This window comes from Nakamurella flava (assembly GCF_005298075.1).
GTDB classification, from domain to species: Bacteria; Actinomycetota; Actinomycetes; order Mycobacteriales; family Nakamurellaceae; genus Nakamurella; species Nakamurella flava.
On the sequence record NZ_SZZH01000001.1, the window covers coordinates 688,414 to 746,084 of the forward strand.

Annotated in this window: 51 protein-coding genes (2 of these 51 only partly in view); 41 read left to right on the forward strand and 10 right to left on the reverse strand. The window is 71.8% G+C overall.

The features are described 5' to 3' along the window. From FDO65_RS03095 to FDO65_RS03165, 15 genes are all read left to right on the forward strand, one after another. Positions 1–542, forward strand: the 3' portion of a protein-coding gene (locus FDO65_RS03095; RefSeq protein ID WP_240757393.1) for a helix-turn-helix transcriptional regulator. 271 nt of this gene lie to the left of the window's left edge; only the last 542 of its 813 coding nucleotides appear in the window; its start codon lies off the left edge, out of view; its stop codon occupies positions 540–542. A gap of 182 nt (positions 543–724) precedes the next feature. Beyond that, positions 725–2,209, forward strand: coding sequence for a Fe-S cluster assembly protein SufB (sufB, locus tag FDO65_RS03100; protein WP_205849744.1), 1,485 nt, complete (start codon positions 725–727; stop codon positions 2,207–2,209). 2 nt (positions 2,210–2,211) lie between these two features. Further along, the gene (sufD, locus tag FDO65_RS03105; RefSeq protein ID WP_137447994.1) at positions 2,212–3,510 is read left to right on the forward strand and encodes a Fe-S cluster assembly protein SufD; all 1,299 of its coding nucleotides are present in this window, start codon (positions 2,212–2,214) and stop codon (positions 3,508–3,510) included. 72 nt (positions 3,511–3,582) lie between these two features. Next, the gene (gene sufC, locus FDO65_RS03110; RefSeq protein WP_137447995.1) at positions 3,583–4,362 is read left to right on the forward strand and encodes a Fe-S cluster assembly ATPase SufC; all 780 of its coding nucleotides are present in this window, start codon (positions 3,583–3,585) and stop codon (positions 4,360–4,362) included. Between the two features lie 42 nt (positions 4,363–4,404). Continuing rightward, on the forward strand, positions 4,405–5,724 hold the full coding sequence (locus FDO65_RS03115) for a cysteine desulfurase (RefSeq protein WP_137447996.1): 1,320 nt from the start codon (positions 4,405–4,407) through the stop codon (positions 5,722–5,724). A gap of 5 nt (positions 5,725–5,729) precedes the next feature. Continuing rightward, on the forward strand, positions 5,730–6,245 hold the full coding sequence (sufU, locus tag FDO65_RS03120; protein ID WP_137449414.1) for a Fe-S cluster assembly sulfur transfer protein SufU: 516 nt from the start codon (positions 5,730–5,732) through the stop codon (positions 6,243–6,245). Then, positions 6,242–6,703, forward strand: a complete 462-nt coding sequence (locus FDO65_RS03125) for a metal-sulfur cluster assembly factor (RefSeq protein ID WP_137447997.1) — start codon at positions 6,242–6,244, stop codon at positions 6,701–6,703. Before sufU ends, FDO65_RS03125 begins: the two co-directional genes overlap by 4 nt. A gap of 129 nt (positions 6,704–6,832) precedes the next feature. After that, the gene (locus FDO65_RS03130) at positions 6,833–8,050 is read left to right on the forward strand and encodes a uroporphyrinogen-III synthase (RefSeq protein ID WP_137447998.1); all 1,218 of its coding nucleotides are present in this window, start codon (positions 6,833–6,835) and stop codon (positions 8,048–8,050) included. Positions 8,051–8,088: 38 nt separating this feature from the next. Next, positions 8,089–9,336: a TolB family protein gene (locus tag FDO65_RS03135; RefSeq protein ID WP_137447999.1), complete on the forward strand. Its 1,248-nt coding sequence runs from the start codon at positions 8,089–8,091 to the stop codon at positions 9,334–9,336. Between the two features lie 285 nt (positions 9,337–9,621). Continuing rightward, on the forward strand, positions 9,622–10,824 hold the full coding sequence (gene pstS, locus FDO65_RS03140) for a phosphate ABC transporter substrate-binding protein PstS (protein WP_240757394.1): 1,203 nt from the start codon (positions 9,622–9,624) through the stop codon (positions 10,822–10,824). A 228-nt stretch (positions 10,825–11,052) separates the two neighbouring features. After that, positions 11,053–12,165: a phosphate ABC transporter permease subunit PstC gene (gene pstC, locus FDO65_RS03145; RefSeq protein ID WP_137448000.1), complete on the forward strand. Its 1,113-nt coding sequence runs from the start codon at positions 11,053–11,055 to the stop codon at positions 12,163–12,165. Further along, the gene (gene pstA, locus FDO65_RS03150) at positions 12,162–13,259 is read left to right on the forward strand and encodes a phosphate ABC transporter permease PstA (protein ID WP_137448001.1); all 1,098 of its coding nucleotides are present in this window, start codon (positions 12,162–12,164) and stop codon (positions 13,257–13,259) included. The genes pstC and pstA overlap by 4 nt, the downstream gene beginning before the upstream one ends. Positions 13,260–13,323: 64 nt before the next feature. Next, the gene (gene pstB, locus FDO65_RS03155; RefSeq protein ID WP_137448002.1) at positions 13,324–14,103 is read left to right on the forward strand and encodes a phosphate ABC transporter ATP-binding protein PstB; all 780 of its coding nucleotides are present in this window, start codon (positions 13,324–13,326) and stop codon (positions 14,101–14,103) included. 305 nt (positions 14,104–14,408) lie between these two features. After that, the gene (locus tag FDO65_RS03160; RefSeq protein WP_137448003.1) at positions 14,409–15,566 is read left to right on the forward strand and encodes an inorganic phosphate transporter; all 1,158 of its coding nucleotides are present in this window, start codon (positions 14,409–14,411) and stop codon (positions 15,564–15,566) included. Then, positions 15,563–15,790, forward strand: a complete 228-nt coding sequence (locus FDO65_RS03165; protein ID WP_137448004.1) for a hypothetical protein — start codon at positions 15,563–15,565, stop codon at positions 15,788–15,790. The genes FDO65_RS03160 and FDO65_RS03165 overlap by 4 nt, the downstream gene beginning before the upstream one ends. Positions 15,791–15,902: 112 nt before the next feature. On the opposite strand, the gene FDO65_RS03170 is transcribed toward FDO65_RS03165, so the two are convergent. Continuing rightward, positions 15,903–16,205 (reverse strand): hypothetical protein, encoded by a 303-nt coding sequence (locus FDO65_RS03170; protein ID WP_137448005.1) that lies wholly within the window; start codon positions 16,203–16,205, stop codon positions 15,903–15,905. Positions 16,206–16,440: 235 nt separating this feature from the next. Between FDO65_RS03170 and FDO65_RS03175 the strand changes: the two genes are divergently transcribed. The 7 genes from FDO65_RS03175 to FDO65_RS03205 all read left to right on the forward strand — a co-directional run bounded on the left by FDO65_RS03175 (position 16,441) and on the right by FDO65_RS03205 (position 24,995). Then, complete coding sequence (locus FDO65_RS03175; RefSeq protein WP_137448006.1) at positions 16,441–18,096, forward strand: deoxyguanosinetriphosphate triphosphohydrolase family protein; 1,656 nt, start codon at positions 16,441–16,443, stop codon at positions 18,094–18,096. A 34-nt stretch (positions 18,097–18,130) separates the two neighbouring features. Continuing rightward, the gene (locus tag FDO65_RS03180) at positions 18,131–18,871 is read left to right on the forward strand and encodes an acVLRF1 family peptidyl-tRNA hydrolase (protein ID WP_166442016.1); all 741 of its coding nucleotides are present in this window, start codon (positions 18,131–18,133) and stop codon (positions 18,869–18,871) included. An 11-nt stretch (positions 18,872–18,882) separates the two neighbouring features. After that, positions 18,883–21,387, forward strand: a complete 2,505-nt coding sequence (locus FDO65_RS03185; protein ID WP_276606803.1) for a Tex family protein — start codon at positions 18,883–18,885, stop codon at positions 21,385–21,387. Between the two features lie 305 nt (positions 21,388–21,692). Continuing rightward, a complete protein-coding gene (locus FDO65_RS03190) occupies positions 21,693–22,538 on the forward strand; it encodes a curculin domain-containing protein (protein WP_137448008.1) in 846 nt (281 codons plus the stop codon). 134 nt (positions 22,539–22,672) lie between these two features. Beyond that, positions 22,673–22,960 carry an SCO4848 family membrane protein gene (locus FDO65_RS03195; RefSeq protein ID WP_137448009.1) on the forward strand — a complete coding sequence of 96 codons (288 nt, stop codon included), beginning with the start codon at positions 22,673–22,675 and terminating at the stop codon, positions 22,958–22,960. Positions 22,961–22,984: 24 nt separating this feature from the next. Further along, complete coding sequence (locus FDO65_RS03200; protein ID WP_137448010.1) at positions 22,985–24,604, forward strand: ABC-F family ATP-binding cassette domain-containing protein; 1,620 nt, start codon at positions 22,985–22,987, stop codon at positions 24,602–24,604. 142 nt (positions 24,605–24,746) lie between these two features. Next, positions 24,747–24,995 carry a helix-turn-helix domain-containing protein gene (locus tag FDO65_RS03205; protein WP_205849745.1) on the forward strand — a complete coding sequence of 83 codons (249 nt, stop codon included), beginning with the start codon at positions 24,747–24,749 and terminating at the stop codon, positions 24,993–24,995. A 55-nt stretch (positions 24,996–25,050) separates the two neighbouring features. On the opposite strand, the gene FDO65_RS03210 is transcribed toward FDO65_RS03205, so the two are convergent. Beyond that, on the reverse strand, positions 25,051–26,148 hold the full coding sequence (locus tag FDO65_RS03210) for a family 4 glycosyl hydrolase (protein WP_137448011.1): 1,098 nt from the start codon (positions 26,146–26,148) through the stop codon (positions 25,051–25,053). A gap of 113 nt (positions 26,149–26,261) precedes the next feature. Between FDO65_RS03210 and FDO65_RS03215 the strand changes: the two genes are divergently transcribed. Next, positions 26,262–27,317: a carbohydrate kinase family protein gene (locus FDO65_RS03215; protein WP_205849746.1), complete on the forward strand. Its 1,056-nt coding sequence runs from the start codon at positions 26,262–26,264 to the stop codon at positions 27,315–27,317. Positions 27,318–27,348: 31 nt separating this feature from the next. After that, positions 27,349–29,610 (forward strand): FUSC family protein, encoded by a 2,262-nt coding sequence (locus tag FDO65_RS03220; protein ID WP_137448012.1) that lies wholly within the window; start codon positions 27,349–27,351, stop codon positions 29,608–29,610. On the opposite strand, the gene FDO65_RS03225 is transcribed toward FDO65_RS03220, so the two are convergent. From FDO65_RS03225 to FDO65_RS03240, 4 genes are all read right to left on the reverse strand, one after another. Then, positions 29,547–30,128, reverse strand: coding sequence for a TetR/AcrR family transcriptional regulator (locus FDO65_RS03225; protein WP_137448013.1), 582 nt, complete (start codon positions 30,126–30,128; stop codon positions 29,547–29,549). The two genes, FDO65_RS03220 and FDO65_RS03225, sit on opposite strands and share 64 nt — an antisense overlap. Positions 30,129–30,173: 45 nt before the next feature. After that, positions 30,174–33,020 carry an aconitate hydratase gene (locus tag FDO65_RS03230; protein ID WP_137448014.1) on the reverse strand — a complete coding sequence of 949 codons (2,847 nt, stop codon included), beginning with the start codon at positions 33,018–33,020 and terminating at the stop codon, positions 30,174–30,176. A gap of 245 nt (positions 33,021–33,265) precedes the next feature. Beyond that, positions 33,266–34,927, reverse strand: coding sequence for a flagellar basal body-associated FliL family protein (locus FDO65_RS22395; protein WP_205849747.1), 1,662 nt, complete (start codon positions 34,925–34,927; stop codon positions 33,266–33,268). 317 nt (positions 34,928–35,244) lie between these two features. Further along, entirely contained in the window at positions 35,245–35,769 is a 525-nt protein-coding gene (locus tag FDO65_RS03240) for a hypothetical protein (RefSeq protein WP_137448015.1), read from the reverse strand. A 324-nt stretch (positions 35,770–36,093) separates the two neighbouring features. On the opposite strand from FDO65_RS03240, the gene FDO65_RS03245 reads away from it, so the two are divergent. The 7 genes from FDO65_RS03245 to fabI all read left to right on the forward strand — a co-directional run bounded on the left by FDO65_RS03245 (position 36,094) and on the right by fabI (position 43,312). Next, positions 36,094–37,824, forward strand: a complete 1,731-nt coding sequence (locus FDO65_RS03245) for an excalibur calcium-binding domain-containing protein (RefSeq protein ID WP_137448016.1) — start codon at positions 36,094–36,096, stop codon at positions 37,822–37,824. Next, positions 37,817–38,458, forward strand: a complete 642-nt coding sequence (locus FDO65_RS03250; protein ID WP_137448017.1) for an NTP transferase domain-containing protein — start codon at positions 37,817–37,819, stop codon at positions 38,456–38,458. Before FDO65_RS03245 ends, FDO65_RS03250 begins: the two co-directional genes overlap by 8 nt. Before the next feature lie 189 nt (positions 38,459–38,647). Then, positions 38,648–39,631 (forward strand): AAA family ATPase, encoded by a 984-nt coding sequence (locus FDO65_RS03255; protein ID WP_137448018.1) that lies wholly within the window; start codon positions 38,648–38,650, stop codon positions 39,629–39,631. Then, positions 39,628–40,614 (forward strand): DUF58 domain-containing protein, encoded by a 987-nt coding sequence (locus tag FDO65_RS03260; RefSeq protein ID WP_137448019.1) that lies wholly within the window; start codon positions 39,628–39,630, stop codon positions 40,612–40,614. The genes FDO65_RS03255 and FDO65_RS03260 overlap by 4 nt, the downstream gene beginning before the upstream one ends. After that, the gene (locus FDO65_RS03265) at positions 40,611–41,582 is read left to right on the forward strand and encodes a VWA domain-containing protein (protein ID WP_137448020.1); all 972 of its coding nucleotides are present in this window, start codon (positions 40,611–40,613) and stop codon (positions 41,580–41,582) included. Before FDO65_RS03260 ends, FDO65_RS03265 begins: the two co-directional genes overlap by 4 nt. A gap of 115 nt (positions 41,583–41,697) precedes the next feature. After that, positions 41,698–42,423 (forward strand): 3-oxoacyl-ACP reductase FabG, encoded by a 726-nt coding sequence (gene fabG, locus FDO65_RS03270; protein ID WP_137448021.1) that lies wholly within the window; start codon positions 41,698–41,700, stop codon positions 42,421–42,423. Between the two features lie 82 nt (positions 42,424–42,505). Next, entirely contained in the window at positions 42,506–43,312 is an 807-nt protein-coding gene (gene fabI / locus FDO65_RS03275) for an enoyl-ACP reductase FabI (RefSeq protein ID WP_137448022.1), read from the forward strand. A gap of 45 nt (positions 43,313–43,357) precedes the next feature. Here the strand turns inward: fabI and FDO65_RS03280 are convergent, their stop codons facing one another. From FDO65_RS03280 to FDO65_RS22675, 3 genes are read right to left on the reverse strand one after another with little or no spacing between them, the layout of a single operon-like run. Continuing rightward, a complete protein-coding gene (locus tag FDO65_RS03280) occupies positions 43,358–44,734 on the reverse strand; it encodes a sensor domain-containing phosphodiesterase (RefSeq protein WP_137448023.1) in 1,377 nt (458 codons plus the stop codon). A 34-nt stretch (positions 44,735–44,768) separates the two neighbouring features. Beyond that, entirely contained in the window at positions 44,769–45,953 is a 1,185-nt protein-coding gene (locus tag FDO65_RS03285; RefSeq protein WP_240757396.1) for an App1 family protein, read from the reverse strand. Continuing rightward, complete coding sequence (locus FDO65_RS22675) at positions 45,950–46,792, reverse strand: hypothetical protein (RefSeq protein ID WP_137448024.1); 843 nt, start codon at positions 46,790–46,792, stop codon at positions 45,950–45,952. Before FDO65_RS22675 ends, FDO65_RS03285 begins: the two co-directional genes overlap by 4 nt. A 93-nt stretch (positions 46,793–46,885) precedes the next feature. On the opposite strand from FDO65_RS22675, the gene FDO65_RS22680 reads away from it, so the two are divergent. Then, positions 46,886–47,767 (forward strand): DUF3097 domain-containing protein, encoded by an 882-nt coding sequence (locus FDO65_RS22680; RefSeq protein WP_137448025.1) that lies wholly within the window; start codon positions 46,886–46,888, stop codon positions 47,765–47,767. Here FDO65_RS22680 and FDO65_RS03300 read toward each other — a convergent pair whose 3' ends face one another. Beyond that, the gene (locus tag FDO65_RS03300) at positions 47,768–49,102 is read right to left on the reverse strand and encodes a sensor domain-containing phosphodiesterase (protein WP_137448026.1); all 1,335 of its coding nucleotides are present in this window, start codon (positions 49,100–49,102) and stop codon (positions 47,768–47,770) included. It lies immediately after the preceding gene. 127 nt (positions 49,103–49,229) lie between these two features. Here FDO65_RS03300 and FDO65_RS03305 point away from each other — a divergent pair, with 127 nt between their 5' ends. The 9 genes from FDO65_RS03305 to FDO65_RS03345 form a co-directional block, all read left to right on the forward strand. Continuing rightward, a complete protein-coding gene (locus FDO65_RS03305) occupies positions 49,230–49,652 on the forward strand; it encodes an NfeD family protein (protein ID WP_137448027.1) in 423 nt (140 codons plus the stop codon). 13 nt (positions 49,653–49,665) lie between these two features. Next, positions 49,666–50,907 (forward strand): SPFH domain-containing protein, encoded by a 1,242-nt coding sequence (locus FDO65_RS03310; RefSeq protein WP_137448028.1) that lies wholly within the window; start codon positions 49,666–49,668, stop codon positions 50,905–50,907. Between the two features lie 71 nt (positions 50,908–50,978). Beyond that, positions 50,979–51,623 (forward strand): DUF2520 domain-containing protein, encoded by a 645-nt coding sequence (locus FDO65_RS03315; RefSeq protein WP_137448029.1) that lies wholly within the window; start codon positions 50,979–50,981, stop codon positions 51,621–51,623. A gap of 90 nt (positions 51,624–51,713) precedes the next feature. Next, the gene (gene panC, locus FDO65_RS03320; RefSeq protein WP_137448030.1) at positions 51,714–52,712 is read left to right on the forward strand and encodes a pantoate--beta-alanine ligase; all 999 of its coding nucleotides are present in this window, start codon (positions 51,714–51,716) and stop codon (positions 52,710–52,712) included. 63 nt (positions 52,713–52,775) lie between these two features. Further along, positions 52,776–53,717 carry a 3-methyl-2-oxobutanoate hydroxymethyltransferase gene (panB, locus tag FDO65_RS03325; RefSeq protein ID WP_137448031.1) on the forward strand — a complete coding sequence of 314 codons (942 nt, stop codon included), beginning with the start codon at positions 52,776–52,778 and terminating at the stop codon, positions 53,715–53,717. Positions 53,718–53,727: 10 nt separating this feature from the next. Beyond that, positions 53,728–54,921 (forward strand): P1 family peptidase, encoded by a 1,194-nt coding sequence (locus tag FDO65_RS03330; RefSeq protein WP_137448032.1) that lies wholly within the window; start codon positions 53,728–53,730, stop codon positions 54,919–54,921. A gap of 170 nt (positions 54,922–55,091) precedes the next feature. Further along, the gene (locus tag FDO65_RS03335; RefSeq protein ID WP_205849750.1) at positions 55,092–56,483 is read left to right on the forward strand and encodes an NAD(P)/FAD-dependent oxidoreductase; all 1,392 of its coding nucleotides are present in this window, start codon (positions 55,092–55,094) and stop codon (positions 56,481–56,483) included. Positions 56,484–56,488: 5 nt separating this feature from the next. Beyond that, positions 56,489–57,277 carry a hypothetical protein gene (locus FDO65_RS03340; protein ID WP_137448033.1) on the forward strand — a complete coding sequence of 263 codons (789 nt, stop codon included), beginning with the start codon at positions 56,489–56,491 and terminating at the stop codon, positions 57,275–57,277. 144 nt (positions 57,278–57,421) lie between these two features. Then, positions 57,422–57,671, forward strand: the 5' portion of a protein-coding gene (locus FDO65_RS03345; protein ID WP_205849751.1) for a DUF5709 domain-containing protein. 203 nt of this gene lie beyond the right edge of the window; 250 of the gene's 453 nt are visible here — the first part of the coding sequence; the start codon lies at positions 57,422–57,424; its stop codon lies off the right edge, out of view.

Below are 57,671 nucleotides of genomic sequence, written 5' to 3' on the forward strand. Positions count from 1 at the left end.
CCTCCCGCGAACAGCCCAGCCGGGTCGCCCGCGGGCGGGGCCGCCCGGCCCGCGTGTACCTGCTGACCGCGGTGGGCCGCGAACGGCTGCCGCACGGCTACGACGAGATCGCCGTCCAGGCGATCCGCTTCCTGGCCGAGACGGCCGGCCCGGACGCGGTCACCGCGTTCGCCCGTCGCCGGGCCGATGCGCTGGTCGAGCCGTTCCGCGACCGCCTGTCCGCCACCCCGGACCCGGCCGGTCGGGCCGAGATCCTGGCCGAGGCCCTGAACTCCGAAGGATTCGCCGCCTCCCTTCAGCAGGTCGGCGTCGGCCAGCAGCTCTGCCAGCACCACTGCCCGGTCGGTGCCGTCGCCCACGAGTTCCCTCAGCTCTGCGAAGCCGAACTCGAGGTGCTGACCCGGGAATTGGGGACCTACGCCCAGCGGTTGGCCACCATTGCCCGGGGCGACGCGGTCTGCACGACGTTCATCCCCATCGACCGGCCGCTGCGGCGCTCGGTTCCGTCGACGCCCGGGAGCCCGCCGGCCGACGAGCATTGACCCGGTTCCACCGACCTGGTGGCCGGTCGCCAGCGCCGTCCACCGTGCATCACCCCCGCAGGACCCGCACCACCCCGCCGCAGTCAGCACGACCCGCCGCATCACCGCGCCGCCGCCCCGATCGTCCGATCGGTCGGGACGATCGACGCCCACCGGACGTACCAAGGAAGGACGCCGTTTCCATGACCACAGCACCGGAGAAGGCACCCATCGCGCCGCCGATCGACCCGGTCACCGGGGAGCCGCTGAGCCAGTCGTTGATCGACCAGGCCGCCACCATCGACTCGATCGGTCGCTACGCGTTCGGCTGGTCCGATTCCGACGCCGCCGGCGCGTCGGCCCGTCGCGGTCTGAACGAGGACGTCGTCCGGGACATCTCGGCCAAGAAGAGCGAGCCGGAGTGGATGCTGCAGCGTCGCCTCAAGGCCCTGCAGTTGTTCGAGCGCCAGCCGATGCCGACCTGGGGTGCCGACCTGTCCGGCATCCACTTCGACACCATCAAGTACTTCGTCCGGTCGGGTGAGAAGCAGGCCGCCTCCTGGGAGGACCTGCCCGAGGACATCAAGAACACCTACGACAAGCTGGGCATCCCGGAGGCCGAGAAGCAGCGCCTGGTCTCCGGTGTCGCGGCCCAGTACGAGTCCGAGGTCGTCTACCACTCGATCCAGAAGGAGCTCGAGGACCAGGGGGTCATCTTCCTGGACACCGACAGCGCCCTCAAGCAGCACCCGGAGATCTTCGAGGAGTACTTCGGCACGGTCATCCCGTCCGGCGACAACAAGTTCTCCGCGCTGAACACCGCGGTGTGGTCCGGCGGATCGTTCGTCTACGTCCCCAAGGGCGTGCACGTCGAGATCCCGCTGCAGGCCTACTTCCGGATCAACACCGAGAACATGGGCCAGTTCGAGCGGACGCTGATCATCGTCGACGAGGACGCCTACGTGCACTACGTCGAGGGCTGCACGGCGCCGATCTACAAGTCGGACTCGCTGCACTCCGCGGTGGTGGAGATCATCGTCAAGAAGGGTGGGCGCTGCCGGTACACGACCATCCAGAACTGGTCGAACAACGTCTACAACCTGGTCACCAAGCGGGCCAAGGCCGAGGCGGGCGCGACCATGGAGTGGGTCGACGGCAACATCGGCTCCAAGGTGACGATGAAGTACCCGGCCGTCTGGATGATGGGTGAGCACGCCAAGGGCGAGGTCATGTCCATCGCCTTCGCCGGCGAGGGGCAGCACCAGGACACCGGCGCGAAGATGCTGCACCTGGCCCCGCACACCAGCTCGACGATCATCTCCAAGTCGGTCTCCCGGGGCGGTGGCCGCACCTCCTACCGAGGGTTGGTCCAGGTCAACCCGGGCAACCACCACAGCAAGTCCACCGTGAAGTGCGACGCCCTGCTGGTCGACACCATTTCCCGCTCGGACACCTACCCGTACGTCGACGTCCGCGAGGACGACGTGGCCATGGGTCACGAGGCGACGGTCTCCCGGGTCAGTGAGGAGCAGCTCTTCTACCTGATGAGCCGCGGCCTGACCGAGGACGAGGCGATGGCGATGATCGTCCGCGGCTTCGTCGAGCCGATCGCCCGCGAGCTCCCCATGGAGTACGCGTTGGAACTGAACCGCCTGATCGAACTGCAGATGGAAGGGGCGGTGGGCTGAGCATGACCAGCAGCACCACTGATCACACGTCCGACGCCGTCCGGTCCGACCCGGACGGCCTGGACACCCCCGAGGGCCTGACCACGGTCGATTCGGTCGGCCCGAGCGCGGACCCCGCGCCCGACGCCGGCGCGCACAGCCACGTCAGCGGTGGGGTCACCGTTCCGGTGACCGGGGGAGCTCCGTTCCTGCACCCCGTCGGCTCGGCCGACCTCGCCGACCACCCGGTGCCGTCCGGCCGCGAGGAGCTGTGGCGCTTCACCCCGCTGCGCCGCCTGCGCGGGCTGCACGCCGACGCCCCGCTCACCGGCGACCCGCTGACCGCCACCTGGTCGGCGCCCGAGGGCGTCCGGGTCACCGAACTGCAGGGTGACGAGGCGCGGTCCGCCCGCGGCCGGTCCGGCTACCTGCCGACCGACCGGCCCGCGGCCCGGGCCTGGCACGAGGCGGCCCGCACCCTGCTGGTGCAGGTGCCCGCCGACGCGCAGATCGCCGAGCCCGTCGAGGTCACGCTGACCGGCCAGGCCGGCGGCGAGGCCACCGCCGGGTGGACGGTCATCGAGATCGGCAGCCACGCCAAGGCCGACATCGTCCTCATCCAGCAGGGCAGCACCACGCTGACCGACGTCGTCGAGATCGTCGTCGGCGACGGCGCCCAGGTGACCGTGGCCGCGCTGGGCGAGTGGGCGGCCGACGCCGTCCACCTCACCCACCATCACGTGAAGCTGGGCCGCGACGCCACCATCAAGCACATCGCGCTGTCCTTCGGGTCCGATCTCTCCCGCGCGATGACCTCGGTGGACTACGCCGGCCCCGGCGGCGACCTGCAGTTCCTCGGCCTGTACTTCGCCGACACCGGCCAGCATCTGGAGCACCGGCTGTTCGTCGACCACACCGCCCCGCACTGCAAGTCCGACGTGCTCTACAAGGGCGCACTGCAGGGCAAGGGCGCGCACACGGTCTGGATCGGCGACGTGCTGATCCGCAAGTCCGCCGAGGGCACCGACACGTACGAGATGAACCGCAACCTGCTGCTCACCGAGGGCACCCGCGCCGATTCGGTGCCGAACCTCGAGATCGAGACCGGCGAGATCGTCGGCGCCGGCCACGCCAGCGCCACCGGACGCTTCGACGACGAGCAGCTGTTCTACCTGCTCTCCCGCGGCATCCCGTCCGACATCGCCCGGCGATTGGTCGTCCGCGGCTTCTTCGGCGAGGTGCTGCTGAAGATCGGCGTGCCGTCCGTGGTCGAGCGGGCCACCGAGACCATCGAGCGCGAACTGGCCGTCGGCGGCTACTGATCCGACCCGGCCGCCGCCGCCCGCGTGGCCCCTGCGAACCGCACACTTTCCGTCACACATTCTGGAGTCAGCATGGCAACACTGGAGATTCGCGACCTGCACGTCAGCGTCGTCACCGAGGAAGGCCCGAAGGAGATCCTCCGCGGGGTCGACCTGACCATCGGGTCGGGCGAGACGCACGCGATCATGGGCCCCAACGGCTCCGGCAAGTCCACCCTGGCGTACTCGCTGGCCGGGCACCCGAAGTACGTCGTCACCTCGGGCACCGTGACCCTGGACGGCGAGGACGTCCTCGCCATGACCGTCGACGAGCGCGCGCGGGCCGGTGTGTTCCTGGCCATGCAGTACCCGGTCGAGGTGTCCGGGGTCTCCACCTCGAACTTCCTGCGCACCGCGGCCACCGCGGTCCGCGGCGAGGCCCCCCCGATCCGCAAGTGGGTCAAGGAGGTCAAGCAGTCGATGCTCGACCTGGAGATCGACCCCCAGTTCTCCGAGCGCTCGGTCAACGAGGGTTTCTCCGGCGGTGAGAAGAAGCGCCACGAGATCCTGCAGATGGCGCTGCTCAAGCCGAAGATCGCCGTGCTGGACGAGACCGACTCCGGTCTGGACGTCGACGCGCTGCGCATCGTCTCGGCCGGCGTGAACCGCTACAAGGAGCAGTCGCAGGCCAGCGGTGAAGGGGTGGGCATCCTGCTCATCACCCACTACACGCGGATCCTGCGCTACATCCAGCCCGACTTCGTCCACGTCTTCGCGAACGGCCGGGTCGTCGAGTCCGGCGGCCCCGCCCTGGCCGACGAGCTCGAGACCAACGGCTACGTCCGGTTCACCGGCGCCGCAGCCGCGGTCTGACCCGGAGTCCCTCGCACTGCCCTGCACAGAACTGAGAGCCCGATGACCGATCAGCTGCTCCGACCCACCGGGTCGGTCGCCCCGGATGCCCTGGCCCATGTCCGCGACGACTTCCCGATTCTGGAACGCACCGTCCGGGACGGAAAACCGTTGGTGTACCTGGATTCCGGGGCGACATCGCAGCGACCGATCCCGGTCATCGACGCCGAGCAGGAGTACGTCACCGGGCACAACGCGGCCGTGCACCGCGGGGCGCACCAGTTGGCCGAGGAGGCCACGGACCGGTACGAGGGCGCGCGCGAGAAGATCGCCCGGTTCATCGGGGCCGGCCGGGTGGAGGAGGTGGTGTTCACCAAGAACGCCACCGAGGCCATCAACCTGATCGCTTACGGCATGGGCAACGCGGGGTACCTGAACGGCACCGAGCCGACCCTGACCGGGGCCGGGCGGTTCCGCCTCGGCCCCGGCGACGAGGTCGTCGTCACCGAGATGGAGCACCACGCCAACCTGGTGCCGTGGCAGGAACTGTGCCGACGGACCGGGGCGACCCTGCGCTGGTTCGGGGTGACGGACGACTTCCGGCTCGATCTGTCCGACCTGGACGAGATCATCACCCCGCGGACGAAGGTCGTCGCGTTCACCCACCAATCGAACGTGCTGGGCACCATCAACCCGGTGCAGGTGCTGGTCGCCGCGGCCCGCAGGGTCGGCGCGATCACGGTGCTCGACGCCTGCCAGTCGGTGCCGCACCAGAGCGTCGACGTGGCCGCGCTGGGCGTCGACTTCGCCGCGTTCTCCGGGCACAAGATGCTCGGCCCCAGCGGCATCGGTGTGCTGTACGGCCGGTACGAGTTGCTGGCCGACCTCCCGCCGTTCCTCACCGGCGGGTCGATGATCGAGCAGGTCTTCATGGACCGCTCGACGTACGCGGCCCCGCCGGCCCGGTTCGAGGCCGGCGTGCCGATGACCTCCCAGGCCATCGGGCTGGGGGCCGCCGTCGACTACCTGTCCGACCTGGGTATGGACGTCGTCGCCGGCCACGAGGCCGAGATCACCGGCTACGCCCTGCAGGAGCTGGGGGCCATGCCGGGGGTGCGCATCATCGGGCCGGCCGACCTGGTCGACCGGGGGAGCGCCGTCTCTTTCCTGGTCGACGGCATCCACGCCCACGACATCGGCCAGATCCTGGACGACGAGGGCGTTCAGGTGCGGGTCGGCCACCACTGCGCCTGGCCGCTGCACCGCAGGTACAAGATCGCGGCGACCGTACGGGCCTCGTTCTATCTCTACAACACGCTCGACGAGGTCGACGCCCTGGTGGCGGCCGTGAAGTCCGGGCAACGCTTCTTCGGAGTCGGGTGACCCTCATGCAGATGGAAAAGCTGTACCAGGAAATCATTCTCGACCACTACCGGGCGCCGCATCACGCCGGGCTGCGGGACCCGTTCGACACCGAGGTGCACCACGTCAACCCGACCTGCGGGGATGAGGTCACCCTGCGGGTCGACCTGGACCCGGCCGGGTCGGGCGGCGAGTCCGTCGTTCGGGACATCTCGTACGACGCGATGGGCTGTTCGATCTCGCAGGCCTCGACGTCGGTGCTCACCGACCTGGCCATCGGCCGCCCGCTGCCCGAGGTACTGCGCACCCTGGACGCCTTCACCGAGATGGTGACCAGCCGCGGGACCATCGACGGCGACGAGGACGTCCTCGGCGACGGCATCGCCTTCGCCGGGGTCAGCAAGTACCCGGCCCGGGTGAAGTGTGCGTTGCTCGGCTGGATGGCGTTCAAGGACGCGGCCGTCCAGGCCACCGATCAGGTTGCTGGTCACGTCACCACGGGTGCGGTCGCCGCCCCCGGAGAACAGGAGAACCGGTCATGACCGATCTGGACACGCCCCGCTCCGGCCGGACGGCCGCCGATCTCGACGCGGCGTCCACCGAGGCTGCGCCAGCCTCCCCAGCCGACGTCGCGCTGATGGAGGAGATGGAGGAGGCGCTCAAGGACGTGGTGGACCCCGAACTGGGCGTCAACATCGTCGATCTCGGGCTCGTCTACGACGTCCGGGTGGACCGCGAGGTCCGCGCCGGGGACGGGGTCGACACCGTGTCACCGACCGGTGAGGTCACCGTCGCGACCATCGACATGACGCTCACCAGCGCGGCCTGTCCGCTGACCGACATGATCGAGGACCAGGTCGCCGCGGCGCTCGTCGGAGATCCCGACGGTGCCCTGGTCGACGATTTCCGCATCAACTGGGTCTGGCTGCCGCCGTGGGGCCCGGAGCGGATCACCGAGGACGGTCGCGAGCAGATGCGGGCGCTCGGATTCAACATCTGACCGCCGGTCAGCTCCGCTCAGCGGCATCCACGGGCACGGTGGGGTTCGCGTCACCCGGTCGTCACGTGGGTCTCCTATCCTGTGGGACCCGTCTTGCGGCTTCGGCCTGCCCTTGTCGTAAAGGACTCCATGACCGTTCCGTCGAGCCCTGACCGTCCGGATCCTTCGCCCTCCAGCCACGACGATCCGGTGCCGGTCGACACCACGGCGGCCGAGCCGTTCGTCGGGTTCCGGGCCGATCAGCTGGCCGGTTTCCGGATCGGCGTCACCGCTGATCGTCGTTCCGAGGATCTGATCGCCGCGCTGGAGCGGCGGGGGGCCGAAGTCCTGCACGCCCCGACGCTGCGCATCGTGCCGGCCGACCAGGACGACCGGCTGGTCTCCGACACCCGCGCGGTGATCGCCGCCCGACCCGACACGCTGCTGGTGACCACGGCCTACGGGCTCCGGGGGTGGTTCGAGGCGGCTGATGCCGCCGGTCTCGGCTCCGATCTGATCGACGTGCTCGGACACGCGCGCATCCTGGTCCGTGGGCCGAAGGCGCGCGGGGCCGTCCGGGCCGCCGGTCTGGACGACGACGGGATGAGCGAGCAGGAGACGACGGCGTCGCTCATCGACCGGGTCCTCGACGAAGGCGACCCGCTGATCGACCCGCCCCTGCGGGACCGGGTGATCGCCGTCCAGTTGCACGGGTTCGTCGACCACGACCAATTGGACCGGTTGACCGCGGCCGGGGCGACGGTGCACACGGTCGCCCCGTACTCCTGGACGACACCCGCCGACCCGCAACGGGTCTCACGGCTCATCGATGCCACGATCGCCGGTCATCTGGACGCCGTGACGTTCACCAGCGCACCGGCCGCCGACGCCCTGCTGGCCGCGGCCGCCGCCCGGGGACTCACCGATCGACTGGTCGACGCCCTGACCGGTGACGTGACCGCGGTGACCGTGGGCCCGGTGACCAGCGCCCCGTTGACCGCCGCCGGCATTCCCACCCTCCACCCGGACCGGTACCGCCTCGGGGCGCTGGTCCGACTGCTGTGCGAGCACCTGACCACCCAACGGGTCCGCACCGTGGACACGGCCTTCGGGGCAGTCGAGCTGCGGGGACGCAGCGTGCGGGTCGGTGAGCACACCACGTCGCTGTCCCCGTCGTCGGTCGCCGTGCTCCGGCTGCTGATGGACGCCGGCGGTGCCGTCGTCCCGAAGACGCGACTGCTGGCCGCGCTGCCCGAGGCCAACGACGAGCACGCGCTGGAGGTCGCCATCGGGCGGCTCCGGCAGGCCCTGGGCCGCCGGGAGCTGGTGGCCACCGTCATCAAGCGGGGATATCGCCTGAACGCGTGACGGTGTATCGCCGGCGGCGGTGCGGTGCTCAACCGGACATGGCGGTAGGACAGGCGTGCACCCGGCCCGAATCACGGTCGTTCACGACCACCACCCAGGCGACACCGCGGGGGCCGGCCCAGGCAGCTCGGCTCGGCCCGCTGGTCGGCATCCTCGGCCTGGTGCTGGCCGCGTGCAGCCCGGTGAGCGGTTCGGCCGCCCCGGCTGCGTCGGTGGCCACCGCGGCCGTCCCGGTGGCCGGCGTCGGCAAGAGCGCCGCACCACCGTCGACCGCGGTCACCACACCGGCGTCCGGGGCCGTCCCGGGCCGCGCGCCCCGCGGATCGGCACCGTCCGGTTCGTCGATCCCCGCGGCCCCGGCCGCCGGGCTGCCCCGTTCGACGCCGCTGCCGGACGACGTCCTGGTCGACAGCCGGGTGGTCGACGGCGTCTCCGACCTGTATCTCGTCGATACGCGGACGGATGCCGGCACCGCGGAACCGGAGGCCCGGCTGACCGGGGGACTGGGCGGAGGTCAGTACCCGATCCTGTCGCCGGACCGAGCCACGATCATCTATCTCTGGCACGGCCCGGACGGGGCGACCGTGCACGTCATGGCCGCTGACGGCTCCGGCGACCGGCCGCTGCTGACCGAGGCCACGGCCGCGACCTGCCCGAATCCCGATCGGCCGGCCTGGAACCCGGTCGACCCGACCGAGATCGCGCTGACGTGCCGGTCCGAGGACGGCAGCCAGCTGCACCTGGTCGGCGTGGACGGCGCCGTCCGGCGGACCCTGGACCCGGGCATGACGGTGTTCGAGGATCCGACGTTCTCACCTGACGGCCGCCGCATCGCCATCTGGGGCTCCACGGACACCCAGGCCGGCGGCGGGGTGCTGGCCGTGCTGCCGGCCGACGGCAGCGGGCCCGCCCGGCCGGTCACCCGACCGGGTGAAGCGCAGGACGTCGACCCGATGTGGACGGTCGACGGTTCCGCCCTGGTGTTCCGGCGGTCGGTGCCCGGCAGTGAGGTCGCCCAGATCCTCGCAGTCCAGGTGGCCGCCACCGACGGCGGCGTCCCGGACGGCGGCCCCGTCACACCGGTCACCGACGGTTCGGCGTTCGACTTCGACCCGACCGTCGCGCCCGACGGTCGCCGGGTGGCGTTCAAGAGCAACCGGATCGCCGCTGACGGCAGCGCCGGGGATCACGTCTGGGTCGTCGAGCTGGACGGCTCCGGGCTGCGGCAACTCGCGGCGGATTCCGCCGGGGCTTCGGCCGGCGCTCCCGAGTGGGGCCGGCGATGACCCGGCCGGCCGGCGGCCGGCACGGCTGACCGTCGGCCGCGGTCGTCCCGCTCAGGCAGGGACAGCTGCCGCGTGATCACTGGCAGTCATGATCCTCGGGGGTGTTCTCCGGTCCATCACTCGACCGCCGGGTGATGTCGCGCGCCCAACACGACGCGTTCACATGCCGTTCACCGGTGATCGGCCGACCGTCCACCACCGCCTCTTAGCGTCGATTCCGGCCGGCCGCCCGTCGGGGCTGCCCGCAACCGGCCACCCATGGAAATGTGACTCTGGAGGTACAGCGTGAAGTTCGCGCGCATCGGCGCCGTCCTGGCCCTGTCGACCGTGACGGCATTGACCGCCGCGGCTTGTGGCTCGGACAACAACACGACCAGTAGTGCGACCTCGGCCGCCGCGTCCGCGGTGACCGCTGCGGGCTCGTCCGCCGCGGGCTCGTCCGCGGGCTCGTCGTCTGCGGCCAGCTCGGGAGCCAGCGGCTCCGGTTCCACCACCTTCGACGGCGCGGGCTTCACCTGTGCCGAGGGCACGCTCCGCTCGTCCGGGTCCACGGCCCAGGGCAAGGTCATGGAGCAGTGGATCGCCGACTTCAACGCCAAGTGCAACGCCAACCTCAACGCCTACGGTGGCGGCGGGTCCGGCAAGGGCATCCAGGACTTCATCGGCAACCAGGTCGATTTCGCCGGTTCGGACTCGGCGCTGAAGGAGGACCAGGCCACCCAGGCCGCGTCCCAGCGCTGCGCCGGCAACCCGGCCCTGAACCTGCCGATGGTCACCGGGCCGATCGCCCTGGCCTACAACGTCTCGGGGGTCAGCGACCTGACCCTCACCCCGGAGATCCTGGCCGGCATCTTCTCGAACCAGATCACCACCTGGAACGACGCCAAGATCGCCGCCGCCAACCCGGGTGTCACCCTGCCGTCCCTGGCGATCCAGTCGGTGCACCGCGCCGAAGACTCGGGGACCACCGAAAACTTCACCAAGTACCTCAAGGCCGCCGCGCCGGACGCCTGGACCGTCGACGCCGCGAAGTCCTGGAGCCAGCCGGGTGGCGTAGCCGCCCAGGGCAGTGACGGGGTCTCCAAGCAGGTCAAGAGCACCGACGGATCCATCGGCTACGTCGAGTGGGGCTTCGCCAAGGACGACGGCCTGAACGTCGCCAAGATCGACAACGGCTCCGGAGCGGTCGAGCTGACCGCCGAGTCCGCCGGCAAGGCCGTCGCGGCCGCCACCGTCGTGGGCACCGGCAAGGACCTGGCGCTCAAGCTGGACTACGCCACCAAGGAGGCCGGCGCCTACCCGGTCATCCTCGTCACCTACGAGATCGTCTGCTCGGCCGGCAACTCCGCCGACACCGCGCCGACCCTGAAGGCATTCCTCGGCTACACCGCCACCGACGGCCAGGCCGCCCTGACCGATCTGGGCGCGGCTCCGCTCCCGGCCGAGATCCAGGCCAAGGTCATCGAGTCGGCGCTCAGCATCGCCTGACGTCCTCCCGACCGCCGGTGGCCGGGCCCGCACCAGGGTCTGGTCACCGGCGGCGGACACGGGGCACCATGACGGGAGCCGGTGACGAGCTGCCGGCCCCGTCCGGTCAGCATCGTCGGTGACCGGAGCGCTGCCCGCCTCCGCCGTGCGGATGTCCGCCGCAGCGCCCCCGCTCCCGCCCGGTCCCGGGCAGATCCAGAACCCTTGCGAAGGACGGTCATCTCCGCGATGTCCAGCACCACCGGAAACGATCCCTCCACCGACGAGGCTCGCGAGGTCGCCGCTCAGGGCGTCCCCGGCGCCCGGCCGGTCGGACCGCAGGTCGTCGACGCGGCCGACGGCAGTGGCGACAAGCCCGGCACCGTGCTGCCCGACGGCCGCCCCGAAGCCGGCATCTCGGGACGTTCGGTCCGTCTCGGCGACCGGGTCTTCCGTGCCCTGGCCGCCGGCTCCGGCGGCATCCTGCTGTTCGTCATGGCCGCCATCGCGGTCTTCCTGGTGTGGAAGGCCATCCCCGCCTTCACCAACAACACCGGCAACCTGTTCACCACCCAGCAGTGGAACCCACAGGGTTCACCGCCGGTGTTCGGCATGGCCGCCGTGTTCTTCGGCACCGTCGTCTCGGCGTTCCTGGCCATGATGATCGGTGTGCCGATCGCCATCGGGATCGCCCTGTTCATCTCGCAGTACGCCCACCGGAAGGCCGCGACCACCCTCGGGGCCATCGTCGACCTGCTGGCCGCGGTGCCCTCGCTGGTGTTCGGCATGTGGGGTCTGTACTTCCTCATCCCGGAGACCCAGGGTTTCCAGCAGTGGCTGTCGGTCTACTTCGGGTGGATCCCGATCTTCGACAACCCCACGGCGACCACGGCCGGGCAGTTCGGCAAGTCCCTGATCATCGCCGGCATCGTGCTGGCCATCATGATCATCCCCATCGTCTCGGCCGTCACCCGCGAGGTCTTCCTGCAGACCCCCCGCGAGACCATCGACGCCGCGTGGGCGCTCGGGGCCACCAAGTGGGAGATGATCCGCACCGCGGTGCTGCCGTTCGGTCGGGCCGGCATGATCTCCGCCGCCATGCTCGGCCTCGGTCGGGCCCTGGGCGAGACGATCGCGGTCGCCCTGGTGCTCAACTCCGGCTTCCGCATCAACTGGCACCTGACCGAGCCGGGCGGTGACACCTTCGCCTCGACGATCGCCCTCAAGTTCGGCGAGGCCGGGGGCAACCCCACGGCGATCGCCGCTCTGGTCGCCGCTGGTCTCTTCCTCTTCGTCATCACGCTGATCGTCAACTCGATCGCCCGCATGGTGATCGCCCGCCGCAAGGAGTTCACGGCATGACCACCGTCGCCCGACAACCGGCGGATCGCGGCCGCACCGCTTCGGCCCCGGCCACGTCCGACCTGGTCGGCGCCCGGCTGCCGAAGTGGGCGCCGATCGCCGCCGGCGCGGCCGCCGTCGTCCTGGCCTTCGGCCTGCGCGCTCTGCTGAGCTGGACCGGCTGGTACACCACGTTCTTCACGGCCGCGCTGCTCTTCATCCTGCTGCTGTCCGGCTGGTCGTTCGCCGTCGAAGGCCAGCGGCGGGCCAAGGACCGGCTGGCCAGCACCCTGATCTACGCCTGCTTCGTCGCCGCGATCGTGCCGCTGGTGCTGATCCTGAGCTACATCGGCGTCAAGGGGATCTCGGTGTTCAGCCCCGACTTCTTCCTCAAGTCGATGAACGGGGTCACCAGCCGGCAGGAGGGCGGCGGCGTCTACGCCGCCCTGGTCGGCACCCTCGAGACCGTCGCCATCGCCGCGGTCATCGCCCTGCCGATCGGCGTGCTGACCGCGATCTACCTGGTCGAGTACGGGCGGGGGAAGTTCGCCAAGGCGGTCACCTTCTTCGTCGACGTGATGACCGGGGTGCCGTCGATCGTGGCGGGCCTGTTCGTCTACACCTTCCTGCTGCTGGGGTTCGGCATGCGGCCGTTCGGTGCGGCCGGTGCGCTCGCGTTGGCGATCCTGATGGTCCCGGTGACCGTGCGGGCCTCGGAGGAGATGCTCAAGCTGGTGCCCCGCGACCTGCGGGACGCCTCCTACGCCCTCGGGGTGCCCAAGTGGCGGACGATCCTGAAGATCGTGCTGCCCACCGCGATGTCCGGCCTGATCACCTCCGCGCTGCTGGCCATCGCCCGGGTCGCCGGCGAGACGGCGCCGTTGATCCTGCTGGTCGGGTACACCCAGAAGATCAACTTCAACCCGTTCTCCACGGACCAGGCCACGCTCCCCATGATGATCTGGGACCAGCTCGGCAAGCGGGCCGGGACGACGTCCAACGACCTCACCGAGGCCCGGGCCTGGGGTGCCGCGCTGACGCTGGTGCTGATCGTCCTGATCCTCAACGTCGGCGCCCGCCTGCTGGCCAAGCTGGCCGCCCCCAAGACGCGCTGACCGGCCGCCCCGCTCCCAGCCTCCCGAATCGCAGTCGCACCGATCACCGAAGGACAGAACTGACATGGCCAAGCGCATCGACGTCGAGGACGTCAATGTCTACTACGGCGATTTCCTGGCCGTCGAGAACGCCTCCATCAACATCGCCCCGCTGAGCGTCACCGCGTTCATCGGGCCCTCCGGTTGCGGCAAGTCGACCTTCCTGCGGGTGCTCAACCGCATGCACGAGGTCATCCCCGGCGGGCGGGTCAGCGGCAAGGTGCTGCTCGACGGCGAGGACCTCTACGGCGCCGGGGTCGACCCGGTCAACGTGCGGCGCACCGTCGGGATGGTCTTCCAGAAGGCGAATCCGTTCCCGACGATGTCGATCTACGACAACGTCGTGGCCGGGTACAAGATCGCCGGGACGAAGAAGAACAAGAGCCAGCTCGATGACATCGTCGAGCGGTCGCTGCGCGGCGCCAACCTGTGGGAAGAGGTCAAGCAGCGGCTCAACCGGCCCGGCGCCGGCCTGTCCGGTGGCCAGCAGCAGCGGCTGTGCATCGCCCGGGCCATCGCGGTCGAGCCGTCCGTGCTGCTGATGGACGAGCCCTGCTCGGCGCTGGATCCGATCTCGACGCTGGCCATCGAGGATCTGATCAACGAGCTCAAGGCGAGCTACACGATCGTCATCGTCACCCACAACATGCAGCAGGCCGCCCGGGTCTCGGATCGCACCGCGTTCTTCAACCTGGCCGGGGTCGGTCAGCCCGGCAAGCTCATCGAGTACGACGACACCGCGAAGATCTTCTCGAACCCTTCGCAGAAGCAGACCGAGGACTACATCTCCGGTCGCTTCGGCTGATCGACGAGGGCCGGCCGCGCGTTCGGCGCTCTCGGGTCACCCTGGGTGAGTGGTCTGGCCCGTGATCGCCCGAAAGAACCCATTCGCCCCCGATCGGATGTTCACCCGATCGGGGGCGTTTGCGTTGCGTTCGGTAAGGTCCGCGAAAGGGTGACATGCGGCAGTCACTCGTATGGTCGCCCTTCGTTCACCATCCGTTCACCGAACCGCGTTAGGTTCGCGATGGTCGATGACGGGCTCGGGTCACCGGAGCTGTCGAACCCGAACGCCGACTGCTCCCATCCCCACGTGCAGAAAGCGGCCCCGTGTCGACGACTCTGTTCCTCGTGTCGGTGATCATCATCACCGCACTGTTCTTCGACTTCACCAATGGCTTCCACGACAGCGCCAATGCGATGGCGACCTCCGTGGCCACCGGGGCGCTAGCCCCCAAGGTCGCCGTGCTGGTCGCCGCCATCCTCAACGTCCTCGGCGCCTTCATGTCGACCGAAGTGGCCAAGACGATCTCGGGTGGGCTGGTCAACGACACGCTCGTGACCCCGACGATGGTGTTCGCCGGTCTGGTCGGGGCGATCCTGTGGAACCTGTTCACCTGGCTGTTCGGTCTGCCCTCCAGCTCCTCGCACGCCCTTTTCGGCGGGTTGATCGGTGCGGTGCTGATCGGGGCCGGGACCGCCGGCGTCAACTTCTCCGTGATCGTCAGCAAGATCCTGCTACCCGCCGTCGCCGCGCCGCTGATCGCCGCGCTGGCCGCCGGACTCGCGACCTTCCTGCTCTACAAGCTGGTCAGCCGGGCCGATGGTGAGTCCTCCTCGCGCTGGTTCCGCTACGCACAGACGGTGTCGGCCTCCCTGGTCGCTCTGGCCCACGGCACCAGCGACGGCCAGAAGACGATGGGCGTCATCACCTTGGTCCTCATCACCTCCGGCATGCAGGAGTCCGGCACCGGCCCGCAGTTCTGGGTCATCGCCGCCGCCGGTATCGCCATCGGCCTGGGTACCTATTCCGGTGGCTGGCGGATCATGCGGACCATGGGCAAGGGCATCGTCGACGTCAAGGCCCCGCAGGGTTTCGCCGCCGAGACCACCTCGGCCGCGGCCATCCTGGCCTCGTCGCACATGGGCTTCGCGCTCTCCACCACGCAGGTCTGCTCCGGTTCGATCATGGGCTCGGGCCTGGGCAAGAAGCTGGCCGAGGTCCGCTGGTCGACCGCCCGCCGCATCTTCTACGGCTGGCTGCTGACCCTGCCGGCGGCCGCGGCCGTCGGGGCCGTCGCCGCCTGGGTCGCCAACCAGGGCACGGCCGGTCTGATCGTCGTCTTCGTCGCCCTGCTCGCCGGGGCCGGCGCGATCTTCGCCATCTCCCGGCGCTCGCCGGTCGACTCCCAGAACGTCAACGACTCCGCTGACGTCACCATCAACGCGGTCGAGAAGGTTCCGGCCGGGACGGGTTCGCAGGCATGAAGATCGACTGGGCATCCCTCGGGTTGGTCGCGCTCACGACCGTCGGCGTCGCCGTCGTCATCGTCGGGTTGTACTCGGTCGGCGTCCTGGCCATGACGTCAGGCGACCGCCGCGGCCTCGCTCAGCCCACCAGCGCGGCCCGGAACTTCGGGTACGTCTGCTTCGGGCTCTGCGCCGCCATCGTGCTCTACGGCTTCTACCTGTTGATCCCGTGGCTGCACTGAACTAGCACAGAACCACCTCTGGGCGACTCTCGACCGACGACAGCGGCCGGACCCGATAAGGGTCCGGCCGCTGTTGCGTGTGTGGCGCGGGGCCGGCGCGAACGCGGTCTGCTCAGACCAGAGGTTGGGCGCCCGCCTGGCGACGGTCGGTGGGTGAGGGCAGGCGGTCGTCGGTGGACCAGCAGTGGTTGCGGTTGCGGTCGGTGGCCCCGGCGAGTTCCAGGTCGTCATCGGCGGCGGCCAGCACGAGCTGTTCGACCCGTCGACGTCCGGCCCGCAGGCTCATCACGGGCTCACGGCGGAGTTCGGTACCGGGCCGACAGTCGTCGTCCCGGTAGAGCACGGCCCACAATTGCCCGGCGGCGTCCTGCTCCACCTGTCCGGTGTAGGTCGCCCATCGCCGCTGACCGGCCATCGAGGTCTCCTTCGTGTGCACCGTCCGCGGGAGGCGGGCGATGGTCCTACGCATTGTGACCGCTTGGTCACGCAAGTATTCTGAACCATGGAGCCACGAGGCGCGAATATCTCGATCAGGTAACAGTCGTCCCGATCGTGTAATCACCGCTCGTCCGTCAACGATACCTATGTTCGCCCTGTCCGGTGGAGTTCTCGACCACTGTTCCCGGCGTCGAACTGGGTATTTTCAGCCCATGGATCCCCGCCTGGATCGTCGCTGCGACGAACCTGCCTCCGCGACGGTCGCCGAGCACCATCCCGACCCGGTCGACTCCGGGTCCTCGGCCCACCCCGCGCCCCCCGGGGGCGAACCGATCCGGCAGTACCGGGTCGATCTCGAACGGATCCGCTTCTCGCCGTACCTGTCCCGGCTCGCAGCGGTCACCCAGGTCATCTCCCAGAACGCCGCCGGCGGGGTGGTCCACAACCGGCTGACCCACTCGATCAAGGTGGCGTCGGTCGCCCGCGCCATCGCGGTCGGCGTGCGGGCCGATCCGGGTGACCGGCCGGTCATCGACCGCCTCGGCGGCTGCGACCCGGTGGTCGCCCAGGCCGCGGCCATGGCCCACGACCTCGGCCACCCCCCGTTCGGTCACCTGGGGGAGCGCATCCTCGACCGGGCCGCCCGCGGCCGTTTCGGACTCGCCGACGGGTTCGAGGGCAACGCACAGACGTTCCGCATCCTCACCCGTCTCGACGTCTCCGGTGTGGAGATGGTGGCTCCCGGGGGGCGAGCCGGGCAGACCCCCCAGCCGGTGCCCAACCCCGGTCTCAACCTCACCGCGGCCGTCCGGGCCGCCGTGCTCAAGTACCCGTGGGCGCGGCAGGGCCATCCCCAGCCGCATCCGAGCACCGCCGACGCCCCACCCCGGGGAGGCGGCCCGGGGGTGGAGGGACCAGGGTCAGGGAAGTTCTCCGCCTACGTCCCGGACATCGGCGAGATGGAGGCCGCGCTCGCCGCCTATCCCGAGATCGGCGCCTGGCGCCAGACACTCGAGTGCTCGGCCATGGACATCGCCGACGACATCGCCTACTCCCTGCACGACCTGGACGACTTCCACCGGTCCGGCGTTCTGCAGCACGCCGCCGTCGCGGCCGAGTTCCGGACGTGGTTGCGCCGGCGCACCGATCTGGCCGCCGCCGGGTCCCGCATCGACTCACCGGCCGACGCCCGGCGTCCCGGGGCGTCCCTGGAGCGCCTGCGCCGTCGACTGGCCGACCGGGACGGCTGGATTTTCGACGACGAGGCCTTCGGCGTGGCCGTCGGCCGGGTGGCGACCGACCTGGTCGACGGGCTGCTGGCCGTGCCGTTCGACTCGTCCATCGCCGCCGAACGGGCCCTGCGGACCTTCACCGGCTCGTGGATCGACCACCTGCGCGAGTCCGTGGAGGTCGACCCGGACCCACCGGTGCGCTCGGCCCATCTGACGCTGGGCCGCCAGGCCTGGCACGAGGTCGCGGTCCTGAAGTTCGTCCACCAGCGCTTCGTCCTGGACCGGCCCGACCTGGCCATGTTCCAACGCGGCCAGGCCGAGGCACTGACCTCGTTGGTGGTCAATCTCGAACGCTGGCTCACCGACCCGGTCGACGCCGGCCGCGCTCCCCGCCGGCTCATCGACCTCGTGGCGCTGGCCACGGACGACTACCGACGGGTCGCCCGGGAACGGCCCGATCTGCTGCGCGGGCCGACCGGGGAGGCGACGACCGGCCGGGACGACATCGTCCGCCTCGGCCGCGGACGGGGCATCGTCGACTACGTCGCCTCGCTGACCGACGACCAGGCCGCGGCCGCCGCCCGTTCGCTCGCCGGGCTGCCCGGTCAACTCTGGAGCGGGGGGTCCGTGCTGTGACCGGTCGGCGCAGCGTCCGGGGCTGGTCATGGCGGTGAGCCGCCGGCCCGCCGCCGGCGGGGGGACGGTCGTCGAGATCCCGCCGGAACGGCTGGCCGGCTGGCTGACCCGGTTCGGAGGACGGAACGCGGGCCTGCAGGCGATCGACGGCGGTCCCGACGTCATCACGGTCACGGCGGGCGACGGCACGCGGGCCGAGCTGGCCGTGCCGTTCCCGCCGCTCGCGGCTCCGCTGACGCCCCTGGAGCAGCTCACGGACGAGGCGCCGGAACCCGTGGAGGCGCTTCTGCACCACCTGCGGGGTCTGGGCGCCCTCGGCGTGGTGCTGGTCCGCGGCGGTGCTTTCTCGATCGGGGTCGTGCGCGACGGGGTGGTGCTGAGTTCGTCGACCGACCGGACCTACCTGCAGGGCCGGACGGCGGCCGGCGGGTGGTCGCAGCAGCGCTTCGCCCGCCGTCGGGGCAACCAGCGGTCCGCCGGCCAGGAGTCGGCCGCCGCCGTGACCGCGCGGATCCTGCTCCCGGTGCGGTCCACGCTGAGTGGTCTGGTGACCGGCGGGGACCGGGAGAGCGTGGCCGCTGTGCTCGCCGACGCGCGGCTGCGGCCGCTGGACGGCCTGCCCCGTCGCGACTTCCCGGATCTGCCGGAGCCACGCCGGGTGGTCCTGGACACCGTGGCCGCGCGGGCGCTGGCGGTCGAGATCACCGTGCGCCCGCCCGGATCCGGCGGGGCGGTGCGGCCCGGGCCGCACCGGGGCAGCACCCCGTCCGGGTAACCTCCGCCCCCGTGACGAGTGCCGCCATCCCGCCCCATGTCTCCCGTGCCCCCGGTTCCGGTCCCGCCGTGCCGCCGGATCCCGATCCGGCGGCTGTCACGGCCCGGGTGGGGCGGCAGATCGCCGAGGAGCTGGGAGTCGCGCCGTGGCAGGTCGCCGCGGCGGTCGAGCTGCTGGACGGCGGGGCGACCGTCCCGTTCGTCGCCCGGTACCGCAAGGAGGTCACCGGGTCGCTGGACGACACCCAGCTGCGCACCCTGACCGAACGGCTCGGGTACCTCCGGGACCTGGAGGACCGCCGCGCCACCGTGCTGGCCTCGATCCGGCAGCAGGGCAAGCTCACCGACGACCTCGCCGCCGCCATCGCCACCGCGGACACCAAGTCCCGGCTGGAGGACATCTACCTGCCCTACCGTCCCAAGCGACGGACCAAGGCGCAGATCGCCCGGGAGGCCGGGCTGCAACCGCTGGCCGAGCGGCTCCTGGCCGACCCGACGCTCGACCCCCACTCCGTCGCCGCCGGGTTCCTGCGCGTCGACCCCACGGACGAGCACCCGGTGCCGGACACGGCGGCCGCGCTGGCCGGGGCCCGGTCCATCCTCGTCGAGCGGTTCTCCGAGCACGCCGACCTCGTCGGCGGGCTGCGTGAGCTGGTCTGGCAGCACGGCCGGCTCACCTCGGCCGTGGTGGCCGGGAAGGAGGCCGACGGCGCCAAGTTCAGCGACTACTTCGACTATTCCGAGCCGCTGTCGCGGATCCCCTCCCACCGGATGCTCGCGCTGCTGCGCGGCGAGAAGGACGGGGTGCTGACGGTCCGCCTCGACCCGGAGCCGGCCGTCGGTGACGGTGCCGTCGCCCCGACCGGCCCGGGCCGCTACGAGCAGCGCATCGCCCTGGCCTTCGGCATCGCCGACCTCGGCCGGCCCGCCGACGGATGGCTGCTGGACACCGTGCGCTGGGGGTGGCGGACCCGGCTGCTCGTGGGTCTGGAGGTCGATCTGCGGTTGCGGCTGCGTCAGGCCGCCGAGCAGGCCGCGGTCGGCGTCTTCGCGGTCAATCTGCGGGATCTGCTGCTGGCCGCGCCGGCGGGCGGCCGGCCCACGCTGGGACTGGACCCCGGGTTCCGCACCGGGGTCAAGGTGGCGGTGGTCGACGGCACGGGCAAGGTCGTCGCGACCGACACGATCCATCCGCACCAGCCGCACAACCGGTGGGACGCGGCGGTGGCCGGTCTGTCCGCCCTGGTGGCGGCGCACGGGGTGGAGCTGATCGCCATCGGCAACGGGACCGCTTCCCGGGAGACCGAGAAACTCGCCTCCGCCGTCGTCGCCGCCGTCACCGCGGCGGGGGGGCCGGCACCGACGCCCGTCATGGTGTCCGAGGCCGGTGCGTCGGTGTACTCGGCGTCGGCCTACGCGGCCGGCGAACTGCCGGACCTGGACGTGACCATCCGCGGTGCCGTCTCGATCGCGCGGCGTCTGCAGGATCCGCTGGCCGAACTGGTGAAGATCGACCCGAAGTCGATCGGCGTGGGGCAGTACCAGCACGACATCACCGAGGGGCTGCTGGCCCGTTCGCTGGATGCCGTCGTGGAGGACTGCGTCAACGCGGTCGGGGTGGACCTGAACACCGCATCGGCCCCGCTGCTGCGCCGGGTCTCGGGCATCACCACGACCCTGGCCGAGAACATCGTCACCCACCGCGAGGCCAATGGGCCGTTCCGGACCCGGGCGGCACTGTCCGCCGTACCGCGGCTCGGGCCCCGGGCCTTCGAGCAGTGCGCCGGTTTCCTCCGCGTCCGCGGCGGTGACGAGCCGCTGGACGCCTCCAGCGTCCACCCCGAGGCCTACCCGGTGGCCCGCCGGATCGCGGCGGACGCCGGGGTCGGGGTCGGAGCGCTCATCGGCAACACCGCGGTCCTGCAGTCCACCCGGCCGCAGCGCTTCGTGGACGACCGGTTCGGTCTGCCCACCGTCACCGACATTCTGTCGGAATTGGAAAAACCGGGCCGCGATCCGCGCCCGGATTTCCGGACCGCGACATTCACGGCCGGCATCGAGAAGATCTCCGATCTTCGACCGGGAATGGTGGTGGAGGGGGCCGTGACGAATGTGGCGGCGTTTGGGGCTTTTGTCGATATCGGGGTCCACCAGGACGGCCTGGTGCATGTGTCCGCCATGTCCGACCAGTTCGTCAGCGACCCCCGGACCGTGGTGCGATCCGGGGACGTGGTGAAGGTCAAGGTGATGTCGGTGGACGTCGATCGCAAGCGCATCGGACTGAGCCTGCGCCTGGACGACGAGATCGGCGCCGAGAACAGCGGGGGCACTCGCGGGGGGTCACGGCCTCCGGCCGGGGCAGGACGACGACCTGCCGCCGGGGGAGGGCGACGTGGCGATCGTGCGGGATCCGGCGCGGCGAAAGGGACCTCGGGCTTGAGTGGCGGAGTGCGTGGCGGGCAAGCGGCCGGCGGGTCGATGGCCGACGCCCTCCGGCGGGCCGGCTTCGGGCGCTGACCGCGTCGCCGGGTCCGGAGGACAACGGGAATGGTCGACCAGCTGCCCCGAAGGTCGGTCGGCCGGTCCCCCTTCGTCCCCGGCCGGTCACCCTCGGGTACCGCGGCTCGGCAGTCGGGTCAGTTCTTCACTCCCACAGAGGAGCGCGCGGCCCCGGCTGACGACGGGTGTCCGCCTGTTTCGTGAATTGGAGTGAAAAACCCCGTCATCGCCATTCTGTGTGACATTCAGATGGCCGCCGATATGACGGTGTGCAACGATTCCGTCGTGCTCCGCAGAGCGCGGGGCGGAATCGGGGGATTTCCATGACCACCACTTCACCGTCGCGGGAGGCGTCCGGCGTCAGCCCCGCCCGACGTGGCGGGGTCCGCGCCCTGCTGGTCGCGACCGTCGTCGCCCTGACCGCGGCCGGGGCGCTGCCGGCCACGGCGGCCCCGGCGCAGGTGTACGCGGCTCCGGCGCTGACCGCGGCCGCCGCCTCCAGTGGGGACACGCTCGGTGCGGGCGGCGCCCTGGCCGCGGGCGAGGTTCTCACCAGCAGCAACGGGCAGTACCGGGCGGCTATGCAGACCGACGGCAACTTCGTCGTCTACGGCCCGAAGGGCCCGCTCTGGTGGACCGGCACCAACAAGGGGGCGTCGTCCTTCGTCGCGATGCAGACCGACGGCAACCTGGTCGTGTACAGCGGCGGCGCCGCCTCCCGCCCGCTGTGGGCCACCTACTCGGTGGGCTCCAACGCGCGCCTGGTCATCCAGGACGACGGCAACCTGGTCATCTACAGCGGTGAGCGTCCGCTCTGGTCCCGCCTGACCGGGAACTTCCGGTACGACGTCCTCGCGCCCGGGAAGGTCCTGCTGCCGGGGTACGGCCTGATCTCGCTGAACGGCATGTTCACCGCGGCCATGCAGGAGGACGGCAACTTCGTGGTCTACGGCCCCGGCGACAAGGTGCTGTACACCACCAACACCGGCGGCGCCATCGGCGCCTACCTGGTGATGCGAAGCAGCGGCACGGCCTCCCTGTACAACAAGCAGGGCTCGATCCTCGGCTCGCTGGGCGGAGACGTCCCCGGTTCCTGCATGGTGATGCAGAACGACGGCAACCTGGTCATCTACACCAAGGGTGGCCGGGCGACCTGGTGGTCCCGCTAATTCCCTCTGCGGTAGCGGTCGCCACTGCGACCGACGCGACGGCCGTCGACCGATCAGGTCGGCGGCCGTCCGCCGTCCCCGGCCATGGTCGCCGGAGCGCCGGGTTCGCGGGAGGGCCCCGGCATACTGAACCGGTGGTGCTGACGCGGAAATGGTCGTTGTTCCTGGTGCTGGTCGGGCTGTTCGCGGTGGCCGTCTGGCCGCGGTTCGCCGTCGCGATCTGGCAGGACCCGCGGGCCTGGACGGGGGCCGTAGGGGTCTCGGGCCCGACCGCTTTTCTCTGGGTGCACGCCGTGCTCATCGTCACCGCGATGGTGTTGGGCCTGCTGACCGGGTACCTGGGGGTCCGCGGTCTGCTGGCCGGGCGATCCCGATCGTCCGGAGTGACGAGGCCCGCGGCGCGGGACGGCGCCGTCCGGTAGGTCCGACCGGTAGAATCGGACCACGTGATCACCGCGACCGGCCTCGAGCTGCGGGCCGGCACTCGGATTCTGCTGGCCGACACCACCCTTCGTCTTCATGCTGGCGACCGCGTCGGCCTCGTCGGCCGTAACGGCGCCGGCAAGACGACCACCCTGCGCGTCCTGGCGGGGGAGGGTCAGCCCTACGCCGGCTCCATCACCGCCACCGGCCCGGTCGGCTACCTGCCGCAGGACCCCCGTGAGGGTGATCTCGACGTCATCGCCAAGGACCGCGTGCTGTCCGCCCGGGGGCTCGACCGCATGCTCTCTGACCTGGAGAAGGTCCAGATCCAGATGGCCGAGCTGTCCGGCGGCCAGCTGGAGGCGGCGACCGCCCGGTACGGACGGCTGGAGGAGCGGTTCTCCACCCTCGGCGGCTACGCGGCCGAAGCCGAGGCCGCCCGTATCTGCTCGAACCTGGGCCTGCCCGACCGGGTGCTGGCCCAGCCCATGCGCACCCTGTCCGGCGGTCAGCGGCGCCGGGTCGAGCTGGCCCGCATCCTGTTCGGCGCGTCGACCGAGAACGGCGAGAGCGGCACCATGCTGCTGCTCGACGAGCCGACCAACCACCTCGACCACGACTCGATCGTCTGGCTGCGCGACTACCTGCGGTTGTTCACCGGCGGCGTGGTCATCATCTCCCACGACGTCGACCTGCTGGCCGCCGTGGTGAACAAGGTCTGGTTCCTGGACGCCGTGCGCGGCGAGCTGGACGCGTACAACATGTCCTGGTCGCGCTACCTCGAGGCACGGGCCACGGACGAGCAGCGGCGCCGCCGCGAGCGTGCCAACGCCGAGAAGAAGGCCTCCGCGCTGATGCAGCAGGCGGCCAAACTCGGCGCCAAGGCCACCAAGGCGGCGGCGGCCCATCAGATGGTGCGCCGGGCCGAGAAGCTGGTGTCGTCGTTGGACGACGTGCGGGTGGCCGACCGGGTGGCCAAGATCCGGTTCCCGGCCCCCGCGCCGTGCGGCCGCACCCCGCTGACGGCCCAGAACCTTTCCAAGGCCTACGGGTCGCTCGAGGTGTTCGCCGGGGTCGACCTGGCCATCGACAAGGGCAGCCGCGTCGTCATCCTCGGGTTCAACGGGGCGGGCAAGACGACCCTGCTCAAGTTGATCGGCGGGCTGGAGAAGCCGGACACCGGTGAGGTCACCCCTGGGCACGGTCTGCGCCTGGGGTACTTCGCGCAGGAACACGACACCATCGACCCCGACCGCACGGTCTGGGAGAACACCCGCTCCGCGTCACCGGACACCGGCGCGCAGGAGCTGCGGAATTTGTTGGGCGCGTTCATGTTCAAGGGCGAGCAGCTGGACCAGCCGGCTGGCACCTTGTCCGGCGGCGAGAAGACCCGACTCGCCCTGGCCGGTCTGGTCTCGTCCGCGGCCAACGTGCTGCTGCTCGACGAACCGACCAACAACCTGGATCCGGCGAGCCGCGAACAGGTGCTCGACGCCCTCCGCCGGTACGAGGGGGCGGTCGTGCTGGTCACCCACGACCCGGGAGCCGTTCAGGCGCTCGCCCCGGAACGGGTCATCCTGTTGCCCGACGGCACCGAGGACCACTGGTCCGCCGAGTACCAGGAACTCATCGAACTCGCCTGAGGTCCGCCGGCGGCGGCGCGCCTTTCGTCCCCGGTGGCGGGCTGGGTGGGTATGTCTGATCATGGCAGTGACCATGAGGCCCGCGCCGACCGAACAACCGGCGGCCGAGCGGCGACGAAAAGACCGGTAAGGGGTGGCGACGTTGGCCACAGACACCAAGGCGAGTACCAAAAGCACGAAGTCGACCACCGTGAAGAAGGGCGCCCGCATCACCGGGGTGGCCCGGGAGAAGTTGGCGGCCGACCTGCGCAAGAAGTACGAGAAGGGGCAGAGCATTCGGGCTCTGGCCGAGGGCACGGGCCGTTCCTACGGTTTCGTGCATCGCCTGCTGCTGGACGCGGAGGTCCCTCTGCGCGGACGCGGCGGGGCCACCCGCACCAAGAAGAAGTAGCCCCGCACCCACTGATTTGGGACCGGTCGCCCGTCGACCGGTCTCCCGGCAGGGCTCAGGGCCGGGAGAAAGCCGCGCGCACGTCCGGCTCGTCGTCCAGCAGACGACCGAGCACGGCGTGGCCGGCCTGCACCGACGCCACCAGTGGGGACGCCGCCAACGCGCGTCCGGCTTGCGACCGCGAACCCGCCCGCACCGCCGCGACGGCCACCAGTTCGGCGTCCCGCACCGCCGCCAGCAGACCCAGCTGACCCAGTCCCGGCGCGTGCGTGCGCTCCGGGTGCACCCCCGACCGGTCGACCCGGCAGGCGAGTTCCAGCACCAGCCGGGGGGGAAGGGCCGCGACGGTCCCACCGTTGACGACGTGCAGGACGAACCGGCCGGGCTCACCACGAAGCGACGCCAGCAGGCCGGTGACCACGGCCCCGCGGTCCTCGACCGGGCCGGACCCCGGTCCGCCGGGGGGCGTCCCCGCGTGGTCCGGGAGATCCCGCCAGGCTGTACAGCGGTGCACGTCGGCGGTGGCGACGGCGCCCATGGCCGCCAGTGCCCCGGGTGGGAACAGGCGCGCGTCGGCCAGCCGGGCGAGGCGGTCCGGGTCGGTCAGCAGGTCGGTCAACTGTTCGCGGCCGTCGATCCGCAGCGACCGCAGCCAGCCGATACGGTCCATCCCGAGGTAGTCGATCTCGGCGCAGGCGGCATCCCGCGAACGGCCGGGGCCAGGGGTGCCGAGCGCGGCCCGCGTGCGGGCCACCAGCGCCGAACCCGAACCGACCCCGACGACGCGGCCGTCGAGCGGGCCGGCGGCGGCCTGGGCGAGCGCACCGGCCTGATCCCCGACGACGATCAGCCGGGCCCCGGGCGCGGCCGCGGTCAGCTCGGCGACATCGGCCAGGAAGACCGGCAGGCTGCGCAGCAGCGTGCACAATCCGGCGGCCCCGAGCCCGGCGAACGCGGGGAGGCCGAGTCCCCGGGCCCGCGCGAGGTCCCGATCGGCGGCGGTCCGCCCACCCACCGTGCGCGTCCACACCACGACGTCGGCCCCGGCCGCCGCCGACCGCAGGGGACCGGCCAGACGGGTCCGGGTGCCGTCCCGCCCGGCCAGGAACAGTGTCGGCTCCGGTCCGTCACCGCCGATGATCACGACCCGCATCCGGCCCACGCTAGCGGCCGGACCACCGCCGTGGGCGGTGGCCAGGGTGAACCCGCCGCGCAGGGGCGGCCGGCGGGTGCCCAAGGGGCGCCGCCACCTGGCAAGCTCGTCACGTGCAGCAACCGTTCGACGTCATCATGCAGGGCACCGTCTTCCTGGACGTGGTCTTCACCGGCCTGCCCGGACTGCCCGGCCTGGGTACGGAGATCCACGCCGAAGGCATGGGGTCGTGCCCCGGTGGGATCGCGAACCTGGCCGTGGCGGCCAGCCGGCTGGGGCTGCGGACGTCGCTCGCCGCCTCCTTCGGTGACGATCTCTACGGCGACTTCCTGCACCGCACCCTGCAGGAGGAGGGCATCGACCTATCGCTGTCGCGGCGGATCCCCGACTGGCACTCGCCGGTGACGGTGTCGCTGGCCGCGAACCGGGACCGCGCGATGATCACCCACAGCCACCCGTCGCCGGTGCCGCCCAGCGACCTGCTCGCCACCCTGCCCCCCACCCGGGCCGCCGTCGTGCACCTCGGCGAGGACCTGCCGGACTGGGTCTCGTCCGCGCGCAGTTCCGACGTCCTGGTGTTCGGCGACGTCGGCTGGGACGACAGCGAACAATGGTCCCGGTCGGTCGTCGACCAGGTCGGCTGCCTGGACGCGTTCCTGCCCAACAGCACCGAGGCCATGGCCTACACCCGCACCGATGACCCGTGGAACGCGCTGCACGCCCTGGCCGACCAGGTGCCGGTCGTCGTCATCACCTGTGGTGGGCAGGGCGCCATCGGCATCGACTCCGGAACCGGTGAGCAGGAATGGGTGCCGTCGCTGCCGGTGAACGCCGTGGACGCGACCGGCGCCGGGGACGTCTTTGCGGCCGCCTTCGTCGCCGGCACGTTGAGCGGCTGGTCCCTGCGGAACCGGATGGCGTTCGCCAATCTCTGCGCGGCGCTGTCCGTGCAGCAGGTCGGCGGGTCGCTGGCCGCGCCCGGCTGGGGCGACCTGGCCGACTGGCTGAGCGGGGTGCGGTTCCAGGCCGAGAACGGGTCCCGGGCCGCGGCCGTGCTGCTGCACAGCTACGGGTTCCTGGACGAACCGTTGACCCAGGCCCTGGCGGCGGGGCCCAACCTGGCCGTCCGGCGGGCGACGGCCACTATCGCCCGGTCGTCGGACGCCTGACGTCGATGGCGGACCGCGGAGGGGAGCGAAGATGAGGCGGGCGCCGCGGGTGGCCACCTGGCGGGCCGGGGCCGACCCGGGGCTGCTGCGGCTGCGGGTCGCTCTGCGCGGGGTCCTCGGCGTGTCGCTCACCGCCGTGGTGCTCAGTCAGCTCGCACCCTGGCTGCACCTGCCGACACTGTCGGCGATGCTGCTCGGCGGCATGCTCGGCCTGCACGGGGCGGTGACCGCCGCCGGTCGTCCACCCCGGGACGTGGTCCGGACGCTGCTGCCGTTCCCCCTCCCGGTGGCGGTGGGATCGGTCACCGCGGCGGCCCTGCAGCCCGTGCACGTCGCGCAACTCATCGCGTTCGCGGTGCTGCTGGTGGCGGCCGTCTTCATCCGGCGCTACGGGCTCCGGGCGATGGCCTACGGGTTGCTCGGCTACCTGAGCTTCTTCACCACGGCGATGCTGCGTCTGCCCCTGGCCGCAGTGCCCGACCTGCTGATCATCGCCGTGGTCGGCACCCTGCTGACGATCCTGGTGTCCGCCGTGCTGTTGCCCGATCGGCCGATGGCGCTGTACCTGGCCACCGTCGAGAGCTTCGTCCGTCGGATCCGGCGGGCGGCAGCGCTCGCGGCCGATCAGGCCGACGGGCGTCCCACCGGACGCCTGGCCCGCCGCCGGGGTCGTCGTCCGGCAGACGCCCTGACCGCGGCCGGGTTTCGTGTCATGGAGGCGGCGCTGCTGGTCGACGGCTACCTGACTCCGTCGTGGTCCAAGGAGCTGACCGCCGCGGGGGTCGCCACCGACCGGGCGACCGGTGACCCGCAGACACGGGCCGAGGTCATCGGCACGCCGCCCACCGGGGAACTCGTCGCGGCTCGCACGGCCCAGGCCCGTCGACGGCAGTTGATGGACGCCGAGGGTGCGCTCGACGACCTGATCGCCGCCGTGCGCGGCCTACCGGCCCCGGACCCGGAACTGGCCGCCGTGATCCGTCGACTGGGCGCCGGGGATGCGGTGGGAGCCCGCGCCGCCGCTGTCGCACTAGGCGACGGGGCCCACTCCGCCGGTGGGTCGGTGAACAATGCCGCTACCGGCGCACCCGTAGCGGCATTCTCGACCGACCCGCCTCGAGGGTTGGCGTTGGCCGCCGTCGTGCGCTTGGTCGACGCGGTGCCGTCGGGCATCGGGCCGGAACACGAGCCGCTGTCCGCCCCGCAACGACCGCCGGTGCCGGATCGCATCACCGGCTACCAGCCCGCGGTCGATCTGATCTCCGGGGCCATGCCCGGAGCGAAGGGATCGGCGGCGGCCGCGGCGTCGTCCGTCGGGCGGGGCTGGAGCCTCGACACCCGGCAGGTCGTCCAGGCCGCGGTGGCCGCGCCGGTCGTGCTGGTGCTCGCGGACCTGCTCTCGCCGACCCGGTTCGGCTGGGGGATGTTGGCGTGCCTGCTGGTGCTGACCGGGACGTTCACCGCGGCCGAGGTCGTCACCAAGGGGGTGCACCGGCTCGTCGGTACGGTCGCCGGGATGCTCGTGGCGACCGTGGCGGTGGCGCTGACCGGCACCAGCCCGGCCGCCGTCATCGCGGTGATGGTGGTCTGCGTGTTCCTCGGCCTGTACTTCTTCCGGGTCTCGTACGCCGTCCTGGCGTTCGCCATCACCACGCTGATGGGCGAGCTCTACAACCTCGAGGGCCAGTTCAGCCCGGGTCTGCTGGCGCTCCGGGTCGCCGAGACCGGCCTGGGGGCGGGGATCGCGATCGCGGTGACGTTCCTGGTCGTGCCGCTGCGGGCCCGGCACGCCTGGGTCGCGGCCCGGGCCGCCTTCGACCAGGAGGTCGCCGCGCTGCTGCTCGCCCTGGCCGGACGGTTGGACGATCCGGAGCCGGTGGGGGACCTGCTCCTGCAGCAGCGGCGGGTCGACGCTCGGGCCCACCAGCTGGTCGTCGTCGGGCAGCCGTTCAGTGGGGCGGGGCTGGTCGGTGGTCTGACGGTCTTCCGCCCGCGGGCCGGGTTGCTCGATGCGATCCGGGTGGCCACCCGGACCCGCCGGGTGACGCTGCTGGTGGTGCGGTCGGTGCCCGGTAGCCGACCGGACGTCGCCGCTCGATTGGCAACGCTGGACGATCCCGGGGGCCCGGTCGGTTCGCCGGCGACCGGGGAACCGACCACGACACCTGATGTGCTGACCGGGGCGGTGGATCTGCTGGCCGACGCGCTGATCCGCTTCGACGGACCGGCTCAGCCCGCGGACACGCCCGATTCGGCGCGCCGGACCGCACCCTCGGCCAGATCGAGAACCTGATCCAGACCTTCCGTCGGGCCGCCGGCGGCCAGTCGGGCGAGCAGGCCGTCGCGGACCAGTTCGAGGAAACCGGCCAACGGCTCCACCTCGACGTCCCGTCGGAGAGCACCCGCGTCCCGTTGGCGGCGGAGCCGCTCCCGGGTGGCTGTCCGGATCTGCCGCTCCCACCGGTCCCATTGCTGGCGGAACGCGGCGTCCGTCCGCCACCGGCGGGCGATCTCCAGCTGGGTGCCGATCCGGCCCGGGTCGGGGTCGTGGACGAAGTCCCGGAGTACCTGGATGAGCCCCTGGTCGGCGATGGTCGCGACGGTCAGCTCGGCATCCTGCTCGGCCAGCGCCAGGAACAGCGCTTCCTTGTCGGGGAAGTGGTGGAAGATCGCCCCCCGGGAGAGGCCGATCTCTTCCTCCAGCACCCGGACCGTGGCGCCTTCGTACCCGTGCCGCGCGAACGCGGCGCGGGCCCCGTCGAGGATCTGCTGCCGACGGGCCTCCAGGTGCCCGGGGCTGACGCGTGGCACGTCAGCTCCCGGACAGCTCTGGAGTCACCGCGGGAACTCGATCTCTCAGGACTGCCGCAGCAGCGAACGCAGCACGTACTGCATGATGCCGCCGTTGCGGTAGTAGTCGGCCTCACCGGGGGTGTCGATGCGGACCGTCGCGTCGAATGTCACGGACGGGGTGTCCGCTCCAGGCGCGGTTGCGGTGACCTTGACCGTCCGCGGGGTCCGGCCCTCGTTCAGCTCGGTGATGCCCGAGATCGCGAAGGTCTCCTCGCCGGTCAGCCCGAGCGACTTGACCGATTCGCCCTCCGGGAACTGCAGCGGGATGACACCCATGCCGATGAGGTTGGAGCGGTGGATCCGCTCGAACGACTCGGTGATGACCGCCCGCACGCCCAGCAGCGCGGTGCCCTTGGCCGCCCAGTCGCGGGACGAACCGGAGCCGTACTCCTTGCCGCCCAGGATGACCAGCGGGGTGCCGGCGGCGGCGTAGTTCTGGGCCGCGTCGTAAATAAAGGCCTGCGGCGCGCCCTCGACGGTGAAGTCCCGGGTGTACCCGCCCTGGACGTCGTCGAGCAGCTGGTTGCGCAGCCGGATGTTGGCGAACGTGCCCCGGATCATCACCTCGTGGTTGCCCCGGCGGGAGCCGTACGAGTTGAAGTCCTTGCGGGCGATGCCGTGCTCGGTGAGGTACTTGCCGGCCGGGGTGTCGGCCTTGATCGCCCCGGCGGGGGAGATGTGGTCGGTGGTCACGCTGTCACCCAGCTTGGCCAACACCCGGGCCCCGGCGATGTCGGTGACCGGCTCCGGCTGCGCCGGCATCCCCTCGAAATACGGGGGCTTGCGGACGTAGGTCGAGTCGGTGTCCCACTCGAAGATCTTGCCGGTCGGCGTGGGCAGCGACTTCCAGCGCTCGCCACCGTCGAAGACGTCCGCGTAGGAGGCCGCGAACATCTCCTGGTTGATGGCGCCGTTGATGGTCTCCTGGATCTCCTGCGGCGACGGCCAGATGTCCTTCAGGAAGACGTCGTTGCCGTCGGCGTCCTGGCCCAGCGGCTGCTCGTCGAAGTCGAAGTCCATCGTCCCGGCCAGCGCGTACGCGATGACCAGCGGCGGGGAGGCCAGGTAGTTCATCTTGACGTCCGGGTTGATTCGACCCTCGAAGTTCCGGTTGCCGGACAGCACCGACACGACGGTGAGATCGGCTTCGTTGACCGCGGCCGAGATGTCGTCCGGGAGCGGGCCGGAATTGCCGATGCAGGTGGTGCAGCCGTAGCCGACCAGGTTGTAGCCGAGCTTGTCCAGGTACGGCCAGAGGCCGGCCTTCTCGTAGTAGTCGGTGACGACCTGCGAGCCCGGGGCCATCGTGGTCTTGACCCACGGCTTGACCGTCAGGCCCTTCTCGACGGCGTTGCGGGCCAGCAGCCCGGCGCCCAGCATCACCGACGGGTTCGAGGTGTTGGTGCAGGAGGTGATGGCGGCGATCACCACGGCGCCGTGGTCGAGCTCGAACTCGCCGAGCTCGGACGAGCTCACCTTCGTCGGCTTGCTCGGCCGGCCGCTGGCGCCGGTGGCGGCGGACTGCAGCGCGGCGACGACGCGCTCGTCGGCGTCCTCCTCAGCGTGCGACGGCATCGTCGACACCGGATCGCTGGCCGGGAAGGTCTCCTCGACGCCCTCGTCCAGCTTGGTCTCCGGGGCGGCGTTGCCGTTGACGACGTAGTCGTGGACGGCCTTGCGGAACGAACCCTTGGCGTCGGTCAGCTCGATGCGGTCCTGCGGGCGCTTCGGGCCGGCGATCGACGGCACCACCGTCGACAGGTCCAGCTCGAGGTACTCGGAGAACACCGGCTCGGTGGACGGGTCGTGCCACAGGCCCTGGGCCTTGGCGTACGCCTCGACCAGGGCGACCTGCTGGGCCGGGCGACCGGTCAGCTTGAGGTAGTCGATGGTCTCGTCGTCGATCGGGAAGATGGCGGCGGTGGAGCCGAACTCGGGGCTCATGTTGCCGATCGTGGCCCGGTTGGCCAGCGGCACCTCGCTGACGCCCTGGCCGTAGAACTCGACGAACTTGCTGACCACACCGTGCTTGCGCAGCATCTCGGTGATCGTCAGGACGACGTCGGTGGCGGTGACGCCGGTCGGGATCTCGCCGGTCAGCTTGAAGCCGACCACCCGCGGGATCAGCATCGACACGGGCTGGCCCAGCATGGCCGCCTCGGCCTCGATGCCGCCGACGCCCCAGCCCAGCACGCCCAGGCCGTTGACCATGGTGGTGTGCGAGTCGGTGCCGACGCAGGAGTCGGGATAGGCCAGGCCGTTCCGGGACATCACGGTGCGGGCCAGGTGCTCGATGTTGACCTGGTGGACGATGCCGGTGCCCGGGGGGACGACCTTGAACTCGTCGAACGCGGTCTGGCCCCACCGCAGGAACTGGTAGCGCTCACGGTTGCGCTCGTACTCCAGCTCGACGTTGCGCTCGAAGGCGTCGGCACTGCCGAAGACGTCGGCGATGACGGAGTGGTCGATGACCAGCTCGGCCGGGGCCAGCGGGTTGATGCGGTCCGGGTCGCCGCCCAGTTCGGCCATCGCCTCGCGCATGGTGGCCAGGTCGACGACACAGGGCACGCCGGTGAAGTCCTGCATGATCACGCGGGCCGGGGTGAACTGGATCTCCACGTTCGGCTCGGCCTCGGGATCCCAGTCGGCCAGCGCGCGGATGTGGTCGGCGGTGATGTTCGCGCCATCCTCGGTGCGGAGCAGGTTCTCCAGCAGCACCTTGAGGGAGAACGGGAGCCGATCGGCATTCTCCAGCCCCGGTACGCCGGTGATCCTGAAGATCCCGTAGGTCTCGTCTCCGACCGTGAGATCGGTCCTGGCGTCGAAGCTGTTCTGGCTCGGGGCAGACACGGCACCCTCCTGAAGTCTTCTCGCAGCGTGTGCGAGGTCAGTACTGCGGCGGCGGAACGGCGGCCCGGGTGGCGGTGGGGCCTACGGGGACATTGTTCTCCCCGGGCCCCGGGGCGGTGCGCCCGGGTCCACTCCTTTTTACAGTACGCCCGTCATATTTGGCAGTTGCACCGGCCGGAGACGCCGAACGGGGCCGGTCCGACAGGACCGGCCCCGCTCGGGCGATGCAGTGACAGCGCCCGGATCTAGCGACCCTGGGCCAGGGAGATCAGGTAGTCGACATCCTCCGGCTCCATACCCTTGAGGATGGAAACGAAGATGTCGGAGAACGACCGGACCGGCGAGACGTACCACTGGCCGTCCACCTGGGTGGTGACGATGCCCAGGTTGAGCAGTTGCGGCAGCTCGCGCTTGGCCAGATCGCTCAGCTGCGGCGGCAGATCCTCGCCGATCGCCTCGGACAGGTAGGTGTCGAGGTTGGACTGGTCGATGGTGATGGCCGCCTGGCCGGGGACGTTCAGGGTGACCGCGTTGTTGGCCACGTCCCGGGTCATCGACACGGTCTGACCCTCGGCGGTGATGGTGATGGACTCCAGGGACACCTTGGTGCCGCCGGTGACGTCGCTGGTGGTCCACTTGACGTCGTCGACCGTGAACGGGACGTCGCCGGAGCTGCCGAGCTCGCTGCTGGCCTGATCCACGATCAGCTGGCCGTAGTCGTGCAGCGCACCCATCTCGTCCGGAGCGGTCACCGCGATGACGCCGGCGATGTCCTGCTTGGCGGCTGCGTCGAACAGCTTGTTCACTGCGTCCTCGGGGCTGCCGGAGCCCTGCGGGGCGATCCGGTCGGCCGCGGTCGGGTTGGGCAGACCGGCCTCCTGGACCGCGTTGTCGGCGATCGAGTAGAAGAGGCTCACGTACCACTGGCCGCCGCGGTTGACGGTGGCGACGCGAATCGGCTTACCGTCCCGCTTGGCGACTTCCTGGGCGATGTCCACGGTCTCGGACTTCGGCTGGGCCTGGCTGATCTCCTTGCCGAAGGCGTCCTTGATCTTGTCGCTCAGCGGGATCTGGCTGGGGTCGCTCTGCACGGTGATCTTGCCGCCGGTGAGCTTGACCACGCGGATCGAGTCGGTGATCTGATCGTCCGTGCCGTCGAAGGTCAGGCCCTCGATCGAGATCTTGGTGCCGGTCATCGAGTCCGCGGAGGCCTGCGGGCTCAGCACCTCGAGCCGCTTGAGCTCGCCGATGATGTCGTAGTTCAGGTCGGTGAACAGCTTGGCCTCGGCCGGGTCGAGCTGGTCGGCCAGCCCGATCGGATCGGAGTTCCCCAGCGAGGTGAACAGCGCGTTGACCGCGTCCTGTGGGCTGGCCTGGCCGGAGGCCGCGGTCTGCACGCCGGGTCCGTTGTTACGGGATGCGAAGTACCAGACCCCGCCGCCGATCAGCAGGGCGACCACCGCGACGATCGCGGTGATGAGCAGGCCCTTGCTCTTCTTCGGCTCGGCTGGGGCGCCACCACCGAACTGCTGCGGCGGGAACTGCTGGGTGTTCGGCTGGCCGTACTGGCCGTACTGATCGCCCGGGCCGGGCTGGCCGTACTGACCGGGTTGGCCGTACTGACCGCCCTGTCCGGGCTGGCCGTACTGACCACCCTGGCCGGGCTGGCCGTATTGACCGGGTTGGCCGTACTGACCGCCCTGACCCGGCTGACCACCCTGACCGGGCTGTCCGTAGGAACCCGGCTGGGCGCCCTGCGGGCCCCAGCCCTGGGGTCCGGAATTCTGCGGACCGGATCCCTGGCCGCCCTGGGGCGCCCAGCCGGACGGGCCCGACCCCGGAGAACCCGGCTGCTGGCCGCTCGGGCGCCAGCCTTCCGGTCCCGTGGATCCGCCGTGATCAGTCATCGAATGCTGTCCCTTCGGTCGAGAACGCCCGGATGGGGCGGTCGGCACCGCAACGGTCGTCAACCGGTGCCCGGGTGGTACGGCCGCCGGGTGGTTGCCGGCGGTGGCGACAGGAGCGGCGAGGCCGACGTTTCGTACCGCAATCTCACGATCGACCCACAGTGACCCCCGAAGGTGGGCCCCGTCGTTCAGGCCGCTCTCCGGTGATCCCCTCCTGTTTCCCATTGTGACGGAGGGGACGCGCGGGACGTTGCCGCCTTCGTCCACGGTCGGGCGATCTCGAACGGGCGACCCGGGGGCGCCACCGGTCGGGTGGGTCAGCGCAGCGGGTGGGAGCGCAGCAGGGCGATGCCACCGGCGATGAACAGCAGGGCGCCGGTCAGCATTACCGACGGTCCGGTCAGGTCGAGTCGGACCACGGACGCCGAGCCCGCGAGTCCGAACCACAGGGCGGTCCCCGCCAGCCCGCCGGCCAGCAGTCCCAGGAGGACGGCCAGGAAACCCGCGGTCCGCCAGCACCGGAAGGCCGCGACGAGGACCGGGAGGACGAAGCTGGCACAGATGGCGGGCCAGGCGGCGACGAGGGTGCCGCCCAGTCCGTCCGCGACACCCAGGCGGTCGGCCACCCCGGCGACGGCGAAGCTGGACCGCCGTACCGTGCCCGAGATCAACCAGGGCAGGAAGGCGCCGACGAGGATCAGGATCAGGCCCGGTAGGCCCAGGAGCACGCCGGTGCGCGCCGTGCGCCGCGGTGCTGGGGCAGTGGCGGCGGGTCCCCAGGGGCCGGGTGGACCGGAACGAACGATGGGGAGGGGATCGGTCGGGCGGGAGCCATCGATCATCGGCCCAGTGTGTCGCCTCAGCACCCGGGCCCGCGCCCACTCTGGGTGAGAACAAACGTCCGACGTCGCGCAAAAGTATGAAAATCACTCAGCGTCGTCCGTTATGTCCATAGTGTGACAGGTGTGCCGTGCGTGGCCCCTGGTCAACAGTGGGACACGAGTGGCATGGTGCGGCTGCGTGTCGTGGTGACACCGCACGGTGGCGAGCACGCGCGGGTCCGTTCGGAAGGCCGAGCGCCCACCTCCGGGGGGAGGGGGTGCGACCGTCCCGATCGATCAGCGGCCCCGGGTTCGCCCGGCGTCCGGAAGAGGGGAACGACACACGTGACCACCAGGGGTCTTCGCCGTGCGGCGACCGGGGTGATGCTCGCCGCCGTCCTGTTCACCGGCGCCGTGTCCCCGGCCGGTGCCGTCCCGCCGCCGCCGGACAACCCGTCGGACGACCAGATCCAGCAGAGTCAGGACGACGCGGCCGCCCAGGCCGCCGAGGTCGGGCGGCTGGGCGGTCAGGTCACCCGCACCGAGGCCGACATCCAGCGGCTGCAGCAGGACATGGAGCTGAAGGCCGAGCTGGCCAACAAGGCCGCCGTCGACCTGCAGGTCGCGCAGGCCGACGCGGCGCAGGCCAGCGCGGCCGCCGCCCAGGCCCAGCAGGACGCCCAGGCCGCCGCGACCGCCGTCGACGACGCCAAGGCCAAGGCCAAGCAGTTCGCGGCCGCGTCGTTCCGGCAGGGATCGGTGGTCGGTTCGGTCGGGGCGCTGCTCGACGCCGGGAGCCCGACCGAGATCCTGCAGCGCCGGGAACTACTGGATCAGGTGTCGGCCAGCCAGCTCAACGCGATCAACCGGCTCGAGGTCAGCCGCAACCAGAAGACCAACTCGGACTCCGCGGCGCGCGCCGCCCTCGACGCGGCCACCGCCGCGCAGGGGCGGGCGGACGCGGCCAAGCAGACCGCCGACCAGGCCCAGCAGGCGGCGACCGCCGCCCTGTCGGCCGGCCAGGACCAGCTCGGACGGTTGCAGTCCCAGCTCACCGCCCAGCAGACGGCGTATCAGCAGGCGCTGGCCAACGCGCAGGGGCTGCAGAACCAGCGCGACCAGTACAACCAGTGGTTGGCGCAGAAGGCCGCGGAGGAAGAGGCCGCCCGCAAGGCGGCCGAGGAAGCCGCCCGGCTGGCCGCGGAAGAGGCTGCCCGGCAGGCGGCCGCCGCCGAGGCCGCCCGGCAGGCCGCTGCTCAGCAGGCCGCTGCGGACGCCGCTGCTGCTGCCGCCCAACAGGCTGCCGCCCAACAGGCCGCCGCTCAGCAGGCCGCCGCCCGACAGGCCGCCACGATCGAGAACGCCCGGCGAGCGCAGCCGACCAGCTCGGGCACCTACTACGCGGATTGCAATGCCGCGCGGGACGCCGGCGCCGCCCCGATCAACAAGGGGGAGCCTGGCTACCGCGCCGAACTGGACCCCAACGGCAACGGCGTGGCCTGCGACGGAGGGGCCGATTCCGGGTCGACCGCCGGTTCGGGGTCGGGTTCCACGACAGGTTCGGGGTCGGGTTCCGGTTCCGGTTCGAGCTCCGGTTCGTCCGGCAGTACCCGCACGGCGACCGTGTCCGCCGCCAGCTCCTCCTCACAGGGGCAGACCGTCGTCGCCGCGGCCAAGCGGTGGCTGGGCACGCAGTACGCCTGGGGCGGCGGCGATTCCGACGGTCCGACCCTCGGGATCCGCGACGGCGGCGTGGCCGACCGCTACGGCGACTACAACAAGGTCGGGTTCGACTGCTCGGGTCTCGCGCTGTACGCCTGGGCCCAGGTCGGTGTGTACCTCCCGCACTATTCCGGCTACCAGTACCAGGGGCAGCCGAAGGTGTCGCGGGGGGACCTGCAACCTGGCGACCTGGTCTTCTGGGCGTACAACACGTCCGACCCCGGCACCATCCACCACGTCGCCATCTACCTGGGCGACAACCAGATCATCGAGGCGCCGAACTCCGGCTCCTACGTGCGGATCTCGTCGATGTACTGGGACGGCTACATCGGCGCGAGTCGCCCGGGTGGCTGATCCCGGCGCTGCGTCGCGTTCCGTCCCGGTCGCGGCGATCGTGGTGGCCGGCGGGGGCGGACGCCGGCTCGGTGGTCTGGACAAGCCCGGGCTGTCCCGCGCCGGGACGACCCTGCTGGACGTCGCGCTCGGGGCCGTCCGACCGGCCCGCGACGACGTGCTGGCCACCGCAGTGGTCGTCGTCGGCCCACCGCGGCCCGTGCCGGACGGTGTGGTCGCGGTCCGTGAGGACCCGCCGGGCGGAGGTCCGGCCGCCGCGGTGGCCGCCGGCGTCGCGGCCCTGACCCGCGTCGGTGCGCCGTCGGGGACCGATGGGCCGGTGGTGCTGCTGGCCGCCGATCTGCCCCGCCTCACGGCCGCCACCGTCGGTCGACTGGTCCGGGCGCTGACGGACGAGCCGGGCGCGGGAGCCGCCGTCCTGGTCGACGACACCGGTCGGCGACAACTGCTGCTCGCGGCCTGGCGTGCGGGTGCGCTGCGCCGGGCGATCGACGTGCTCCCGGACGGCGGGCACGGCCGGCCGCTGCGGTCGCTGTACGACGGGGTCCCGGTCGTCGAGGTACCCGGCCGGGACGACGAGTGGGCCGACGTCGACACCCCCGACGACCGTGACCGTTGGTGGCCGGCGGGGTGAACCTGCGCCGCCGCGGAGGTGCAGCTGCGCGGGCCGGCGCCGCTCGTCGGCACAATGAGTCGGGGGAACCCGCCGCGTCATGGCGTCGCGCTCGGACCTGACCGTGCACACCGAAGTGGGGAGAACAGACCGGTGACCACCCAGTCGACCGCAGGACCAACCGCGCAGCCCGGAGCCGACGGTCCGTCAATGTCGGACGCCCAACTGCTGGAACGCACGGTGTTCGAGGTCAAGCGGGTCATCGTCGGCCAGGACCGGCTGGTGGAGCGGATGCTGGTCGGCCTGCTGGCCAAGGGGCACCTGCTGATCGAAGGGGTCCCGGGGGTCGCCAAGACGCTGGCGGTCGAGACCTTCGCCCGGGTGGTGGGCGGCAGCTTCAATCGCATCCAGTTCACCCCCGACCTGGTGCCCTCCGACCTCCTCGGCACCCGGATCTACCGGGCCGGCCGTGAACAGTTCGACATCGAGATCGGCCCGGTCCGCGCCAATTTCGTGCTGACCGACGAGATCAACCGGGCGCCGGCCAAGGTGCAGTCGGCGCTGCTGGAGGTGATGGCCGAGCGGCACGTCTCGATCGGCGGCCAGACCTTCCCGATGCCCGAACCCTTCCTGGTGCTGGCCACCCAGAACCCCATCGAGAACGAGGGGGTCTACCCGTTGCCCGAGGCGCAGCGGGACCGTTTCCTGTTCAAGCTGCTGGTCGACTACCCGCAGCCGGAGGAGGAACGGGAGATCGTGTACCGGATGGGCGTCGCGCCGCCCGTCGCCCAGCAGGTCCTGCCACTGGCCGAACTGGTCCGCCTGCAGCAGGTGGCGGCCAACGTCTTCGTGCACCACGCCCTGGTCGACTACGTCGTGCGCCTGGTCTTCGCCAGCCGCGCCCCGCGGGAGCACGGCCTGGACGACGTCGCCGGCTGGCTGGCGTACGGGGCCTCGCCGCGGGCCTCGCTCGGCATGATCGCCGCCTCCCGGGCCCTGGCGCTGGTCCGCGGCCGGGACTTCGTCGTCCCCCAGGACGTGCTGGACGTCGCCGGCGACGTGCTCCGGCACCGGCTGGTGTTGTCCTACGACGCGCTGGCCGACGGTGTCGCCGTCGAGACCGTGCTGGCCCGCCTGCTGCAGGCGGTGCCGTTGCCGCAGGTCAGCCCGTACCCGGGAGCGAGCGCCGCGTGACCACGCCGGCGCACGTCCCCGGCACCGCCGACCCCGCTCAGGTGCAGGCTGCGTTGCGGACGCTGGAGCTGACGGTGCGGCGTCGGCTCGACGGGTTGCTGCAGGGCAACCACCTGGGCCTGGTTCCCGGGCCGGGGACCGAACCGGGGGAGGCCCGGCCGTACGACGCCGGGGACGACGTGCGGCGGATGGACTGGTCGGTGACGGCCCGGACGACGCAGGCGCACATCCGGCAGTCCGTGGCCGACCGGGAACTGGAGACGTGGGTGGTCGCCGACCTGTCGGCGTCGCTGGATTTCGGGACCACCGGTTGCGAGAAACGGGACCTGGTGGTCGCGGCCACCGCGGCCATCGGGCACCTGACGCGTGGCGGGGGCAACCGGATCGGCGCGGTCGTCGCCACCGGGGATGGCATCGTCCGGGTCCCGGCCCGGGGCGGTCGCGCCCACCTGACCCACCTGTTGCGGACGCTGGCCCTGACTCCCCGGGCGGCCGCCGGTCCCGTCGGTGCCGAGGCCCGACCGGATCTGGCCGCGGCGGTGGAGTCGCTGCGCCGCCCGCCCCGGCGGCGCGGGCTGGCCGTGGTGCTGTCGGACTTCATCGGACCGTTGGACTGGGAACGTTCGCTGCGCGCCATCGGCGGGCGGCACGAGCTGCTCGCCGTGGAGGTGCTGGACCCGCGGGACGTCGAACTCCCGGCGGTCGGCGGCGTCACCCTGATCGACCCGGAGACCGGCCGGACCCGCCAGGTGTCCACCACCCCGCGGTTGCGGGCCGACTTCGCCGCGGCCGCCCAGGAGCACCGTGACGCGGTGGCCGCGGCGCTGCGCCGCTGTGGGGCCGGGCACCTGGTGCTGCGCACCGACCGGGACTGGATCGCCGACGTGGTCCGGTTCGTCGTGGCCCGCAAACGTGGTGTGCCGCAGACGGTTCGGGCCACCCCGGCCGATTCGGCGGTGGGCGGTATGGGGGTGGCGCGATGAGCTTCGCGCACCCCTGGTGGTTGGCCGGCGCCGCGCTCGTCGTCGCGCTGGCCGTCGGGTACGTCCTGGCCCAGCGCCGGACCCGACGGCACACGTTGCGGTTCGCCAACCTGGATCTGCTCGACCGGGTCGCGCCGAAGCGGCCCGGCCGCTGGCGGCACCTGCCGCCCGCGCTGCTACTGGTCGGGCTGATCGGGTTGACCGTGGCGGTGGCCGGTCCGACGGCCGAGGCCCGCGAGCCGCGTAACCGGGCGACGGTGATGCTGGCGATCGACGTCTCGCTGTCCATGGAGGCCACCGACGTGGCCCCGAACCGGCTGGACGCGGCCAAGGAGGCGGCCAAGCAGTTCGTCGACGACCTGACCCCGGGGGTGAACCTCGGTGTCGTGTCCTTCGCGGGCATCGCCACCGTGCTGGTGCCGCCGACCACCGACCGCGCGGCGGCCAAGCAGGCGATCGACAGCCTGACGCTGGACCAGCGGACGGCCACCGGCGAGGCGGTCATCTCCAGCCTGCAGACCATTGAGGCGTTCGCGAAGACCGTCGCCCCGGTCAGCCAGGACGACGCCGGGGGCGCCGGCGTGCCGGCCCGCATCGTGCTGATGACCGACGGCAAGCGGACGGTCGGCCGTACCGAGCAGGACGCCGCGGAGCGGGCCGCCCAGGCCAAGGTCCCGGTGTCGGTGATCGCGTTCGGCACCGACCACGGGTACATCACGGTGGAGGGCGAACAGGTCGACGTCCCGCTGGACACCGAGGCGATGCAGCAGATCGCGCAGATCTCCGGCGGTGACTTCCACACCGCCGCGACCAGCGAGGAACTCAAGTCCGTCTACAGCCAGCTGGGTGAGCAGATCGGGTACGAGACCAAGCAGCAGGACGTGTCCCGCCCGTGGCTGATCGCCGGCACGGTGCTGGTGCTGCTGGGGGCCGCGGCCGGTCTGGTGATCGTCCAGCGGATCCCCTGAGTCGGCACCGGGCCGCGGCACGTCCGGCCGCGCGACCGGCTGGCCGGTAGGGTCGTCGCGGCCCGGTTACTTGACTTGTCGCTGGGCATTCGCGGCACCCATAGGAGGAATCAACGTGTCATCGGCCGAGACCCCGACCGGACGCTCCGTTCTCGTCACCGGCGGCAATCGAGGCATCGGTCTGGCCATCGCCCAGGCCATGGCCGCGGCCGGCCACCGGGTGACCGTGACGCACCGGTCCGGGGAGCCGCCCGCGGGACTGTCCGGGGTCATCTGCGACGTCACCGACCCGGCCAGCGTCGACGCGGCCTTCAAGGAGGTCGAGGAGAAGCAGGGACCGGTCGAGGTGCTGGTCTCCAACGCCGGCATCACCGACGACACGCTGCTGCTGCGGATGAACGAGGACACCTTCACCCGGGTCCTGGACGCGAACCTCACCGGTTCCTACCGGGTCGCCAAGCGAGCCGCCTCCGGCATGCTGCGCAAGCGGTGGGGGCGGATGATCTTCATCTCGTCGGTGGTCGGCCTGTCGGGCGGGGCGGGACAGGCGAACTACTCGTCGTCCAAGGCCGGTCTGGTCGGTCTGGCCCGGTCCATCGCCCGGGAACTGGGCTCCCGCAACATCACCGCGAACGTGATCGCCCCGGGGTTCATCGACACCGACATGACCCGGGCGCTGCCGGACGCCCGGCGCGACGAGATCCGCAAGCAGGTGCCCGCCGGCCGGTACGGCGACACCGCCGACATCGCGGCCGCCGCGGTGTTCCTGGCCTCCGACGGTGCCGGCTACATCACCGGGGCCGTGCTGCCGGTCGACGGTGGCCTCGGCATGGGCCACTGACCCTCGCCCTCCCCGCGTTCCCGGCGAGCCGGCGCACCGCGGACCCGACCTTCCCAGAACCCAGTCAAGGAGAACACCCCACATGACGTCATCGCTCGGCAGCGGGCTGCTGGCCGGTAAGAACCTGCTGATCACCGGTGTGATCACCGAGGCCTCGATGGCCTTCCACACCGCCCGGCTGGCCCAGGAGCAGGGCGCCTCGGTGGTGCTGACCGGTTACGGCCGGTTGTCCCTGGTGGAGCGGATCGCCAAGCGCCTGCCGCAGGAGGCCCCGGTCGTCGAGCTCGACGTCACCGACAAGTCCCAGCTCGACTCGCTGGCCGACCGGGTCGCCCCGTTCGCTCCGCGGCTGGACGGCGTCCTGCACTCCATCGGTTTCGCCCCCGCGTCCGCGCTCGGCGGTGACTTCCTGGACTGCCCCTGGGAGGACGTCGCCACGACGGTCCACACCTCGGCGTACTCCATGAAGTCGCTGGCCGTCGCGTCGCTCCCGTTGATGACCTCCGGCGGCAGCATCGTGGGCCTGGACTTCGACGCCCGCCAGGCCTGGCCGGCGTACGACTGGATGGGCGTGGCCAAGGCCGCCCTGGAATCCGTGACCCGTTATCTCGCGCGCGATCTCGGACCGAAGGGCATCCGGGTCAACCTGGTCTCGGCCGGCCCGATCCGGACGATGGCCGCCAAGTCGATTCCCGGGTTCGCCGACCTGGAGAACGGCTGGACGAGCCGGGCGCCGCTGGGCTGGGACACCTCCGACCCGACGCCGGTCGCCCGGGCGGCCGTCGCCCTGCTGTCCGATCTCTTCCCGGCGACCAGCGGATCCATGGTCATGGTCGACGGCGGGTTCCACGCCCTCGGCTTCGGGACCAAGGAAGTGGCCGGCGGCTGATCGCCGCGGGGTGATCGGCCGGCCGGCATCACCGCCGGTGGTCGGTCACCCCTCGCCTCGACTCCCGAGGGCGGCGGCGGCCAGTGGGCGGGCGTCCGGCTCACCGGTGTCGCCGATGGCCCGCTCGATCACGAACCGGTCGATCTCCGACGCGGGAACCGGACGGGCCCAGAACGACCCCTGGGCGTAGTCCGCGCCCATCGTCCGGGCCAGTTCCGCGGTCCGCGCGGACCGCACCCCGCCTACGGTCGTGCGGAGTTCCATGGCCCGGGCGAGGTCGATGACGCCGCTCGCGAGGGCATCGCCCACCGGTGTCCCGAGGGCGGCGGTCAGTGAGGCGTCGATCTTGACCCCGTCGACGGGGAGCCACAGCAGCTGGTCCAGCGCCGTCCAGCCGGTGCCGTAGTCCTGCAGCAGGATGCCGAATCCCAGGTCGCGCAGGTCGGTCGCCGCGTTGATGGCATTCGTCGCGGTCGGGCTCCACTGGTACGACTCGGTGAGCAGCAGGTTGAGGTAGATCGGCGAGATGCCGGCCGCCTCGACCACCTCCTCGAACAGCGACAGGCAGTCCGGGCGGGCGAGCACCCGGGCCGACAGCGGCACCGTCAGTTGCAGACGGGGCCATGTGCGGTGCCAACGTGTGAGGTCGACCATCGCCCGCCGGAGGACGGCGAGGTCCAGATCGACGAGCACGTCGGTGTCCCGGGCGGCCGGCACCAGCCAGCGGGCGTCGTCGACGGGCCGACCCGGGGGGACCCAACGGGACACCACCTCGTAGGCGCGCACCCGGTCCGATTGCAGGTCGACGACCGGCTGGTAGTGCGGTTCGATCAGGTCGTCGCGGACCGCCGCGGCCAGTCGGTCGAGCGCATCGGCGCCCAGGCGGCTCGCCCGGGACCCGGCGGTGACGGAGCTCGGCCCGCGGGACTGCTCCCGCATCCGCCGCATGACCTCCAGCACCCGCTCGACGACGACCGCGAAGTCGGTCAGCCGGGCCACGTGATGGGGTTCGACCTCCCGCGCCTGGACGTCGGTGACGCAGACCGCGCCGATGACGTCGTTCTCCCGCCCACGGAGCGGCACGCCGAGATAGGCACCGATGCTCCCGGACACGACGTCGGGGAAGTCCGAGTAATACGGGTCGTTGACGGCGTCGGGGACCTCGACCGGGCCGCCGGTCTCGACCACGGTGTCGCAGAAGGCCACGGACCGGGGGATGGACGGTACCGGCCCCGCCCCGACCAGACCGATCGTGTGCTGTGTGTCGGCGTCCAGGATGTTGATGCGGACGGTCGGAAACTCCATGGCCCGGGCGATGAGGGCCAGGGTCTTCTCGAGGCGCCGGGGCAGCGCATCGTCCTCGAAGAGGTACTGGCGCGCCGAGGCGGCGCGGGCGAGGGCCGTGTCCTCCGGTTCCGACATGCGGTCAGCTTAGTGACTGATTGCGCCTGGAAAGTTACTCGAAGTGACGGTTTTCGCGAGCCGGCTGGCGGGGCAGGGCGGCGGCCGGAGCGGCCGGCAGGATGCCGCCGCGCCGAAGGGAATCCAGCAGACCGTTGCCGTCTGCTGCCGTGACCCAGGGCACCGCAGCCGGGGCGACCGTCGATCCAGCGGGTGGGGCGGTGCCCCGCCGGGAACCGGCCCGCTCGGGATGCCCGGCCAGCACCTGCTCGACCTTGCTCAGCCGGCGGACGGCCACCGCGGCGACGTGATCGGGGTGCTCGTCGGCGAAGTCGGCATACAGCGCGGGATCGTGCTGCCCGTCGTCCCCGACCAGCAGCCACCGCACCTGGGGCAGCTCACGGGCCAGCCGGCGCAGCGCGGTCGCCTTGTGCTCCCGGCCGGATCGGAACCACCCGGTGTTGGTCGGACCCCAGTCGGTCATCAGCATCGGACCCGGCCGGAGCCGGTGCCGGCGCAGGAACGAGGACAGCGCCGGGACGACGTTCCACGGACCGGTCGACAGGTAGACCACCAGTGCGGGCTCACCGCCCGCGGCGGCCACGGCGGCCTGCAGGCGATCCATGCCGGGCACGGCGACCCGGGCGGATTCCCGCAGCACGAACGTGTTCCACAGCGCGAGCAGCGGGCGGGGCAGATGCGTGATCAGGACGGTGTCGTCGATGTCGCTGAGCAGCCCGATCTGCGGACGGCGGTCGGCGATCGTGACCTCGGTGGTCGCGCGGCCGCCGTCCGGCGGGGTCGGCGCATCGGGATGGGTGGCCGGCCGGGGCGAGCGGGGCACCGTCAGGGTGATCGGGTGGCGGCCCGCCGGCAGCGTCGCCGGCAGCACCGCGTCGACGTAGCCGCCGCGGCCGGAGCGCACGGTGAGGGCGCTCTCCGCCCCGGGCCACCACACCTGCACCGGGACGTCGGGCACCGGGCAGGTCAGGAACCGGCGCCACCCGCGCAGATCGGTGTCGTCGTCGGCGCGCCGGGACGGCGGGGCCCACAGCACGCGGCCGAGCACCCGGGCCCATCCCTGCGGATCCGACTGCCCGTACCCCGGGTAAGCCAGCACTGTCGGGTGCCACTGCAGCCGGCGCAGCACCGCACCCGTGAGCCGGTTCAGACCGTCGGAGACCCGCGCGGCCAGGTGCGGTCGGGCCGCCCCCATCGGCCGTTCGGGAGTGACGTTCACCGCCGAGGAACCGAACGCCGGGGCATCGCACGGCCGTCGGTCCGCGTCAGCGCCCTCACCGCGGTGGCCACGGCGGCCCGTCGGGCCTGCGCGACGGCGTCGACCAACGGCCGCAGGGCGTCGTCGACCCGGGCGACCTGACCGCTGGTCACCGCGGCGGTCTCCTGACCGGCGGCCACGGTCAGCAGGGCATGCAGGGAGATGCTGGTGGCCAGCAGGTTGCTCGCCGCCGACGGCGTCCCCGGCGGGGTGTGGACAGCCTCGAGCAGCATGATCCGGCGGACCTGTTCACGGGCCTGGTCCGACCCCCGCGCGACGTCCAGAGCGGTCAGCAGCCGGGTCGCCCGCGTCATCGCCTCGTCGAGGACGTCGTGGGCCACCGGGATGTCCAGCGGTGTCGTTCCGCCGGCGGCCGGTCCGTGTCCGGTCGGTCCGTCGAAGATCCGCCACTGCCCGGCACCGGGGATGAGCAGGAGCCCACTGTCGGGCAGCCGGACCGCGGCGCCGCTGTCCAGTCCGGCCACCGCCGCCGCCCCGCCCGGGGGCAGACCGCGCAGGTCGCCGGGGCGGGGGAGCAGCAACTCGGGGGCCCCACCAGAGCGCAGCAGCGGCAGCAGCGCTGCGGTACCGGCACTCGCCGACCCGGGACCCGGCAACCCGGTGATCTCCGCGACCGTGGCCGTGGCCGCCCGGGCGCCGGCGCGGTGGTCCGGATCGTCGATCGCATCAAGGACGTCGTCGGCGCTGGCCCCGCCCTGCCAGGCCGCGGCCCACAGCGTCAGGGTGGTCGCGGCACGCACGGTGCCGGCGGCGACCGGACCGGGTGGCTCGACGGACATGGCGACACCGTACGTCAGAGCCGAGGGGCCCTCGCCTCGCGACCATCGTGGCGTCCGGGGCACCGGAGCGGCCGGCCGGTAGCGTGCCCAGTCGTGCCCGACCATCGCCCTCCCACCGACCGCCCGACGGCCCGTCCTGCCGACCGGTACGGCCGCGATGTCCTCGCCGACCGGGGGCCGGGGCGCGGTCCGCGACGTCCGGAACCGCAGGTCGTCCCGGCGACGGCGGACGTCGTCGCCGAGGATCCGTTGAGCGGGTTCTGCGGCGCGGTCGTCGCCGTGACGTCCTCCGCCGTGACCCTGGAGGACCGGCGGGGCAACCGTCGCATGTTCCCGCTGGAACCAGGGGCGTTCCTGGTGGACGGGCGGCCGACCACCCTCGTCCGCCCGGCGGCCGCCCCTACCGGCCCGGCGCGTTCGGCGTCGGGTTCCCGGCAGGTCGCCGGGGTGCGCGCGCGGACCGCCCAGGCGTCCCGGATCTGGGTGGAGGGGGTGCACGACGCGGCCCTGGTGGAGCGGGTGTGGGGTCACGACCTGCGGGTCGAGGGCATCGTCGTCGAACCGCTCGACGGTCTCGACCATCTCGCCGCCGCGGTGGCGGAGTTCGCCCCGCGCCCGGATCGGCGACTGGGCGTGCTGGTCGACCACCTGGTGCCGGGCAGCAAGGAGGACCGGATCACCCGGGAGGTGACGGCCCGGGTGGAACGGTCCGCGCCGGACAGCCTGCTGGTCACCGGGCACCCGTTCATCGACATCTGGCAGGCGGTCCGCCCGTCGGCGGTCGGCATCCGCGCCTGGCCCGAGGTGCCCCGAGGGGTGGACTGGAAGACCGGGGTCTGCCGGGCGCTCGGGGTCCCGGACACCCGCACGATGTGGGGTCGGGTCAACGGAGCCGTCCGTACCTACCGCGATCTCGACACGCCGGTCATCACCGCCATGGAGCAGCTGATCGATTTCGTCACCGCGGCCCGCTGATCAGCGTTCCACCCGATGGTCCGACCACGCCGGTTCGACGCCGTTCGCGACCAGAGCGTCGGCCACCGACGTCGGCACGGCTGGGCACCACAGGTCGCCCAGCCCGTCCCGGGCGCCCAGTGTCCGCGCCGTGTCGGCGGCGGCCGGGGAGGACAAACCGCCGACCACCACCCGCATCCCCATGGCCCTGGCCAGAGCGATGATGCCGCCGGCCAGCGCGTCGCCCACCCGGGTGCCGAGGGCGGCGGTGAGCGAGGCATCGATCTTGACGGCGTCGGCCGGCAACCAGAGCAGCTGGTCGAGCGCGGTCCAGCCGCTTCCGTAGTCCTGCAGGTGCAGACCGAAACCGAGATCGCGGAGCGCGGTGGCGTTCGCGATCGCGGCGGCGCTGGTCGGCGACCACTGGGCGGACTCGGTCAGCAGCAGATCGACGTCGAGCGGGTCGACGCCGGCGGCGGCCGTCATCGCGGTGAGCCGGTCCGGCGCCCGGTCGTCGGCGAGGAGCCGGGCCGACATCGGCGCGGTGACCGTCAGGCGGGGTCGGGTCGTCGTCCAACGGGCCAGGTCGGGCAGCGCCGCCGCCAGCGTCGCGTAATCCAGCGCCAGCAGCAGGTCGGTGTCCCGCGCCCCGGGGACCAGCCAGCGGGCGTCGTCCGTCGGCCGCCCCGGCGGGCTCCACCGGGGGGTCACCTCGAAGCCCCGCAGCCGCTCGGTCGCCAGGTCGACCACCGGCTTGTACGCGGGTTCGATGCGGTGGGCGTCGATGGCGGCCCGGAGCAGTCGGGGTGCGTCCGGTCCGAGGGCCACCCGTGGGGTGGGGTCGGCGGGATCGACCGGCTGATCGGACTGCTCGACGGCTCGCCGCTGGATCTCGAGGACCCGTTCGACCACGGTGGCGAAGGTCTGCATGCGCCGGACCTGCTCGTCGTCCAGGCGGCGGGCCTGGGGGTCGGTGACGCACACCGCGCCGATGACCAGCGACTCGCGGCCGTGCAACGGGACCCCGAGGTAGGACCCGGTCAGGCCGGCCAGAACTTCGGGGAGGTCGGCGAACCGCGGGTCGGTGACGGCGTCGGGAACGCCCAGGGGGCTCCCGGTGCGCACCACCTCGTCGCAAATCGCGGAGTCGCGCGGCAGCGAACGGGACAGCGCGGGTCCGACCACTCCGATGGTGTGTTGCAGGTGTTCGTCCAGGACGGTGATGCGCACCCCGGGGAAGTCGAGCGCCCGTCCGATCAGGGCCAGCACCTTCTCCAGCCGAACGGTCAGGCGCCCGTCGGATCGGGCGACATACCGACGGGCCGACGCCGCTCGCGCCGCCTCGTCGGATGTCATGAGCTCATGCTAAGTACTCGGAGCAACATACTGAACACAGAAAGTAACTGTCGGCCGCCGGAGCGAACGTCCGGCCGGCCAGGTCACGAATCGGTCACCCGTCCGGGTGTCATGGCACGATGAAGTCATGTCGGCGTGGATCTGGTTCGCAGGAGCGGTCGTCCTGTCGGTCGCCGAGGTTCTGGGCGCGGAGTTCGTGCTGCTCATGCTCGGCGGCGGCGCATTGGCCGCGGCCGGGACGTCCCTGCTGTTCCCGGAGCTGCTCTGGCTGCAGCTGGTGGTCTTCGCCCTGACGTCGGTGGGCCTGGTGCTCGGTCTGCGCCCCTGGCTGCTCAGTCGGTTCTATCAGCCCTCGGCCATCCGGTCGGGCATCGACGCCGTCATCGGATCGACCGCCACCGTCGTCGAGACGGTCGACGTCGACGGCGGCCAGGTCAAGATCGGCGGCGAGATCTGGTCGGCCGTCGGAATGCACGGTCAACGACCGCTGCCTCCGGGTACTGCTGTGACTGTCGTGGAGATCCGCGGAGCGACCGCGGTGGTGTTGTGAGGGGGGTTCGCACATGGACGTCGGTCTGATCATCGCGGCGGTCGTCGCCATTTTGGTGGTGCTCACGATCGTGCGCTCGGTGAAGGTGATCCCGCAGGCGCAGGCCGCGGTCATCGAACGCCTGGGCCGCTACAACAAGACCGGTAATGCCGGCCTGATCCTGTTGATGCCGTTCATCGACCGCATCCGCGCCCGTATCGACCTGCGCGAGCAGGTCGTGTCCTTCCCGCCGCAGCCGGTCATCACCGAGGACAACCTGACGGTGTCGATCGACACCGTCGTCTACTTCCAGGTGACCGACCCGAAGTCGGCCGTCTACGAAATCGCCAACTACATCGTCGCGGTCGAGCAGTTGACCACCACCACACTGCGGAACGTGGTCGGCGGCATGAACCTCGAGCAGACCCTGACCAGCCGGGACTCGATCAACGGCCAGCTCCGCGGCGTCCTCGACGAGGCCACCGGCAAGTGGGGCATCCGGGTCGCCCGGGTCGAGCTGAAGGCCATCGACCCGCCTCCTTCCATCCAGGAGGCGATGGAGAAGCAGATGCGCGCCGACCGCGACAAGCGGGCCATGATCCTGAACGCCGAGGGTCAGCGGGAGTCGTCGATCAAGACGGCCGAGGGTCAGAAGCAGGCTGCGGTGCTGTCGGCCGAGGGCGCCAAGCAGGCCTCGATCCTGGCCGCGGAGGGCGAGCGGCAGTCCCGCATCCTGCGGGCGCAGGGCGAACGGGCCGCCCGGTACCTGCAGGCGCAGGGCCAGGCCAAGGCGATCGAGAAGGTGTTCGCCGCGGTCAAGGCGGGCAAGCCGACGCCTGAACTGCTGGCCTACCAGTACCTGCAGACCCTGCCGCAGATGGCCCAGGGCGACGCCAACAAGGTGTGGGTGATCCCCAGCGAGTTCAACAAGTCGCTGGAGGGCTTCGCCCGCATGCTCGGCACCAAGGGCGAGGACGGGGTCTTCCGCTACGAACCGCCGACCGGGCCGGCCGCGGAACCCACCAGCAGCAACCGGGCCGGCGACATCGACGACGACGTCTCCGACTGGTTCGAGGGCACGTCGGCCAAGGAGGTCGCCGAGGCCGTGCGCGCGGTCGAGCGGGAGGCCGCGGTGACCATCGAACAGCAAGACGCCGCCCGGTACCGCCAGCGCAGCGAGATCGGCACCGGTGCCGCCGGACTGCCGCCGGGCCAGCCGGCGCCGCCGGTCGCACCGGCGACCTCGGACCGGCCCACCGGGCCGGACGCCCACTGACCACGCCGGCACCGGGACCCGACGGGGCCGGCCCGGTCGCGGTCGTCGGTGGGGGACGCCTGGGCACGGCGATGCTGCGCGCCCTGCTGCATGCGGACGTCCCGGTGACCGGTCCGCACGGCCGCGGCTTCGACGGGTCCGGCGCCGCCGTCGTGCTGCTCTGCGTCCCGGACGGCGCGATCGCCGCCGCGGCCGCCCAGATCCAGCCGGGCCCGCTGGTCGGTCACTGCTCCGGGGCGACCGGTCTGGATGCTTTGGGCGGGCGCGGATTTCGGCTGCACCCGTTGATGACGGTGCCGACGACCGGGGCCGACTTCACCGGCGTCACGGCGGCGGTGGGCGGCACCGACCCGGCGGCCCTGGCCGTCGCCCGCGAACTCGCCGAACGGCTCGGACTGCGCCCGGTGGTGGTCGCCGAGACCGATCGGGTGGCGTATCACGCAGCCGCCGCGTTCGCCGCCAACTTCCTGGTCACCCTGGAGTCGGCGGCCGCCGATCTGATGGCCACGGCGGGCCTGGACCGCCAGGTGCTCGTCCCGCTGGCCCGGGCGGCGCTGGAGAACTGGGCGGCCACCGGGTCGGCCGCGCTCACCGGCCCGGTGGCCCGTGGTGACGAGGCGGTGGTGGCCGCCCACCGGCAGGTCATCGCCGATCGGCGTGCCGAACTCGTACCGCTCTTCGATGAACTGGTGGCCGCGACCCGTCGGCTGGTCTGAGACTCCCGTCGGGGTTCGGTCACCCGATCCGGCGGGCCGGGACCGGAGCAGACCGTCCGGGTGGTCGGCCCGGCGGTAGGGTTCGCGGCGATGATCACCGTCCGGACCGTCGCCGATCTGCGGGCCGCTCTCGGTCGGGAACGAGCCGCCGGACGTCCGGTCGCGCTGGTCCCGACCATGGGGGCGCTGCACGACGGCCACCTCACCCTCGCCCGCCGGGCCGCGCAGGACCGTGCCGGCAACGAGCCGCGGCCACTGGTCGTGATGTCCATCTTCGTGAACCCGATCCAGTTCAACGACGCCGGCGACCTGGCCGCCTACCCGCGGGACGAAGCGGCCGATGCCGAGCTGGCAGCCGGGGCCGGGGTCGACATCCTGTTCGCCCCGGAACCGGCCGAGGTGTACCCGCCGGGCTTCGCCACCGGAATCGCCCTGCGGGGCCCGCTGGTCGAGACCCTCGAGGGCGAGGTCCGCGGGCCGGCGCACTTCGCCGGGGTCACCACAGTGGTCGGCAAACTGCTGAACATGGCGCGTCCCGACCGGGCCTACTTCGGGGCCAAGGACGCCCAACAGGCCCGCGTGGTGATGGCGATGGTGCGCGACCTGGACATCGACACCACGATCGTCCTGGTGCCCACGGTGCGGGAGGCCGACGGGCTGGCCATGTCCAGCCGCAACCGGCGCCTGGACCCGGCCGCACGCGTCCAGGCCGCGGCGCTGTTCCGGGCGCTGACGGCTGCGGTCGACGCGGCGGCCGCGGGGGAGCGTCGCACCGCGGTGTTGCTCGAGCGGACCCGGGACGTGCTGGCCGCCGCGGACATCACCCCGGAGTACGTCGCCCTGGTCGACCCCGGTTCGTTCGCTCCGGTGACCGATCTCGTCGAACTCGATGGGCGGCCCGGGATCCTGGCGCTGGCCGCCACCGTGGGCGGGGTCCGGCTCATCGACAACGTCGAGGTGCCGTCGTCGGCTGGTCCCGCCGGGTCCGGCGCCGGTCCCGGATCCGGTGCGGTTCCTCACACGGGCCGTGGCCTGACCGGCTCGGTGGTGGAATGGTCGCAGGACCGACCCGCGGGGTACCGGTCCTGAGACCGGTACCCCGGTCCCACCGCCGACCGGATGCCGGTCGGCCGCAGCGAAGGAGCGTCCGCGATGTCGACCAGGCCGTCCTCCGGGTCCGTCACGCCATCCGGCGTCGCGCCCGTGCGTCGTCGCCGCACCATCCCGTTCCTGCAGGAGGCGAAGAGCGCCGGCCGCAAGCTCGTCATGGTGACCGCGTACGACTACCCCAGTGCCCGGGCCGCCGAGGCGGCCGACGTGGACATGGTGCTGGTCGGTGACTCCGGGGCGATGACGGTCCTCGGCCACGACAGCACGGTGTCGGTCACGACCGAGGAGATGCTCACCCTCACCAAGGCGGCGCGGCGGGGCACGCGGAACGCGATCCTGGTGGCCGATCTGCCGTTCGGCTCCTACGAGGTCAGCGACGAGCAGGCGGCCGCGACGGCCGTCCGGTTCGTCAAGGAGGCCGGGGCCGACGCGGTGAAGCTCGAGGGCGGCGGCCGGATCTCCGTGAGCCGCGCCCGCGCGATCGTCGGGGCGGGCGTCCCGGTCGTCGGTCACGTCGGCCTGACCCCGCAGACGGCCGTCGCTCTCGGCGGGTACCGGGCGCAGGGCCGGACGGTGGAGTCGGCGCTGGCCGTGGCCCGCGGAGCGCTCGACCTGCAGGCCGCCGGGTGCGTGGCGATCGTCTTCGAGGCGGTGCCGAGCGTGCTGACCGACGACCTGATGTCGGTGATGCGCATCCCGGTCATCGGGATCGGTGCCGGTGCCGGCGCCGACGGTCAGGTGCTGGTCTTCCACGACCTGCTCGGCATCCGGGAGGGTGTCGGGGCCAAGTTCGTCCGCCGTTACGCCGACCTGCAGGACGAGATGAACGCAGGTGTCGCCGCGTACGCCGACGAGGTCCGTCGCGGCGTCTTCCCGGGGCCCGAACACGGCTACGGCATGGACGCGGACGAGTTCGCCCTCTACCGGGCTCGTCGAGGTGAGATCGCCTCGCGCTTCGACGATCTCGCCTCACTGTGGGCCTGACGTCCCGATCATGACCCTGTCCCTTACGGAGGGTGCGCCGACGGCGGGCCCGACGAACGGCCTGGCCGACGTGGCGGGCTTACGGCTCGGTCACCACACCCGCATCGGTGACGGGTACCTGACGGGGACGACGGTCGTGACCGGCCCGCCGGCCGGGCTGATCGCCGGTATCGACGTACGCGGCGGCGGCCCCGGCACCCACGAGACGGACCTGCTGGACCCGACCGCGGCGGCCGAGCGGATCTCGGCGATCGTGCTGACCGGCGGCAGCGCCTTCGGGACGGCCGCCTGCCTGGGCGTCATGGACGAGTTGGCCCTCCGGGGGATCGGGGTGCCGGTCGGTGCGGCCGGCGTGGTCCCGCTGGTCCCCGGGGCGGTGTTGTTCGACCTCGGTCGCGGCGGCGATCCGGCTGCCCGGCCGACCGCCGAGTTCGGGCGGGCGGCGCTGCTGGACGCCCTCGGTCAGTCCCGTGGGCCGGTCGATGCAGCGGCCGCGGGCAGCCGGCGGGGGGCCGGCACCGGGGCGGTGGCCGGCGGCCTCAAGGGCGGGCTGGCCGAGGCGTCCCAAATCGTCCCGGCCGCCGCGCCGGGCGAGTCGGCGGTGACGGTGGCCGCGGTCGCGGCGATCAACGCCTTCGGTTCACCGATCGATCCGCGCACGGGGGTGTTGTGGGGGGCCCGGCATCTCCTGACCGCCGATCTGCCCGACGATCTGCGCACGGCGGTGGGGGACCGGTCCCCGGAGGAGTTGCTGCGGCCGTCGTCGGCCGCGGGCGTGGACGCGCTGCGGGAGGTGGTGTCCTCGGTGGTCCGCGGGCGTCCTCCGATGAGCACGTTCGCCAGTGGCGGTGCCGGTCCTGGCCGGCACACCACGCTGGTGGTGGTCGCCACCGACGCCACGCTGACCAAGGCGCAGTGCACGAAGCTGGCATCGGTCGGGCACGGCGGGATGGTGCGCTCGGTGAACCCGGTGCACACCCTGTTCGACGGCGACGTGGTGTTCGGGCTGTCCACTGGCGACCGCGCGGCGCCGGACCTGCTGCGCTTCAACGAGATCCTCACGGCCGCAGCCGATGTGGTCGCCCGAGCGGTCACCCGCGGCATCCTTGACGCCGTCGGCACGACCACGGCGGCCGGCGGGTGGCCCGCCTGGCGGGACCTCGCGGAGCCGCAGAGCGCGTCGTCGCCCGTCCGGCAGGGGTGACCCCGCTCACGGACCGTCCCCCGGCCGGTACAGTCCCGGGGAGTTCGTCACACCCGGACCCGGGTCTGCCCCGGGTCATCGACCCGCCGTCGGCGTCGGGTTCGGGTCACCCGTCCATCGCCCAGTCGTCCGTCGTCCGCCGCGGCGAACCACCGGTCAGGGAGTTCCTCATGAACCAGCCTTCGAGCCCGTCCCGCGCGCCGCGTTCCGCCCGCCGCCGACCCCACGTGGTCATCCTGGGCGGTGGGTTCGCCGGTCTCGCCGCGGTGCGCTCGTTGCGGTCCGCCGACGTCGACATCACCCTGGTCGACCGCAACACCTACAACTCGTTCTATCCGCTGCTGTACCAGGTGGCCACTGCCGGTCTGAATCCCGGTGACGTGACCTTCTTCCTGCGGTCGGTGCGGATGTCGCAGCGCAACCTGTCGTTCCGGCAGGGGGAGATCGCCGGCATCGATCCGGCCGAGCAGTTGATCACGTTCGCCGAGGGCGGCGACATGCACTACGACTACCTGATCATCGCCACCGGAGCGACGACGAACTACTTCGGCGTCACCGGTGCGGCGGAGAACTCCCGGGCCATCTACACCCGCGCGCAGGCGTTGCGTCTGCGCGACGAGATCTTCACCAACCTGGAACACGCGGCCGCCTCGAACTCGAACGAGGACCTGGCCATCGTGGTGGTCGGGGCCGGTCCGACCGGGGTCGAGATGGCCGGTGCGCTGGCCGAGTTGCGCAACGACGCGATGGCCGCCATCTACCCCGAGCTCGACCCGCGTCGCACGCACATCGTGCTGGTCGAGATGACCGACAAGGTGCTGGGCCCGTTCGCGCCGTCGCTGCAGCAGTTCGCCGCGCGGGCGCTGCGGGAACGCGGCGTGGAGCTGCGGCTGAACACGTCGGTGGCCGAGGTCCGGGAGGACGGCGTGCTGCTCGGGTCGAAGGACTCCGAGGAGCAGGAGTTCCTCAAGGCCGGCATCACCATCTGGGCGACCGGCATCACTGTGCCCAAGGCGGTCGCCGACTGGGGCGTTCCCCAGGGGCGTGGCGGCCGGATCGTCGTGGGCGAGGACCTGCGGGTGCAGGGTCTGCCGAATGTCTTCGCCGTCGGCGACGTCGCGTTGCTGCCGGAGCCCCTCCCGCAGTTGGCGCAGCCGGCGCTGCAGGGCGGCAAGCATGCCGGTCGGCAGATCGCAGCCCTGATGGCCGGCCGGCCGACCACGGCGTTCCACTACCACGACAAGGGCACCATGGCCACGGTCGGACGCCGGGCTGCGGTCGCCGACATCCAGCTGATGAAGGGCCGGACCCTCAAGCTCACGGGCACTCCGGCCTGGATCGCCTGGATGTTCATCCACATCGTCATGCTGCTCGGCAACCGGAACCGGCTGGCCACCCTGGTCAACCTCGCGACCAAGTACTTCGCTCCCTCCCGTCGCACCAACCCGATCGTCGGGGACGTCCCGGTGTTCGAGCCGCAGTTGCGGTTGGACGAGCAGCACCGCGCGGTCTACGAGGCGGCGGAGAAGGCGCAGACCGATCCGCAGTCGGTCGCCCGCTGACGCCGATGGCGGCGTCCCCCGACGAGCCGTCCGCCGACGCGGCCCCTGGCCGGTCGGCGGATGCCGCCGGTGAGGCGCCACCGGTGACGCCGGGCGGGACCTCGGGAGCAGCCGAGATCGCGGTCCCCCCGTCCGCTCCACCGGAGAAGGTGGCCGATCCACCGGCCGGTCGCGTCGCCCGTACCGGACGTCGGGTCGCCCACGCCGCCGTGGTGGCCCGGGACGCGTCGGTGGCCGGGGTGGTCACCGCGGTCACGCCGATCGTCCGCGCGGTCGGGGTGCTGCTGACCCTCGTCCTGGTGGCGCTGGCCGCGCCCGCGGTGCTGCTCCTCGTGGTGGCCTGGTGGCGACCGGGTCCGGCCGACTGGTTCTGGACGGTGCTGGCCGCAGTCGGTCTGGGGATCGGCGCCTGGCTCCGACGGCGTCAGCGCCAGTTGCTGGCCACGGTGGCCGACCGGGAGCGGCTGATCGCCGCGCTGACCCGGGTGCTGCAGGGCCGGGACATCGCCGATCGGGTGACCGCCAACCTCGCCGGCAGCGGTGCGCGGGTGGCCGGCCGAGCCGCCGGTCGGGCTGTGCGGGGGTCGCGCGGCCTGCGCCTGCTGCGCGGGATGTGGCGTGGCGTCCAGCTGACCGGGGTGGTCGACGAACTGCTCGGGGCGGACGAGATCGCCCCGCTGACGCCGGGACGGATCCGGGGGATCGCGGTCCTCACGGTCGTCTGCGCAGTGGCGGCCGGTGTGCTGTGGGTCTGCCTGGCGGTGGCCACCCTGGCCTTCCTGGTGGGCGCGTAGCTCCACGTCGGCCCGGCCCGGCCCTGGTCAGGTCGGCGCGTAGACCGGCCGGTCGTGGGGCACACGTCTACGGTGGGGACGATTCGTGGGCCCCACGGACGACGCGCGACGTGACAGGGGCCGGACCGGCCGGGAAGGACCGCAGTGACCAGAGAGTTCGACGGTGAGATCGACGAGACCATGCCGGGGTCGGACACCGACGGCCATGACGGCGTCGCCTCACAGCTGACCGAGGGCGACACCCTGAACCGCACCGGGTTGGCCGACCAGCTGGACGAGGGCTACGACCCGCCGGACCGCGACCCCAAGATCGACGTGCCGACTCCGGCCGAGGAGGAGGCTGGCGCCAGTCTCGACGAGTTGCTGTCCGCCGAGACCCCCGAGGTGTGGGACC

Coding starts and splice junctions, on each gene's coding strand:
- sufB (WP_205849744.1), top strand. CDS start 725: ATGACCACAGCACCGGAGAAGGCACCCATCGCGCCGCCGATCGACCCG.
- sufD (WP_137447994.1), top strand. CDS start 2,212: ATGACCAGCAGCACCACTGATCACACGTCCGACGCCGTCCGGTCCGAC.
- sufC (WP_137447995.1), top strand. CDS start 3,583: ATGGCAACACTGGAGATTCGCGACCTGCACGTCAGCGTCGTCACCGAG.
- FDO65_RS03115 (WP_137447996.1), top strand. CDS start 4,405: ATGACCGATCAGCTGCTCCGACCCACCGGGTCGGTCGCCCCGGATGCC.
- sufU (WP_137449414.1), top strand. CDS start 5,730: ATGCAGATGGAAAAGCTGTACCAGGAAATCATTCTCGACCACTACCGG.
- FDO65_RS03125 (WP_137447997.1), top strand. CDS start 6,242: ATGACCGATCTGGACACGCCCCGCTCCGGCCGGACGGCCGCCGATCTC.
- FDO65_RS03130 (WP_137447998.1), top strand. CDS start 6,833: ATGACCGTTCCGTCGAGCCCTGACCGTCCGGATCCTTCGCCCTCCAGC.
- FDO65_RS03135 (WP_137447999.1), top strand. CDS start 8,089: ATGGCGGTAGGACAGGCGTGCACCCGGCCCGAATCACGGTCGTTCACG.
- pstC (WP_137448000.1), top strand. CDS start 11,053: ATGTCCAGCACCACCGGAAACGATCCCTCCACCGACGAGGCTCGCGAG.
- pstA (WP_137448001.1), top strand. CDS start 12,162: ATGACCACCGTCGCCCGACAACCGGCGGATCGCGGCCGCACCGCTTCG.
- pstB (WP_137448002.1), top strand. CDS start 13,324: ATGGCCAAGCGCATCGACGTCGAGGACGTCAATGTCTACTACGGCGAT.
- FDO65_RS03165 (WP_137448004.1), top strand. CDS start 15,563: ATGAAGATCGACTGGGCATCCCTCGGGTTGGTCGCGCTCACGACCGTC.
- FDO65_RS03170 (WP_137448005.1), bottom strand. CDS start 16,205: ATGGCCGGTCAGCGGCGATGGGCGACCTACACCGGACAGGTGGAGCAG.
- FDO65_RS03175 (WP_137448006.1), top strand. CDS start 16,441: ATGGATCCCCGCCTGGATCGTCGCTGCGACGAACCTGCCTCCGCGACG.
- FDO65_RS03190 (WP_137448008.1), top strand. CDS start 21,693: ATGACCACCACTTCACCGTCGCGGGAGGCGTCCGGCGTCAGCCCCGCC.
- FDO65_RS03210 (WP_137448011.1), bottom strand. CDS start 26,148: ATGCGGGTCGTGATCATCGGCGGTGACGGACCGGAGCCGACACTGTTC.
- FDO65_RS03220 (WP_137448012.1), top strand. CDS start 27,349: ATGAGGCGGGCGCCGCGGGTGGCCACCTGGCGGGCCGGGGCCGACCCG.
- FDO65_RS22395 (WP_205849747.1), bottom strand. CDS start 34,927: ATGACTGATCACGGCGGATCCACGGGACCGGAAGGCTGGCGCCCGAGC.
- FDO65_RS03240 (WP_137448015.1), bottom strand. CDS start 35,769: ATGATCGATGGCTCCCGCCCGACCGATCCCCTCCCCATCGTTCGTTCC.
- FDO65_RS03255 (WP_137448018.1), top strand. CDS start 38,648: ATGTCGGACGCCCAACTGCTGGAACGCACGGTGTTCGAGGTCAAGCGG.
- FDO65_RS03265 (WP_137448020.1), top strand. CDS start 40,611: ATGAGCTTCGCGCACCCCTGGTGGTTGGCCGGCGCCGCGCTCGTCGTC.
- fabI (WP_137448022.1), top strand. CDS start 42,506: ATGACGTCATCGCTCGGCAGCGGGCTGCTGGCCGGTAAGAACCTGCTG.
- FDO65_RS03280 (WP_137448023.1), bottom strand. CDS start 44,734: ATGTCGGAACCGGAGGACACGGCCCTCGCCCGCGCCGCCTCGGCGCGC.
- FDO65_RS22675 (WP_137448024.1), bottom strand. CDS start 46,792: ATGTCCGTCGAGCCACCCGGTCCGGTCGCCGCCGGCACCGTGCGTGCC.
- FDO65_RS03300 (WP_137448026.1), bottom strand. CDS start 49,102: ATGACATCCGACGAGGCGGCGCGAGCGGCGTCGGCCCGTCGGTATGTC.
- FDO65_RS03305 (WP_137448027.1), top strand. CDS start 49,230: ATGTCGGCGTGGATCTGGTTCGCAGGAGCGGTCGTCCTGTCGGTCGCC.
- FDO65_RS03310 (WP_137448028.1), top strand. CDS start 49,666: ATGGACGTCGGTCTGATCATCGCGGCGGTCGTCGCCATTTTGGTGGTG.
- FDO65_RS03315 (WP_137448029.1), top strand. CDS start 50,979: ATGCTGCGCGCCCTGCTGCATGCGGACGTCCCGGTGACCGGTCCGCAC.
- panC (WP_137448030.1), top strand. CDS start 51,714: ATGATCACCGTCCGGACCGTCGCCGATCTGCGGGCCGCTCTCGGTCGG.
- panB (WP_137448031.1), top strand. CDS start 52,776: ATGTCGACCAGGCCGTCCTCCGGGTCCGTCACGCCATCCGGCGTCGCG.
- FDO65_RS03330 (WP_137448032.1), top strand. CDS start 53,728: ATGACCCTGTCCCTTACGGAGGGTGCGCCGACGGCGGGCCCGACGAAC.
- FDO65_RS03335 (WP_205849750.1), top strand. CDS start 55,092: ATGAACCAGCCTTCGAGCCCGTCCCGCGCGCCGCGTTCCGCCCGCCGC.
- FDO65_RS03340 (WP_137448033.1), top strand. CDS start 56,489: ATGGCGGCGTCCCCCGACGAGCCGTCCGCCGACGCGGCCCCTGGCCGG.